Here is a 41,694-nt window from a genome sequence, read left to right on the forward strand (position 1 = left end):
CCGGTGGGGTGGTGTCGTCGGCGCCGGGGCTGAGGGGCGGTGTGCGGCCGTTCGGCTTTCCGGTCGGCGGCACGGAGTTCCCGACGACGGACGCCGTCGCGGCGCCCGCGCCCATGATGCGGTTCGACGGGCCGGATCCCGCGGCGGTGCCCGAGTTGGCCGCGTACCTCGCCAGGGCCGCCACCGCCGCCGTCGAGCACGTGGCCCCGACGAGCAGGGACGTCGCCCATCGGCTCCACCTTCTCGCCGCCTGGCTGGAAGCGCGGGACAAGCCGGCCGACGCCTTGGTCCCGGCGGGGGAGGCCGCCGTACGGTTGCGTGGTCTGGCCGCCGAGGAGCCGGGGCTGCGGTCCATGCTGGCGGAGACCGCGAGCCTGCTGGCCAGGCTCCATGCGCGGCTGGACGACCTGGACGCCGCCACCCGTACCGCGGCGGAGGCCGTACGGCATCTGCGTGCCCTGACCGCGCTGGACCCTGGCGAGCACCGCGCCCGCCTGGCCGGGCAGTTGCCCGCGCTGGGCGAGTTGCTGCTGGCCGACGACCGGCCGGAGGCGGCGCTCGGCCCGTTGCAGGAGGCCGTGTGCCTGACGGCGGACGAGCGCACCGCAGTGCAGGCGAACGCCCGGCGGCTGCTCGGCCTGTGCCTGGACGAACTCGGCAGGACCGCCGACGGCGCGGCACAACTGGAGCTCGCCGCCGAACTGTACGAAGGCGACCGTCCAGGACTCGCCGCCGAACGGTACGAGGGCGGTCGTCCGGGGCTCGTGGCCGGGGTGCGGGCCAGGCTGAAGCGGATGCGTGCGGCGCCGGACGGGCACGGCGGCGGGCGGCCCTGGCTGCTGGCGATGGTCGCCCGCGATCCCGAGCAGGCCGTGGCCGGGGCGGAACGGCGCCTGGCGGAGTGCAGGCAGTCGGTGGAGAGCGCGGGCGTGCCGGGGGTGGAGGAGATCCACGCCTACCTGGCCGCGCAGGCGACGCTCGCCCGCGCCTGGGCGGACGCGGGGCGGGCCGGTGACGGTTTGGCGCTGGCGTCGCAGGCGGCCGAGCTACTGCAGCGCTATCCCGTACCGGATCGGCCCGCCACGATCGCCGTGGGCATGGTCGAGGCGGCGCTCGGCCGCTCGCTCGCCGGGCTCGGCCGCCACAAGGAGGCCGTCCCGCACCTGCGGACCGCGATCGAGTCCTACGAACCGCATACCGGTACGAGCGCCGCGTTCCGGACGGAGCTGGCGGAGCTGCTCATCCTGGAGACCGTCGCGCTGTCCCGTGCCGGTTGCCTACCGGACGCGGAGGCCGCCGCCGAACGGCTGGTCGGGCTGTGCGAGGGGCTCGTGGCGGACGGGCTGCATGCTCCCCCGGCGCTCGCGGGGGCGCTGCGGCTCCAGGCCGGCATCCGCTTGGCCGGCCGGAACGCCGAGGGCGCGCTGCAGTCGGTCACCCGGGCACTCGAGCTGACCGGCGACGGCCCCGGCCTGCCGGCCGCCACCTGCCTGGAGCTGGGCGGGCTGTGCCTGGCCGAACTCGGCCGGCCGGAGGCGGCCAGGGAGAAGCTCGCCCAAGGGGCGTCGTCGTGGGTGGAGGACGGCCGGGTGCCGCCCGATCTCGTCGACGTGCACGTTGCGGCCATGGTCACGCTGGCCGAGGCGGGCAGGGCGGAGGACGGATCCGCCGCCGGTGCGACCCTGTGGTCGCGGATTCTCGGCATGCGGCCGTTGCCGGGAATGGACGTACTGGAGCGACTGGTCGGGGTCCTGGGCGGTGTCACAGGCGACATTTCGGACCTGCTGCCGGCGCTGCCGGCGTTCACCGACGCCCTTGAGCGCGAGGCGCCGCTGAGCGGCCCCGGCCTGAAGCTGCACGCCGCGTACGGGCGCTGCCTGTCGGGGTTCAGCGACACGGCCGCGCGGGCTGGGGACGACGGGACCGCGCGCGTGGCCGCCGAACTGGCCGTACGCGTGCACCGGAACCTCGCCGCGGCATCGGACGCGTACCGTACGGAGCTCGGCCTGGCGCTGGCCGCCCTCGCCAAACTCGGCCCCGCCGACCTCGCCGTCATGGAGCAGGCCATCGACCTTCTCGGCGGGCAACCGGCCGACGCCACCGGAGACGCCACCGGACGACCGGACGACCCGCTTCGCCACACCGGCACGGTACTGGTCGACGTGCTGAACCGTTACGCCGCCCGGCTGCTCGAAGACGGCCGGGCGGTCGAGGCCCTGGCGTACTGCGAGCGCGCCGCCGACCTCTGCGACGAGCTGGACGACCCCGGGCTCGCCGCCGCCACCTACTGCGGGCTCGGTACCGGCCTGACCGTGCTGTCTCGTCCGCAGGCCGCCCTGGAGGCGATCACCTGGTCCCTGGCCGAACTGGACCGCGCCGAACAGGCCCGCGCTGAACTGGGCCACGCCGCACCCGATCGGGGCGCCGTTGTGGGGCAGGAGCCTGCGCGGGTGCGGGCCCAGGCCATCCGGGCGCGCGGAAAGGTGCTGCGGGGGTTCGGGAGGACCCAGGAGGCGCTGGAGCACCTGGTGGAGGCGCTGGAGCTGTTCACCCGGCTGTCCGACACCCAGGACGCCGCCGAGACCGCCGCGACGATCGCCGACGACCTGCTGGCGTCGGGTCGGGCCGAGGAGGCCGCGGAGTACGCCAGGACCGCCACGACCGCGTACGCCCCCGGCACCGTCAAGCACGCGCTGGCCACGCAGCGCCTGGCCACGTGCCACCTGATGCTCGGCCGGCTCGCCGAGGCCCACGAGCTCGTGGAAGGGCTGATCCCGCTGGCCAGGCGGCACCCCGACGACCTCACGTACCGGGCGATCCTCGCCGACTCGCTGGCGCAGAGCTCGGAGCTGCTGCCCCTGCTGCGGCTGGACGGCGGGACAGAGGCGGAGGCCAGGGCACGTGAGGCGATCGCCGTCTACGACGAGGTGCTGGCCGCGGGCATGGACGCGCAGGCACTGCACACCGGCCGCGCGGGCGCGTGCCTGACGCTGGCCTCAGCGCTCAGGATGCAGGGCATGGCCGCCGACGCCGTCCAGCCGCTGCGGGAGGCGGTCGCCGCGCTCGAACGCCACGGTCCCGGGCATGCCCTGCTGGTGGGTCTGCTGTCCAGGGCGATGCTGATGCTGGGCGACGCCCTCATGGAGGCGGGCCGGGCGCTGGAGGCCGGGCTGGTCTTCCACCGGGCCACGCAGGTGACGCGGGACCCGATGTCGAGGGCCGTGGCGCACGCCAGGCTCGGCCTCTGTCAGGAGGAGCTGGCCAGGGACGACGCCGCCGACGCCGCGCTGCGGGTCTCGGCGCAACTGCTCCACGACCTGATGGTCACCGAACGCGACGGAGGGCCGGCCGAGCTGCTGCGTGACGTGCTGCACGGCCGGCTGCGCCTCATGGAGCGGGCCGGCAGGGACGACGAGGCGAAGGTGGTCAGGGACGAACTGCGCCGCCTCGCCCGCCCGTGACGTCCCGGACCGGCGTCACGCGCCGCCGCCCTCCACCGTCTCCCGTGCCCAGCGGTAGTCGGCCTTGCCCGCCGGTGAACGCACCATCTCCGCGACGAACGCGTACGAACGCGGCACCTTGTACCCCGACAGCAGCTTCCTGCAGTGCGCGTCCAGTTCCTCCTCCGTGAGCTCGGCGCCCTCCCGCGGCTCGACCACGGCCGCGACCCTGCTCCCCCAGCGTTCGTCCGGCACCCCGGTCACCACCGCGTCGAACACCGACGGATGCCCCTTCAGCACCGCCTCGACCTCTTCGGGGAACACCTTCTCGCCGCCGGTGTTGATGCACTGCGAGCCCCGGCCGAACACGTTCACGGTGCCGTCGGTCTCGACGGTCGCGAGATCGCCGGTGAGCAGCCAGCAGGTGCCCTCGTCGTCGGTGACGAACGTGCGGGCCGTCTTGGCGGGGTCGTTGTAGTAGCCGAACGCCACCCGCCCCGACCGCGCCACCGTCCCCATCTGCCCGGAGCCGGGCTCGACGGGCCGCAGCCGCTCGTCGAGCACGGCCAGCTTGACCACGGCGTTGGGCTGGTAGCGCAGGCCCTTCTCCGGCGAGGAACCGGCCACGCCCGACGCCGTGTAGCCGGACTCGGTGGAGCCGAAGTTGTCCAGGATCATGACGTTGGGCAGTAATTCCTGCAGCCGGTCGCGTACGGCGCCCGACAGGATGGCCCCGGTCGAGCTGATCACGACGAGCGAGGAGACGTCGTGGCCCCCGCCCTCCAGCGCGTCCACCAGCGGCCTGGCCATGGCGTCGCCGGTGATGTTCAGGGTGAACACCCGTTCCCGCTCGACCGTCCGCCACACCTCGGGGGCGTCGAACTTGCGTACGTACACCATGGTGGAGCCCATCCACCAGGTGATGAACGTCGCCATCTGCGCGGCCCCGTGCATGAGCGGCGGCGCGGCCATCATCACCATCGGAGCGGCCTTGACCGCCTCGTCGACGACCTCCTGCGGGGTGGCGCGCGGCTCGCCGTACGGGTTGCCGCCGCCGAAGCCCATGAACAGGTCCTCGACGTGCCACATCGCGCCCTTGGGCAGGCCGGTGGTGCCGCCGGTGTAGATGATGTACACGTCCTGGCCGGAGCGCGCCGGGAAGCCCCGTTCGGGCTTGCCGCGTTCGAGAGCCGTCGCGTACGGCACCGCGGAACCGGTCGCCGACGACCCGCCGACCGCGACCAGATGCTGGAGCAGCGGCGCTTCACCGGCCACCGCGCTCACCCTCGGGTCGAACTCCACGTCGTAGATCAGCGCCCTGATGTCGGAGTCACGGTAGAGGTGGAGCAGTTCGGCCTCGACGTAGCGGTAGTTGACGTTGATCGGCACGGCCCTGATCTTCAGCGCGGCGAGCATGCCCGCGACGTACGGGATGCCGTTGTAGAGCTGGATCCCGACGTGCTGGCCCGGCCGGACGCCCAGGTCGGCCAGGTAGTGGGCGAGCCGGTTGGCCTCGGCGTCGAGTTCGGCGTACGTGCGCCGTCCCTCGCCGCAGACGACGGCCGTCCTGTCCCCGATCGTGTCGGCGAGCCCTTCGAACAGGTCAGCGTGGTTGAACTCCATGACGACCCTCCGTTGTTCGGGGTATGCGGGGTGTCCCCGCAGGGTCAGGGCTTGTCGCGTCCGACGATCCACATCGCGAAGAACTGGGATCCGCCGCCGTAGGCGTGGCCGAGTGCGGTGCGGGCGCCGTCCACCTGGTGTTCGCCCGCCGTCCCGCGCACCTGCAGCGCTGCCTCGGCGAACCTGATCAGCCCTGACGCCCCGATCGGGTTGCTGGACAGCACGCCGCCGGAGGCGTTCCACGGGATGTCACCGTCGAGTGCCGTGGCGCCCGACTCCGTGAGCTTCCATCCTTCGCCCTGCGCCGCGAAGCCCAGGTTCTCCAGCCACATCGGCTCGTACCAGGAGAACGGCACGTACACCTCGGCGACGTCGATGTCGCGGCGCGGGTCGGAGACGCCGGCCTGGCGGTAGACGTCGGCCGCGCAGTCCTTGCCCGCTTGAGGGCTGACCGTGTCGCGTCCGGCGCGGAAGATGGGCTCGGAGCGCATGGCCGTGCCGTGCACCCAGGCGGGGGCGCCGGTGACCGCCGACTCCGACGACAACACCACCGCGCAGGCGCCGTCGCTGGACGGGCAGGTCTCCAGGTAGCGGATGGGTTCCCAGAGCATCGGCGTGGACTCGACCATGGCCCGGTCGATGCCGGGGATCCGCAGGTGGGCGTACGGGTTCCTGAGCGCGTTGCGCCGGTCTTTGACCGCGACGAGCGTGCCGATGTGGGCGGGTGCGCCGGACGCGCGCATGTACTCGCGGATGTGCGGCGCGAAGTAGCCGCCCGCGCCCACGACCAGCGACGCGCTGAACGGCAGGTGGGTGGAGAGCGCCCAGGTGGCGTTGGACTCCGACTGTTTCTCGAAGGCCACCACCAGCACCCGTTCGTGCACCCCGCCCTGGATCAGGGAGGCGCCGACGAGCGCCGTCGAGCCGCCGACGCTGCCCGCGGTGTGCACGCGCATCATCGGCTTGCCCGCCGCGCCGAGCGCGTCCGCCAGGTACGACTCGGGCATCATCACGCCCTCGAACAGGTCGGGCGCCTTGCCGATGACGACGGCGTCGATGTCCTTGAACGTCAGCCCGGCGTCCTCCAGCGCTCTCAGCGCCGCCTCGCGTACGAGCCCGGCGATCGACACGTCGGTGCGCCTGCTGCGGTAGCGCGTCTGCCCGACGCCGATGACGGCACAACGGTTTCCCATCACCCCTCCAGTACGGTGACGAGGTTCTGCTGCAGGCAGGGGCCGCCGGCGGCGTGCCCGACGGTGCGGCGGGCGGCGCCGTCGTGGATGCGCCGCGCGGCCTCGCCGATGCGGATGAGCCCCGTGGCCATGACCGGGTCGGCCGCCTGCGGGCCGCCGGACGGGTTGATCACGGTGTCGCCGGGCAGCCCGAGCGCCTCCCGGAGGATGACCTCCTCGTGCGGGAACCGGGCGTGCAGCTCCGCCACCTCGACGGGGCCCTTGCCGACTCCCGCGGCGCGCGCGGCGTCGGCGGCGGAAGCCGACCGGGCCAGGTCGCGCATGCCCAGGTAGTGGGGTTCGGTGCGGTGGGCGATGCCCCGGATGTAGGCGGGCCTGGGGTTCAGCCGGCTCGCCAGGTCGCCCGTGGCGAGCACGATCGCGGCGGCGCCGTCGGTGACGGGCGGCAGGTCCGTCTTTCTGAGCGGCCGCACCGCGACGTCCTCGCCCTCGGGGTCGGGCAGGTCCAGCGCGTACGGGTTGCGCCGCCCGTCGACCCGGCCGCGCCTGATGATCTCGTCCAGCTCGGCCCGGTCCGCGCCGACGGCGTTGGCCTGGAGCGCGGCGTAGGAGAGCTGGTCGAGCCCGAGCGGCGCCAGATAGTACGGGTCCAGCTGCAGGGTCATGATCGTCGCCAGATCGCCCAGCGACGACTTGCCGAAGCCGTAGACCAGGGCCGAGTCGATGTCACCGTGCTGGAGGCGCACCCATGCCTCGTACAGCGCCCAGGCGCCGTCCATCTCGACGTGGCTCTCGGAGATGGGCGGCCAGGCGGCGAGCGCGTCGAGCGCCGACACGAACGAGAACGGGGCGCCGGCCAGGTAGTCGCAACTTCCGGAGCAGGTGAAGCCGAAGCGCCGGAGCCCGGTGCGCTCCTTGATCTCGTCGATCACGGGCTGGATCAGCTCGGGCTCGGTCAGGCCGGTGTCGCGGTCCGTGTGCCGCGTCTGGGCGAACGCGACGATGGCTACGTCTCTCATGGCTGCTCCACGTCGGGCTCGCCGGTGGGGGCGAACCAGCGGATGTTCGCCATGGACGCCGTGCGTTCGTGCTCGGGAACCCACACGGCCTTGACGCGCATGCCCTGGCGTACCTCGTGTGCGGGTACGTCCCCGATCAGGGCGATCATGGGGATGTCGCTCCCGTCGAGCAGGATGTACGCCGACACGAACGGCACGTCGGGGGCGCGCGGGTCGGGCAGGTTGTTGATGGCGAACGTGGTGATCGTCCCGGTGTCGGGGAGTTCGAGCGTCTCCGGGATGGCGCTGCCGCATTCGGGGCAGGCCAGCCGGTACGGCACGTACACCTTGGCGCAGGTGTCGCACCGGCCGCCGAGGAGCACACCGCGTTCGACGCCCCGCAGGAAGACGCGGAGCGCGCCGCCCGCCTGGAGGCGGTATTCGGTGCGTACGTCGGCCACGATCTCGGTGACCTCGGGCACGAAACACGCGATGTCGGTGATGCGCCCGGTGGGGCGGTCGTTCCAGACGGGCCAGACCCGCATGCCCGCCCGCACCTTTTTGGGATCACTCGCGTCCACGGCGTGCACGAGGGCGGTGTCGGCGCCGTCGAGCCTGATGAGCGCCCACGCGAAGGGCCGGTCGAGCGGGTGGCCGGGGCGCGGCTCGGGCACGAACGCCCACGTCGTGACCGTTCCCGCCGGGCCGACCTCGACGAACTCGCCGGTGACCGGCTCGCCCGTCATGGGGTCGTACTCGAGGGGCGGCACGAGCACCTTGCCCTCCTTCGTGCGCACCCCGACGATGCGGCGGGCTCGCAACTCGCTGAGGAACCGGCCGATCACCGGGCCCGTGGTGCGCGTGTAGCCGCCGGGGAACTCCAGGACGTGCCGGGCGACCAGCGGATCAGATGGCACGGTCGTGTCCCTCCCAGTACGGGGCGCGTAGCCTGCGTTTGAGCAGCTTGCCGTTGGGCTCGCGGGGCATCTCCGCGATGAAGTCGACGCTCTTCGGCCACTTCATCCTGGCCAGGCGGCCCTCCAGCGACGCGAGCAGTTCGGCGGCCAGTTCCGGCCCCGGCTCGACGCCGGGCGCGGGCTCGACCACGGCCTTGATCTGCTCGCCCCACTCCTCGTCAGGGATGCCGAACACGGCCACGTCCGCCACCTTCGGGTGGACCATGAGCTCGTTCTCGATCTCGGCCGGGTAGATGTTGGCACCCCCTGAGATGATCATGTCAGCCTTGCGGTCGCAGAGGTAGAGGAAGCCGTCCTCGTCCAGGTATCCGATGTCGCCCACGGTGAAGTAGTCGTCGAGCCGGTTGGCGGCGGTCTTGCCGGGGTCGCCCTTGTACTCGAACGGCACGCCCATCATCTTCATGTAGATCGTCCCTGGGGTGCCGGCCGGCACCGGCTCGCCCTGGTCGTCCACGACGAGCAACTCGCTGATGGGCCAGGCGGAGCCCACCGTGCCGGGGTGCGCCTTCCAGCCCTCGGGCGTGGCCAGGGTGCCGCCGCCCTCGGTGGCCGCGTAGTACTCGTACACGCAGTCGCCCCACCACTCGAGCATCGCCCACTTCACCGGGACGGGACAGGGCGCGGCGGCGTGGATCATCCACCTGAGAGAGGACAGGTCGTACGCGCGCCGGGTCTCCTCGGGCAGCGCGAGGAGCCGCTTGAAGTGGGTCGGGACCATGTGGGAGCTGGTGACGCGGTGCCGCTCGCACAGCCGCAGCATCTCCTCGGCGTCCCACCGGTCCATGTAGACGAGTGTGTGGCCCATGTGCAGGGCGGTCCCGCCGAACTGGGTCACCGCCGTGTGGTAGCTCGGCGAGGTCACCAGGTGGACGTTGGGGCGGCCGGGCGTGACGCCGAACAACCCGAGCAGCCCCGTCATCAGCTCGGCCGACTCGTCGGGGTCCAGCCCGTTCAGGCGACGTCGGACGCCCTTGGGCTTGCCGGTGGTGCCCGAGGTGTAGTGCATGGTGGCGCCGGCGGTGCGGTCCTCGGGCGCGGTGCCGGGCTGCCCGTCGGTCAGCTCGCGGGCGGGGCGGAAGCCGGTGGCCCGCTCGCCCAGGACGAACCTGCGCTCGGGCTCGATCGCCTCGGCGCCCCTCGCCCCCTCCTGGAGGAAACGCGGGTGCACGAAGAAGGCCTTCGCCTCGCTGTCGGACACGATGTACGCGATCTCGGGGCCGGTCAGGTGCCAGTTGACCGGGGTGTAGTACCACCCGGCCTGCAGCGCGGCCAGGTAGAGGACGAGACCGTCGGCTCCGTTCGGGGCCAGGCCGCAGATGCCGTCGCCGGGTTTCAGCCCGAGGGCGCGCAGGCCGTGCACGAGCCGGTTGGAGCGGGCGACCAGGTCACCGGCGCGGTGCTCCGTACCGTCGGGATCCACGGCAGCGATCCACTCGGGATCGGCCTGCGCGAGCCTCCAGAAACCGAGCGTCCCCATGCACTTCCCCCTGTCCAGGGCCTCCACGCCGTGGAGGCGGGTTCGGTCGCTTCGATGCCGCCGCCTTCCCCGCTCCGTCACGGGGGCTGAATAGGAACCTGTTCTCGTTTGATAGGGGGAGCGTATCCTGGGGCGAAAGTTTGTAGCAAGCGCTTGATACAGGGATTCGGAGGCATCCGTGGAGCTCCTGCCGATCAGCACTCCCCACTGCCGGGTCGAACGCGACGGCCACGTCCTGACCGTCACCATGAACCGGCCGGAGGCCCGCAACGCGCTCTCCTCGGACATGCTGGTCGGCCTGGCCTCGGCCTGGGCGTACGCGTCGGCCGAGCCGGAGATCCGGGTCGCGATCCTCACCGGCGCCGATGGCACCTTCTGCTCCGGGGCCGATCTCAAAGCCATGGGACAACAGTCCACCGACCCGGCGGTCCAGGCCAGAGCCGCGCGCATCCCCAACTTCCACTGGAAGGGGCTGCTGCGCGAGGACCTGCCCACCAAGCCGGTCATCAGCGCCGTCGAGGGACACGCGGTCGCGGGCGGCACGGAACTGCTGGTGGGCACCGACCTGCGGGTGGTGGCGGAGTCGGCCACGCTCGGCCTGTTCGAGGCAAGACGTGCCTTGTTCCCCATGGGCGGCAGCGCCGTACGGCTGGCCCGGCAGATCCCGTACTGCCACGCCATGGACCTGCTCCTCACGGGCCGCCCGATCACGGCGGCGGAGGCCCTGTCCATGGGCCTGGTCAACCGGGTGGTGCCCGACGGCCAGGCGCTCACGGCCGCCCGCGAGCTGGCCGAGGACGTCGCCGTCGCGGGCCCGCTGGCCGTGCAGGCGATCCTGCGCACCTACCGCGACACGCTCGGCCTGGCCGAGCCCGAGGCGCTGAAGGTGTCGGACGAGCTCGGCTGGCCGGTGATCGGCTCCGAGGACGCCAAGGAGGGCACCCTCGCCTTCCGCGAGAAGCGTCCGCCGATCTATCGCGCCCGCTAGCCCCCGGTGATGCGGCCGAGGCGTTCCAGCGCCTCGGCGTACTCCTCCAGCAGCCCGAACACCACGTCCTTCGTCGACCTGACCTGGTTGGTCACGCCGATGACCTGGCCGGCGGGGAACGTGGCCAGCTCCGACACGTCCGAGCGGCCGATGCGGCGCAGCGCGTCCGACACCAGCATGAACTGCAGCGGCATCGGCAGCGTGCCCGGCGACTCCTCCGACTCCCACGCCTCGGTCCACTCGTTCCTGAGCAGCCGCGCGGGCTTGCCGGTCCAACTGCGCGAGCGCACCGTGTCCCTGGACGTGGCCGCCAGGATGCGCTGCTTGGCCATCTCCGGCGTGTCCGCCTCCTCGACCGTGAGCCACAGGGATCCGGTCCACACGCCCTCCGCCCCCAGCGCCATCCCCGCCGCCATCTGGCGGCCGTTCCCGATGCCGCCCGCCGCCAGGACGGGCACGTCCACGGCGTCCACCACCTGCGGGATCAGCACCATCGTGGAGATCTCGCCGGTGTGCCCGCCGGCCTCCGTCCCCTGGGCGACGACGACGTCCACGCCGACGTCCACCTGCTTGAGCGCGTGGCGGGGCGTCGAGGCGAGCGCGGCGACCTTGACGCCCCGCGCGTGGGCGAGGTCCACCACGTCGGCGGGCGGCGGGCCGAGCGCGTTGGCCAGCAGCGCGATCGGGTGCCGCAGGGCCACCTCGACCTGCGGCCTGGCCGTGGCGTCCGTCCAGCCGAGCAGCACGCGCCCCGGGTCGGCGTCCGAGGACAGCGGCGGCACGCCGTGCCTGGACAGCAGACCCTCCACGAACGCGCGGTGCCCGTCGGGGATCATCGACTGGAGGCGGCCGACCAGTTCCTCGGGGGCGAAGTCCGCGCCCTCGTACGACGCCGGCATGACGACGTCCACACCGTATGGCCTGCCGTCCACGTGGTCGTCGATCCACTTGAGCTCCATCTCGAGCTCTTCCGGCGTGAAGTAGAGCGCCCCCAGCACCCCCATGCCGCCCGCGCGGCTGACGGCGGCCACCACGTCCCTGCAGTGGCTGAAGGCGAAGATCGGGAGGTCGATTCCGAACATGTCCGTGACCCGTGTCCGCATGAGCCGACGATAAGCCGGAGGCTCCGCAAACTGCAACGCGTTCTACTCTAGAATCTTCGCTCTGTCCCGCACCGGGACAGCCGGCCATTGACGCGCGGCGGAGACCGTCGTACAAGTGTGGCAACGACGTCCACGGATTCCTCCCACCCGTCCGAGGCGCGCGGTGCCACCCGGCGCCGCCCGTTCCTCGTGCGCACCCGCTTCCGCTGGACGAGAGGAACACACCGTGGCCACGACCCCCTTCGCAGGCGCGCTGGCTCCGGTGACCGAGGAGGTCACCGCCTACGGCCTTGATGTCACCGGCCGCATCCCGGCCGAGCTCAACGGCCGCTATCTCCGCAACGGCCCCAATCCGCTCAGCCTCGGCGACCTGAGCGCCACCCGCCTGTTCGTGGGCGAGGGCATGATCCATGGCGTGCGGCTGCGCGACGGCCGCGCCGAGTGGTACCGCAACCGCTGGGTGCGCAACGCCGAGGTCGCCCGCCGGCTCGGCGAGCAGCCCAGGCCCGGGCCCGTCCACGCCGGCATGGACTTCGCGGCCAACACCCACGTCATCGGGCTGGCCGGACGCACGTTCGCCACCGTCGAGGCGGGCGCGCTGCCGTACGAGCTGAGCTACGAGCTCGACACCATCGGACCGTGCGACTTCGACGGCGGCCTGCCCGGCGGCTTCGCCGCCCACACGCACGCCGACCCGGCCACCGGCGAACTGCACGCCGTGGCCTACTTCTACGGCTGGGAGCACCACCAGCACCTCGTGATCGACCCCCAGGGCACGGTGACGCAGGTGCGCCACGTCCCGATCGCCGACGCACCCATGGTGCACGACTTCGCCCTCACCGAACGGTACGTCGTGATCTACGACCTGCCCGTGACGTTCAGCATGGCCCGCGCCGCGAGGGGCGCCCCGCTGCCGTACGCGTGGAACGACGCCCACGCCGCCCGGCTGGGCCTGCTCTCCCGGGCGACAGGCGAGGTGCGGTGGTTCGAGGTGGAGCCGTGCTGGGTGTTCCACACGCTCAACGCCTACGACGACGGTGACGAGGTGGTCGTCGACGTGGTCCGCTACCCGAAGCGGTTCGTGCGCGCGCAGCTGGACCGGGGCGGCGCGCCCACGCTCGACCGGTGGCGGATCGACGTCGGCTCGGGCAAGGTCTCCGAGACGCGGCTGGACGACCGGCCGCAGGAGTTCCCGCGCATGGACGAGCGCCGCACCGGCCGCCCCTACCGCTACGGCTACACCTCGGCCACCGCCGACCTGTACGACGCGATCTACCCCACCGACGCCGAGCCGGAGGACCTGCCCGACGAGGCGTTCGACAACCTGCTCATCAAGCACGACCTGCAGCGCGGCACGCAGGAGGCGCGGCAGGTCGGGCGGGGCGCGTACGTGGGCGAGCCGCTGTTCGTCGCCTCAGGTGAGGCCGAGGACGACGGCTACGTGCTGTCCTTCGTCAACAATCCGGCCAGGGGAGCGGCCGACCTGGTGATCCTGTCCGGGCAGGACTTCACCGGCGACCCCGTCGCCACGATCCACCTGCCGGCCCGGATCCCCTTGGGCTTCCACGGGAGCTGGATCGCCGACTGAGGAGCGGGCCCCGCCGTCAGGCGTTCCGCGTCCGCAAGCGGGACATGAGGAGCGCGGCGACGATCGCCAGCAGCCCGAGCACCAGCAACACCACCGGGATGGTCACCTTGAGCAGCGTGATCTGGTTCTTGGCGGCGGTGGCCTTGCCCACCAGTTCCTCCACCGTCTCCGGGGTGAACGTGACGTCGGCGACCAGGGCCTTGCTCCGTTCGACGCCGTCCTGGGTCTTGAACGTCTCGTTGCGGCTGATGTCCTGCTTGACCACGCCGCCGGTCATGGGCTCCACGTAGTGGGTGTCGACGCTCTCGTACCATCGGTCGAGCTTGACCTCGCCCTCCTCGTCGAGGCCGACGAACGACCCGGGAAGGTTGACTGTGTCGATCTTGGTCGGCGGCACCTTCTGCTGGAACTTGTAGACGGGCAACCCGTTGACGGTGTCCTCGCCGACGAAGGTGGCCTCGAAGGCGCCCTTGGCCGTCTGGTTGTAGAACTTGTAGGCCTTCTTCTCCACTCCGATCGGGTAGAGGTAGATCTGTCCCTCCAGTTCCACCGGCTCCTCGTTGACCCTGGTCCCGCAGCAGGTGACGCCGACGCCGGTGCGCCGGTCGAACGCGCTGCGGCGCTCGGAGATGTCGATCTGCCTCTTGTGGGTGACGTCGTCCACCACGCTGAACTCGTCCCACACCACGCGGGAGTCGGTGGCCTGCGCCACGTCGCCACGGGTGGTGACGATCATCCTCAGGTCGGCGGTCACCACCTTGCCCTCGGCGACGGAGAAGTACTGGGCGTCCTTGGCCTCCAGCTCGCTCTCCTGGTACTGGTCGGCGGGCGACACGAGGACCTTGTCGGCCACCCAGAACCGGGTCAGGCCCGCCGACATGAGCAGGAACGACGCTATGGCGACAAGGACGAGGACCGGTGTGCGTCCCATTCAGAGACCTCCTGACGGTCGGGCCGGAACAACAGTCGTCCCCGAACGGCGAACCACGGTTGAGACTCAGTCACATGATCGCTACCGGAAAGTAGCATCTGCCGCCATGACATCGCAGCCACTTCCCCGTAACAATCGGAACAGGTTCTACCGACTGTTGTCATAACGGAATGTTGCGGTGTGCGCCACGACCCGGCCGAGCCTCCGCGAGCGCACGCCGGACCGCACCCCGGGTCTTCGCCGGTTCGACGATCTCGTCCACCACGCCCAGTTCGAGCGCCCGGCCCAGTCCGCCGGCCCGCTCGGCGTGCTCCGCCGCGAGCCTCGCCTCCAGCGAGGCTCGCTCGTGCTCGGACGCCTCCGCCAGCCGGCGCCGCCCGAGCACGCGCACCGCCGCGGTCGCGCTCATCACCCCGATCTCCGCGCCAGGCCAGGCCAGCACCCGGGTCGCGCCGAGCGCCCGGGAGTTCATCGCGATGTACGCGCCCCCGTACGCCTTACGGATGATCACGGTGACGCGCGGCACCGTGCACTCGGCGAAGGCGTGCACCAGCTTGGCCCCGCGCCGCACCACACCCTCGTGCTCCTGCCTGGCCCCGGGCAGATAGCCGGGCACGTCCACCAGCACGACCAGCGGCACGCCGAACGCGTCGCACATACGCACGAACCGCGCGGCCTTGTCGGCCGACAGGGCGTCCAGGCAGCCACCCAGGCGCACGGGATTGTTGGCCACCACGCCCACCGTCCGCCCGGCGAACCTGCCCAGCGTGGTGACGATGTTCGGCGCCCACCGGGGGTGCAGTTCCACGCCCGGCTCGTCCAGCAGGCGTACGACCAGCGGCCGGACATCGTACGCGCGCCGCGGTGAGACGGGCAGCATGCCCGACAGGTCCACGTCCGCGGCGTCCGTCCGGATCAGGCCCTGGCGTGCGAGCAGCGTGGCCAGGCGGCGCGCCTCCCGATAGGCGGCCTCCTCGGTGGCGGCCACCACGTGGGCCACGCCACTGCGGGTGCCGTGCTGCTCGGGCCCGCCGAGCGCCTCCATGTCCAGCCGCTCCCCTGTCACGCTCTCCACCACGTCGGGGCCGGTGACGAACAGCCTTCCCGACGCGGCCATCACCACCACGTCGGTCAGCGCGGGACCGTACGCCGCCCCGCCGGCGGCGGGCCCGACCACCACGGACACCTGCGGCACGACTCCCGACGCGCGGGTCATCGCCGCGAAGACCTGACCCACCCCGTGCAGGGACCCGACACCCTCCGCCAGCCGGGCGCCGCCCGAGTGCCACACGCCGATGATCGGCAGCCGTTCGCGCAGCGCCAGGTCGTAGGCGCGGACGATCTGCTCGCACCCTTCACCGCCCAGCGCCCCGCCCTGCATCCTGGCGTCGCAGCAGAACGCCACGGCCGGGACGTCGCCGGCCCGCCCCCACGCCACCACGACGTCGCCCGAGCCTGATCCGAGCAGGCGCATCGAGCCGGGATTCAACAGCTCGGCCAGGCGACCCACCGGGTCGCGCGGGTCGGCCGGCGCGTCAGGGCTCCGGTCCTCAGGGCCGTCGGAGGTCGACACGTCCTCTACCTCGTTCGCAGGACCGAGCGCCGGAACAGGTGGAGCGAAACCGCCGTGACCGCGACCCCCATGGCCAGCAGCACGGCGGCGGGCGTCATGGCGCCGTCGAGACCCCGCTGCGGCAACGCCAGCAGCGCGTCCATGGCCCAGGCGTGCGGGAAGACGTGCCCGGCGTCCCGCAACAGCGGCGGCACGATGAGCAGCGGCCACATGCAGCCGCCGAGCATGCCGAGCACGATGCCGATCGGCGGCCCCAGCGCCGCGGCCTGCATCCCGGTCCCGGCCAGGCCGCCCACCAGCATGGCGACCCCCGTCGAGACCAGGCAGAAGGCCGCCACCACCAGCAGCACGCCGGCGGGCGGCCCCCACTCCACCCCGAACAGCAGGGCCGTCACCACCACCACGAGCAGCGCCTGGAGCAGGGCGATCACATAGCGGCTGAGCACCTCGCCGGCCAGCAGCACCCATGGCCGCACAGGCGCGGCCAGGCTCCGACGGCTGATGCCCAGCCGCCGCGTCTCCACCAGCGAGCCCGCGACCGCCGCCGAGTTGATGAAGGTGAAGAGCACGAGGTTGGCCGGGGCGGTGTAGGCGAACCCGAGCCGCAACGTCTCGGCTCCCGGGACCACGCGCACGTCGGAGAAGATCGGATCCGTCCGGGCCACCACGAGGTCCACCTGCGCGGGCGAGGCGCCGAGCCGCCCGGCCATCCGCTCCGCACCGGCCAGCGCACCGTACCGGCCGAGCACGGCGTGCACGTTGTTGCGTACGACCGCCGCCTCGCCGCTGCCGTCCACCAGGTAGAACGGCAGCCGCACGGCACGGTCGCCGACCCCATCCGGCAGCACCAGGCCGGCCACCAGGGAGCCCTGCCCGATCTGGCGGCGCAGCTCGGCCACCCCGGCAACGCGGACCACGGTCAGCTCGGGATGCTCGGCGAAGCGAGCGACCAGCTCTCCCGAGCCCGCGCCCTCGACGACCAGGCCCAGCCGCAGCCGCTGCCCGTCCCCGGCGTGCCCGCCCAGTGCCAGCCCGACGACGACGATGATGACGAACGGCAGGATCACCATGAAGAAGAGCCCGATGCGGTCACGACCCTGCCGCCGCAGGTTGGCCGCGACCAGCGCGGACAGGACGTGCACGGCTGCCAGACGGCTCACGTGAGCCCCTTCCTGAAGCGCACGGCGACGACCGCCGCGAAACCGACCGCGATGACCGCCAGGGCCGCGAGCGGGCCTCCGAGGTCGCTGAGCCCTCCGCCCGTGGTGAGGATGGAGAACCCGCGCGTGGCCCACCCGTTCGGGGTCAGCAACGAGACCCACTGCATGTACTCCGGCATCCGGTACAGATTGATCAGATTTCCGCCGAGCACGGCGAAGGTGAAGGCGAGCACGAGCAGCGAGCCCTCCGCCTCGCCGCCGGTGCGGGGCCCGGAGACCAGCGCCATCGTGAGGCCGGTCGCCGCCAGCGCGAACACCGTGAACAGGAGCACCACGCCCAGCGGGTCACCCCAGTCGGCGCCGAAAAGCAGCACCGACGAACCCCAGGTGACGAGCATGCCGAGCAGCGCGAACAGGAAGCCCACCAGCCCCTTGGCGGCCACCACCGCCAGCGCGGCGACGGGCGCCGCCCGCGTCCGCGCCAGCGTGCCGAGCCGCCGCTCGGCGAGGAGGCTGCGCGCGGCCACGGCCACCGCGAAGAAGCCGAAGAGCAGCGCCATGCCCGGCCCGTAGTAGGCCGCCGCGACGGCGGAACCGCCGGGCATGACGTGCTCGTCCAGCGTCAGCCCTGGTTGTCGCGCATGGTCGCGTTCGGCCTCCGACCTCGCCTCGTCCGCCGGGAGGCCGGTGGCCACGGCCACCCTGGCGGCCAGCGTGACGGCGTACACCTCGGCGGAGACCCGCTCCACCACACCCCTGGCCGCGATGCCGCCTCGCGCGCCCTCGGCCGGGGTGAGGATCGTCAGCGACTGCCCGCCCGACCGCTGCACGGTGGCCCCGAAGTCGCGCGGGAAGATCACCGCCGCTTCGACGTCGCCGTCCCTGAGCGCCTGCTCGGCCGCCTCCTCGGTGGGCAGCCTGCGCAGGTCGACCGAGGCCGCGACTTCGGGCGAGCCGGCGACCTCGTCGATGACGAAGGCGGACAACTCGCTGCCGTCCAGGTCCACCACGCCGAGCACGCCGCCGGCCACCGGGTCGGCGCGTCCCAGCGCGAAGCTGAACAGCGAGGCCAGCACCACCGGCGCCACCAGGACGACCAGCAGCGCCGTCCAGTCGCGCAGCCGCGCGACCAGCTCCCGGCCGCTCATGACGAGGATGATCCGCATCGCACAGTCCGATCAGTCGCGCAACGAGGTGCCGGTCAGGTGCAGGAAGACCTCTTCCAGGCTCGGTCTCACAGCCGCGGTCCTGACCACGGCGGCCACGCCGTTCAGCGCCTGGAGCACGTCGGGCAGCCGGTCGGCGCCCTCGGTCCAGGTGACCAGGAGCAGCCGCGGGCGGTGGTCGGCCACGGTCACGGCCACCCCGGAAAGCGCGGCGACCGCCACGCCCGCCGCCTGCACGTCCCCGTCGACCTCCACCTCGGCCCGGCCGCCCGGCGAGAGAGTGGCCATCAGCTCCTCCGGCCGCCCCTCCGCGATGATCCGGCCCCGGTCGATGATGCCGACCCGGTCGCAGACCCGCTCGACCTCCTCCATGTAGTGGGAGGTGTAGAGGACGGTCGTGCCCCCAGCGACCAGCCGCTCGACGCTCTCCAGGATGGCGTTGCGGCTCTGCGGGTCCACGCCGACCGTCGGCTCGTCCAGCACCAGCACCTTCGGCTCGTGCACCAGGCCGGCCGCGATGTTGACGCGGCGCTGCATGCCGCCCGAGTACGTGCCCAGCCGCTCGTCCGCCCGGTCCGCCAGGCCCACCACGTCGAGCACCTCGGCCACCCGCCGGCGCAACCGCTGCCCCCGCAGGCCGAACAGCCGGCCGAAGTACCGCAGGTTCTCCCGCCCGGTCAGGTCGGGGTAGAGAGCCACCTCCTGCGGCACGTAACCGACGAGCCGCTTGGCACGCAGCGGGTGACGCGCCATCTCGTGGCCGTGCACCCGTACCGTGCCGCTGTCAGGGATGAGCACGCCGACCACCATCTCGATCGTGGTCGACTTGCCCGAGCCGTTCGGGCCCAGCAGCCCGTACGCCTCCCCTTCGGTCACCGAGAACTTCAGCCCGTCCACCGCGAGCAGGCTGCCGTACCTCTTCACCAGCCCCTCGCACTCCAGCGCCGCGGTCAGCACGTACCCTCCTCGACGAGCACCGCCATGGCCACGATGTGATCGCCGCTGTGGCCCCACAGGGCCGCGCCGCGCAGCCCGCGCGCCCGCACGGCGCAGCCCGTCAGCCGCGTGCTCACCGCGCCGGTGGCCGCGCCGAACGCGCCTGCGGCGTCCTCCAGCAGGTCCCGCGCGGCCGGCCAGGCCGGGCCACCGGCGTTCAGACCATGCCAGTCGAACGGGTACGTCCTGCCGCCGACGGCCTTGATGAGGCACTCCTTCACCGCCAGGCAGGCGGCCACGCCCGCGGGCCGGCTCCCCCACTCGGACAGCTCGGCCTCCGAGCAGACCTTCGCGGAATAGGCCTCACCCCAACGGGCCATGGCCCGCTCGACCCGCTCCGGCTGGAGGGCGTCCACGCCCATGAGCACGTTCATGACGCGGCGGGACCGTAGGCCAGGTCGAACTCGGCGGCGAAGTCGCGCATGATCTCGGTGTAGCGTTCCGGGCGCTCGACCATGGGCACGTGGCCGGAGTCCTCTATCACCACGAGGCGATGGTTGGAGTGGGTCCCGGCGACCTCGGCCCACGACCCGACCGGGGTGGTGAGGTCGTGGGCTCCCCAGAGGTTGAGCACCGGGCAGCGCACCTGCCGCAGGGCGGCACGCATGTCATAGCGCCGCATCGCCTTGATGCCCCGGCTGACGCCCAGGATGCCCTCCCGGCACTCGAAGATGTTCTTGGTCTTCTCGTACTGCTCGTCGGTCAGCGCCGCCCGGCCGCCGTGGAAGAGTGACGAGACCAGGCGCTCGCCGTAGTCCGCCGTGAACATCGTCCGGCCCTGCGGATGGTCGTTCTTGATGCCCAGGTTCGGGTCGGGCGACAGACCGGGGGTGCCGGTCAGCACCAGCGCCCGGACCCGCTCAGGCACGGCGACCGCCGTGTCCATCGCGACGGCCGCCCCCATGGAGGCACCACAGACGATCATGTCTTGGATCCCGGCGGCGTCGCACGCCTCCTCCAGAGCCGCCCGCACCTTGGGGATGGTGCCCGACACCTCCGGCCGCATGGCGATCGCCTCGACCACGCGCGCGACCGGACGACCGTCCTCGGCGAAGGCGCGGAACTGGTCGTCCCACATCCAGTCCCCGGCGAACATGCCCGACATCAGGACGATCGTCGGGCCGGTGCGGGTTCCGGGCAGGTGCTCCAGGGTGAAGCCGTTCATGGTCGCTCCTCGGTTCAGAGAAATGGGCGTCCGCGCGGGGTCCACTCGCACGTGCAGCCCCGCTCGAAGCCGGTGCCGGTCCGGTCCTCGCTCAGCACGCCGCAGGCCGGGCAGCGTACGGCCTCCATCAGCCGCAGCGGGCTCCACACGCTGACCGTCCCGGCCGTGCAGAGCCCGGAACGGTAGAAACGCCGCACGGCCCGCTGATGCGGCTTCATATTCACGGCGCGGACGGATTCGGGACGGTCGAAGGCGCTCATCGTGTAGATGTGGCCGCCGACGATCGTGGTGGTGGCGCCCAGGAAACCGCGGGCGTTGCGCAGGCTCGCGCCCACCGCCAGGCTGAGCATGCTGACCTGCTCCTCCTGCTGCTCGTCGGCGACGTCCAGCCGGGTCATGACCAGCACGCCCGGCCGCTCGGCCCCGGCGCCCGCCAGGCGCGAGCCGAGCCCGTACTGCCAGCCGTGCATCGCCGGCGGCGACACCACGACCCGGATGCCGAGCCTGTCGAGCAGCGAGACACGGTCGAAGGCGCGCAGCACCCGCACCTGGTCACCGTCGCAGCGGACCACGTCGGTGCCGCTGATCGTGGCGGTCGCGCCACTCGGCCTGGCGCCGAGATAACGACCGAGATGCTGGACGTGCAGCGTCCAGCAGAGCACGGCGTGGTCCGGCCCCGCCGCCTGCGCGTCGATGCCGAACTTCAATCCGGGGAACGCCTCGAACAGCGCGGCGGCGTGCGCCCGCAGCTCCTGCCCCGACACGGGCCCCTCGGTGCCCGGGGCGTCGAACCGGTCGGCCGTGGCCGCGACCCGCGCGGGGTCGTTGCCGTTCCACGCATCCATGTGCAGGATGGCGGCTGCCTGCGCGTCCACCACTCACCCTCCGTCCGTAGTCCAGGTCACCAGGGCCACCGCCACGGCGACCCGCGCGGTGTGGCTCACCGACACCTGGATTCTTCTCACGCCCGCGCCGGCCGCCAGCTCGGCGTAGTCCGCGCCGAGCGTGACCTCCGGCGGATGGCCGTGCGGGCAGGCGTGCCCGCGCGGGCAGCCGGGCGGTACCGAGGGCAGGACCTCCACGCCGGTCAGCGGGGCGGGCGGCGTGTCGTAGCCGAGCGCCGTGGTCACCGCGTGCTTGGCCGCGAGCCTGCCGCCCCACGAGGCGAGCGTGGACCGGGCGGCCGAACGCATCCGCTCCTGCCGGGTGAAGACCTCCTCCAGGGCGAGTGGCCGTACGAGCGCGGCGGGCTCGCTCATTCCACCGAGGTCGACCCGCGCCCACGACCATCGCCCGGTCCCGGCCGCGACCACAGGCCCGGCCGCGACCGCCGGACCCGCCCCGCTCACCGCACGCCCGCTTCCCGCACGCCCGCCTCCCGTGCGCCCGCCTCCCGCGGGCCCGGTCTGGCCGGGTCGGCCGGGTCGGCCGGGCGCAGGCGAGCGACGTTCCTCGGCCAGGCTGGGTCGGACATGCTCACGCAGCGCAGCCCGGCGGCCCGAGCCAGGCCGGTCAGCGTCCTGCTGTCGCCCACCTCGACGCAGTCCCGCACGCCCAGGTCAGCGGCGGCGCGCAGCGCCCCGGCCCACAGGACACGGCCGGTGAGCTGGGCCGTCAGCCCGCGCCTCATCTCCTCCGCGTCGGTCGCCGGCAGGCCGGTGGCGTTGAGCAGCACCGGGCAACGCGGCGGGCGCAGCCGCTCGCCCGCCACCCGCTCCGCCCACTCCCTGGCCACCTCGGACATGAGCGGGCTGTGGAAGGCGTGGCTCACGCTGAGCGGCGTCATCTTCCGCGCTCCCCTCTCCATGGCCAGCACGCCGAAGCGGTCCATCGCGTCCGGAGAGCCGGACACCACGACATGGTCGGGCCCGTTCTCGATCGCCACGGCCAGCGAGCCGCCGGGGCCCGCGAGCGCCACGAGCTCCGCCGCCTCGGCCGGGGTCAGGCCGAGCACGGCCGACATCACTCCGGCCCGCCGGACCCGCGCCATGAGCCGCCCGCGGGCCTCCACCAGCCGCAGCGTGGCGGCGAAGTCCAGGACCCCCGCCGCGTGCAGCGCGCTCAGCTCGCCCACGCTGTGCCCGGCGACCACGTCCGGCTCCAGCCCGGTGGCCCTGAGCGCGGCCAGCGCCGCCAGGTTGCACGCCGTCACCGCGGGCTGCGCGTTCTCGGTGCTGATCAGCGCCGGCTGCGGCCCCCGCGCGCACAGAGCGGCCAGGTCCCTGCCGAGCACGTCTCCGGCCTCGGCGAGAGCCGCCATGGCGGCCGGATGACGGCGGAACGTCCGGCCCATGCCCACGCGCAGCGTGCCCTGCCCGGGAAAGAAGCATGCGAGCATCGGTCCTCCTTCTAGAAGCGGCGGCGACGGCCGGCTGCGGGCAGCACGCTCTCGTGGCTGCCGAGGAAGTCCAGCAGCAGATCGCCGAGGGGGCCCGGCGCGTCGAGCGGTATCCAGTGGCCCGCGCCGTCGATCCGCTCATACCGCCACGGACCGTGGACGAAGCGGGCCGAGCCGGTCATGGCCTCTTCGGAGATCAGCCGGTCGCCCGACGACCAGACACCGAGCGTGGGCGCGTGGACGGGCAGCGTGGCCCTGGCGGGGGTCAGTTCGAGGGCGGGCGCCAGATTGGCGCGGTACCAGTTGAGTCCCGCCGTCAGCGCCCCCGGGCGGGCCAGGTCGGCCACGTAGCGCTCGACGTCGCCCTCCTCGGCCACGATCTGCCGCATCAGCCGCCAGTCGTCCGCCCGCAGCAGCTCCTCGGCCACGTCGGGGAACTGGAACAGCAGCACGTACCATGACCTGGCCCGCTGCTCTATGGAGGGCGACAGGCCGGTCGCCGGGTGCCCTACCGACAGGGCGACCAGGTGGTCCACCTTGGCCGGCATCATGGAGGCGTACATCCAGGCCACCGCGGCGCCCCAGTCGTGTCCCACCACGTGGGCCCGCCCGCCGGCGAAGAGAGCCGCGATCTTGGCCACGTCGCTGACCGCCATCGGCAGCCGGTACGCGGCCACGTCCGCCGGCCTGGACGACGCGCCGAATCCGCGCAGGTCCGGCGCGATGACCCGGTACCCCTCGGCGACCAGCCGGGGAATCTGGTGCCGCCACAGCGCCGCCGAGTCGGGAAACCCGTGCAGCAGGATGACCGGCCGCCCCTCGCCCGCGACGGTGACCGCGAGGTCGAGACCGTTGACCTTGACCACTTCCACGCTGTGGCTCATGGTGCCTCCTCGGTCCCCCAGCGGTTCCAGAAGGTGCGTTCGCCGGCCGGGACCCGGGGGGCGGGCCGGAAGTCGGTGCCGACGGTGTAGGCCACCGGCAGCACGCAGATCGGCGTGACGACCTCGGGGATGCCGAGGAGCTCGGCGAACGGGCCGGGGAACATCAGGTTCATGCAGGTGATGGTGCTGCCGAGGCCCCGGCTTCTGAGCGCGAGCTGGAAGGACCAGATGGCCGGGTAGATGGAGCCGTAGAAGTTGCTGGCCATCATCGCGCCCATGCGCGAGCGCGAGCGGATGTCGTCGGGGTCGAACCGGTAGCCCCGCCCGGTCCACTCGGCGTCGATCCTGCCGATGTCCGGCGGCCTGCCCACCATGCAGGGCACGACCAGCACCGGGACCTTGGCGATGAGCTCCACCACGGAGTCGGCCGAATCCTGCAGGCGCCGGTTCTCCGCCTCCCTGCGGCCCCTGCGGGAACGGGTCCCCCGGTAACGGTCCAGCCACCGCGCCTGGCGGAACTGCTCGGCGACGCCCAGCCGCACCTTCTCCTCGGTGATGACGATCCACCGCCAGTGCTGGAGGTTCTGCGCGGTGGGTGCCTGTACGGCCAGTTCCAGCGCCTCGCGCACCACCTCCGCCGGCACCGGCCGCTCGACGTCCAGGCGCCTGCGCACCGAGCGCGTCGTCGTCAGCAGCCGATCGACCTCGCCCAGGTCGAAGAGGGACGCCCGGCCGGCGACCGTCATGCCGGTCCTCCGAGCACTACCGCTCCACGGACGGAGCCGATCGCGCCGGTCAGCGCCACGGCCGCGGCCACGTCCGCCGTCGAACCGGGGCTGGTGACGTAGCGGGTCCGTGCGCCGATCTCGGGCTCGGCCAGCCCGTTCACCGGCGGAACGACCCCCTCGCGCACGGCGAGGGCGGCCACCGCGAGGTTCATCACGCCGGAGGCGGCCTGGCAGTCGCCGGTCAGGGCCGCCGGGGCGGTCACCAGCGCGTCCGGCAGGCAGGCGGCGAGCGCTTCCGCCTCCGCCGCGTCCTGCGACCTGCCGTCGGCGATCCCGACGGCCAGGCCCGGCTCGCGGTCGGCCCGATCGACCGCGGCGGCCAGGCTGCGCTCCACCGCCGCCGCCTCCCCGGCGGGCCCGCGCCTGGCGTGCGCGGTGCTCAGCACCCTCGCGTACGGTACGCCGCCGCGCGCGTCGCAGTGCTCGGCCGACTCCACCACCACCGCGACGGCGGCGGCGCCCGGCACCATCCCGTCCCGTCCGCGGTCGTAGGGCCGGGCCGAGCCAGTCGCCGACAGGACGCCGCCCGCGGCCAGCGCCCGGTACATCGGCTCGTTGAAACCGTCGGCGGCCAGCACGACGACCACCTCGGCCTTGCCCGCCGCGATCAGCTCCAGCGCGCAGTCCAGGGCCAGCGACGCCGACACGCCGCCGTGGCAGATGGTGGTCGTCTCGCCGCGCAGCCCCAGCGCCTGGCAGACCGCGCCGCCGGTGGCGTTCAGCACGACGCTGGAGAAGTCGAGGACGGAGGTGTGCCTGGGGTCCTTCGCCACGCTGCGGTCGAAGCCCTGCACGGCCTCGGTGGAACCACCGGCCGTGGCGAAGACCAGGCCGACCTCGTCCAGGTCGGACCTGCGCAGCGCCAGCCCGGCGTCCTCCCACGCCAGCCGGGTGGCCGCGGTGGAGAGCCGGGACAGGTTGTTCATGTGCCGCCACACGTTCCTGGGGGCGTAGGACCGCCCGTCGAGCGAGGGCGCCTGCGCGCCCGCGCCGGCGGGGTGCCATGAGGTGTCGAAGGCGGTGACGGGCGCGATGCCGGATCTGCCCTCGGCCAGGGCGGCACGCCACTGCGGCACGCCCACGCCCAGCGCGGACACCGGGCCGAGCCCGGTGATCACCGCCGGCCGCGGCGGCCGGACCGCGCGCCCGCCGCCACGCGGCTTGCGCAGGACGACCGAGACGTTGTTGCCGCCGAAGGCGTAGTTGTTGGAGACCACGACGTCGACCGGGGCGGGACGCGGCAGGTTCGGTACGAAGTCCAGGTCGGCGGCGTCGATGTCGGCCTGGTCGAACCCGGCGGTGGGCGGAACCATGTCCTCGCCCAGCGCGAGCACGCCGGCCAGCGCCTCGATCGCGCCCGACGCGCCGAGCGTGTGCCCGACGAACGACTTGACGCTGCTGATCGGCACCTGGGGAGCCCGCTCGCCGAAGACGGTGCGCATCACCTTGCGCTCCATCGCGTCGTTGGCGGGGGTGCCGGTGCCGTGGCCGCACACGTAGTCGACGTCACCGGGCTCCAGCCCGGCCTCGCCCAGCGCACGCCGCACGGCGCTCGCGCCGCCACGGCCCGTCGGGTCAGGCGCGGTCGGGTGGTGGGCGTCGGCCGACAACCCGTAGCCGGCCACCTCGGCGAGGATCACGGCTCCCCTGCGCAGCGCGTGCTCCTCCGACTCCAGCAGCAGGAACGCCGCCCCCTCGCCCAGGCTGAGCCCATCGGACCTGCTGTAGGGGCGCGTCGGGCCGGGGCTGAGCGCCTGCAACCCGTTGAAGCCCGCCGTCACGTCGAAGAGCAGCGGGTCCAGCCCGCCCGCCAGCATGACGTCCGCCTCGCCGGTCACGATCTTGTCCCTGGCCAGGCCCACCGCGTTGCCGCCGGCCGCGCAGGCGGTGCTGACCAGGATCCGCGGGCCGAGCGCCCCGATCCGCTGGGCGATGAGGTCGAGCGAGGCGTGCATGGGCCGGTAGTTCCATTCGCCTCGCGGGTTGCGGGTCTTGCGTGCCGCCACGCACCTGCCGAGGACGACGCCGAAACGTTCGCCGTCCGTCCCGCCCGGGTCCAGCGCCCCGTGCGCGATGGCCTGCTGCGCGGCCACCAGGCCCATCCGGGAGTCCCTGTCGAGCTCCAGGTCCGCGCCGGAGAGCTGGTCGATCAGCCATTCGTCGGGAATCTGGCCGGCGTACGCGGAGTCGAAGACCGCGTACGCCGGATCCTGGATGGGAGTGATCGCGCTCAGCCCCGACAGCAGCCGCACCCAGAACTCCTTGGGATTCCTGCCGCCCGAACAGACGATCCCGAGACCGGTCACGGCAACGGAATGAAACTCCACCGGTGGCCCTTTCCTAGGAGATCGGGGTGATCCAGCTCTTGGGGCGGACGTACGGCGTGTTGAGCGTCTCGACCTCCAGCCCGCCCTCGTGGTCGATCGTGAAGGGCAGCCCGGCGGCGGCGAGCGAGACCTCGATCCGCATCAGGCCCAGGACGGCGCCCAGCCGGCCGCTGACGACGGCGTGCACCACGGAGCCGACGGGCCGGCCGTCCGCGAGCACCCGGGTGCCGCGCGGCGGCGGTGTCCCGTCCGGGGCGCCGGCGAAGCCGATCGTCTGGACGGCCGCGCCGCCTTCGTACTCGGCCATCATCGCCGCACGGCCGGTGAACGACTCCTTGCCGGAGTCGACCAGCCAGTTCAGCCCTTGCGCGATCACACCGAGCTCGTCGGTCACCTCACGCTGCATGATCGGCTGCCGGATCTCCAGCATGGCCGTCTCCACCGCCTCCAGGCCCACGGGGGTGGCGTCCACGGAGGCGCTCTTCCAGAAGGCACGCGCCGTGTCGTGGTCGGCGATGACCTTGTAGCCGTATTCGCCGGTGACGCCGGTGCGGGCGAGCAGCACCGGCCTGCCGCCGAACTCCGTGTCGGCCGTCGACTCGTACGGCATGATGGACAGGCTCTCGCCGAAGACCTGGGAGATGATCCGCCAGGCGCTCGGGCCCTCCAGGCCGACGACCGTCAGCTCGCCGCTGCGGTCGACGAGCTCCACCCCGTCGTCCGCACAGGCGGTCATGTGGGCCCACAGCCGCTCACCGCCGCCGACCGAGCTCTCCAGCAGCACACCGCCGTCCCGGCCGTAGACGGTGACGATGTCCACCACCCTGCCCGGCTCGTCCAGGACCAGGCTGCAGACCGTACGCTCCCCGGCCAGGTATTCCACATCCCTGGTGAGCAGGCGCTGCAACCACTCCACGTGGTCCCCACGCACCTCGACGAGGCGGCTGGTGCCCCAGTCGATGAGGCCGACGCCGTCACGCAGGCTCTCGTACTCTTTACCTGGCTCCTCACCCGGGTCGGACATCCGCCATACGACCTCCGCTCCGGCCATGGTCTGATATTCGGCGCTGTCGGGGTGAACCGCTCGTAACGGTGACGTGCCGTGCGTCACGGTGGTCATCTGCTGCCTCCTACCGAGGTCGTACGTGCGTTGCTGGAGGGGCGATCGGAGTAGGCGGCGGTGAGCACGCCGGTGACGACCACGTCGTCCGCGACCTTGCCCTCACCGCGGAACTCGCTGACCCCGTTCGCGCCGGCGATGTGCTCGACCCTGAGGATGAGCTGGTCGCCCGGCACGATCATCTTGCGGAACCTGAAATTGCGCAGGCTCGTCAGGTAGCCGTCGACGCCGCCGCCCTGTCCTCGGCCGGCCCGCTCGACCGCGCAGGTCAGCAGCGCGAGCTGGCACATCGCCTCGACCGCGAGGACGCCGGGCAGGACGACCTTGCCCGGGAAGTGGCCGACGCACCACGGCTCGTCAGCGGTGACGTTCTTCACCCCGACCGCGCTGACACCGGGAACGACCTCGCGCGCCGCGTCGAGCATGAGCATCGGCCAGCGGTGCGGAAGGAGCCGGGCGATCTGGTCGCAGTCGAGGGCGAGCGGGGCCGCGGGGTCCGTCATGCCTGCAGTTCGAGCTCGGCCTGCCGGCGGCTGCGCCGCAGCTCCGGCTCGACCGAGTTGGCCAGGGTGCTCACCGAGCCGAACACCGAGATCTGGCTCTCGTACAGCGCCACCCCGAACTCCACCTCGATGCCGACGGCGAGTTCGAGGAAGTCGAGGCTGTCGAGCTCCAGCCCGCGCCCGAACAGCGACTGGTCGTCGGTGATCCACTCCGGGTCCATCGTCAGGTCCAGGCGCGTGACGATCATTTCCTTGATGCGGGAGCAGGTCGCGCGCCGGCGCTCGACCTCGGCGCGCATCTCCTGAATGTCCATGCTCTGTACTCCTTGTGGGTGCTGCACCGGCTACGGGAGGTCGCCGACCACGAAGCCGCCGCCATGTACGTCGTAAACCGAGCCGGTGATGTACGAGCCGCGGCTGGAGGCCAGGAAGCTCACCAGGTAGGCGACCTCCTCGGGCTGCGCCAGCCGGCCGAGGCCGATCTTGGAGCGGTAGTGTTCCCGTCTGGCCGGGGAGATTCCGTGCGTCATGTCCGTCTCCACGAACCCGGGGGCCACCACGTTGACCCTGATGCCGCGCCGGCCGACCTCCGTCGCCAGGGTCCTGGAGAAGGCGATGATGCCTCCCTTGGAGGCCGCGTAGTTCGTCTGCCCCGGCTGGCCTCCGTAGACGCCGGCGGCCGAGGAGATGGTGACGATGGAGCCGCTGCGGTGGTGCTCCATCAACCGGACGGCCTCCCGGCAGGACAGGAAGGTGCCTGTCAGGTTGACGTCCAGCACCTCGCGGAGGGTCTCCGTCCTCATGGTGATGAGGTGGCGGTCCCGGACGATGCCGGCGTTGGACACCAGCACGTCCAGGCGGCCGTACGTCTGCCTGATCCACCGGAACAACTCGCGGACCGACTCCTCGTCGGAGGCATCGGCCTTGACCACGGTGGCCCGCCCGCCCGCCGACTCGATGAGCCGGACGGTCTCCTTGGCCGCCTCCTCGTCCTGCCGGTAGGTCGCGATCACCTCCGCGCCCTCGTGGGCCAGGTCCACGGAGACGGCCCGGCCGATCCCCTTGACCCCACCGGTGACCAGGGCCACCGTGCCCGCTGGGAAGAGCATCCGGACTCCTCTCGTGCTCGAAGTGCGGGCCTGCCGTGCCGCCCGGCGCAGCGGGCGGCACGGCAGGCCCGCGGCGTGGCTAGGTGACGGCGATGGAGGCCAGTACGGGGCTGGGCGAGGGGTAACAACCCGACGGGGCGATGATCGGGTCGGGGTCGAACGGCACCACGGCGGTGACGCGCAGCCCGGGATCGGCGTAGCTGGTGCCCTTGACCTTCATCTGCACGGTTCCGGTGGTGTTGCCCGCGGTGGCGTTGATCCTGATCTGCGGCAGGGTCACGGTCGTGCCGGCGGTCAGTGGTCCGGGCACCTTGAGCGTCACGCTGTTGCTGGTGGCGGTCACCGTCGGAACGCCGGAGCCGATGTTGGAGCCGCCGGACAGGCTCGCGCCCGTCACGGCGGCGGGGCCGGTGAACTGCAGCGTCAGGGTGAAGTCGCGCAGCTCGGTGATGGGGGCGCCGCTCACCTCGGTGGGAACGGTGTACGGGGCCGACGTTCCGGTGCCCGTGAACGTGGCGAGACGTTGGACGGACGTGGGTGTGTTCGACGTGATCGTCTGCGAGGTGGTGAAGGCGATCCCGTCGAAGGGCCAGTCGGCCTGGCAGGCCAGCGACACCGGCGTGGTGGTGACCGCGGCATGGGCCGGGGCCGAGTAGAGCGTGGAAGCTGCGACAAGCGCGGTACCGACGGCCACACTTGCGATGCGGTGCGATTTCCTTATGCCCATGAATTCCTCCCGCGCTACAGAATGGAGCTGGATGATCCATGGAGGGTCCACGCCGCATACACGTCAGGTCCACACACCGGTACACGCCCAGGAAAGGGCGTTGTTCCACCGTTAGCATGCGTGGGTGTGGATATCTTCGAGGCGCTGTACACGACACGCGCCATGCGGAGGGTGAAGCCGGACCCTGTTCCCGACGAGGTTCAGCGGAGCATTCTCGACGCGGCCGTACGCGCGCCCAGCGCGGGCAACGAGCAGAGATACCGATTCGTGCTGGTGGACGACCAGGCGGTCAAGGAGCAGTTCGCCCCGCTCTACCGTGACGCGCTCGCCAGACTCTTCGCGGGCCCGTACAAGGAGCTCGCCCGCACGGCCGGGGAAATGGACGGCCGGCGTTTTCTGACCTCCGCTCGATATCTGGCGGACAATTTCGAGACGTATCCCTTGTTGCTGTTCGCCTTCTCGACGGACACCTCGGGTTCCTCGGTCTTTCCCGCCGTGTGGAGCGCCCAGCTCGCCGCCCGCGCGCACGGCGTGGGCAGCACGCTGACCACCGTGCTCGGCATCTACCACCCGACGGCGACGATGCGGATTCTGGGCGTGCCGAAGCCGGAGGGCTGGCGGCCGTCGTGCATGGTCACCTTCGGCTATCCCACCGGCCGCTGGGACGTCGCCGTCCGGCGCCCCGCCTCGCAGGTCAGCTACCGCAACCGGTGGGGAGCCGGCGTCGGCCTCGATCTCGATGAGCCTGTCTGGCGGCCGGACGCCTGATGGGCCGCTCCCGTCCCTGTCCGGCGGCCGGACGCCTGATGGGCCGCTCCCGTCCGCGCCGGCCGCGTCTCCTTCGCCGGGGGCACTCGTGAGCCGTCTGACGGACCGCCACGCGGTGGTCACCGGATCCGCCTCGGGCATCGGCTGGGAGATCGCCAGGCTGTTCCACGCCGAGGGAGCCGCGGTGTCGCTGATCGACAGCGACGCGGAAGGGGTGCGCGCCCGTGCCGCCGAACTCGGTGAGCGGGCCTTCGCCGCGTCCGCCGACGTCACCGAGGAGGTCGCGCTCGAACGGAGCCTGGACGCCGCCGTGCGCGCCTTCGGCCCGCCGCGCGTCTGCGTGAACTCCGCGGGCGTGAGCGCCTTCGGGCCGATCGCCCGGCTCACGCTGCGCGAGTGGCGCCGGGTGGTGGACGTCTGCCTGACCGGGGTCTTCCTCAGCGTCAAGCACGAGGCCCGGCGCATGACGGGCGGCGGGTCGATCGTGAACATCGCCTCGCTCACCGCGCGCCGGCCCGCCGAGGGCTTCGCCGCCTACTGCGCCGCCAAGGCGGGCGTGGAGATGCTCACCCAGGTCGCCGCGATGGAGCTGGGAGCCGCGGGCATCCGGGTCAACGCGCTGGCCCCGGGGGTGGTGCCCACCCCGTTGTCCGCGACGCTCACCGAGCGGCCGCTGCGCGACGGGTTCGTCGCCGCCACACCGCTGGGCCGCATGGGGGAGCCCGCCGACATCGCGCCCGCCGCGCTTTTCCTGGCCTCGGACGAGTCGTCGTGGATCACCGGTGACCTGCTCATGGTGGACGGAGGCGCTCACACGAAGGGTTATCCCGACGTGCGGGAGTATCTGCGGAACTCCCGGCGCGGACGGCGCCGCTGACGTTCACCGCGCGTTTCGCCCTTTGCTCGGCCATTCGCGCCGAGAACGGCGGGGCCCGGTACGGCACATTTCCCGGGCAAACGCTTGCTACCACACGTAACAGAGCAGAACAAGATCTTGACCCGTGACAGGGTGGCGGATATCTTCACGAGCGGTTGGATAAATAGCAGATTCCTCCATCGGGGCCGAAGGTCTGCACTGGATGCTGCGCCAACCACGCAGAGCACAATCCCAACGACTCGCAGGCATTCCGGCCTCTCTCACGTCGCCGCCGACAGCCGGTCGCGACGTAATCCGGACTTTCGGCTTGCGAAAAAGGAGAGGTGTTGTGCTCACCCCGCCGTCGCCCCGTCCCCAGGACCAGGAACCCACGGCCTACGTGCGCCGCCCCGCTTTTCACCTGCTCGGCAACGTCAGCGTCCGCCTGAGCACCGGCGACCAACTGGCGTTACGCCCCAAACACCGTCAGTTGCTCGCGCTGCTGCTCCTCCAGGCCAACTCCCCGGTGCCGACCGAGGCGCTGATCGAGCGGCTCTGGGACGGCACACCACCCGCCTCGGCGTTCGGCAACCTGAAGACCTACATATGGGAGTTACGCAGGTCGATCTCGCCGCACGACCCCTCGGCGGCGCCGATCGACACCGTCTCCAACGGCTACCGCGTCACGGCCGACGCCGGCAACCTCGACGTCATCCGCTTCAGGCAACTGGCCCGCGAAGGCCACCAGGCCCTCGGCCACAACGACCACATCACCGCCTGGGACCGCTTCGACCAGGCGCTGCGAACCTGGAACGGCCGGGCGCTGCAGGACTCCCGCACGCTCAGAGCGCTGCGCGACGAGTCGGACCGCCTCGAGGAGCAGCGCGTCAGCGTGGTGACCGAACTGGTGGATTTGCTGATCGCACGCGGCGCGTACGCCGACTCCATCGATCGCCTGCACTCGGTGATGAACCCCGGCAAACCCAGGGAGCGGCTCTGGGGCCAGCTCATGCTCGCCCTCTACCTCGACGGCCGGCAGATCGAGGCGCTCGGCACCTACCAGCAGTTGCGCCGGCTGCTCATCGACAGTGCCGGGGTCGACCCCACCCACTCGGTCCAGCGGCTGCACGAGCGTATGCTCTCGGCCGACGTCACGCTCGGCGTGAGCTGGCGGGGTTCCGCGGGCGCCACGATCTTCTAGACAGCCGAACACGTTCTCGTACAGACTTCTGCAGTGCCCGGACACAAGCGCATGCACGGTGATCTCGCCCGGTCGTTGGCCTTGTTCCGGGCGTTCCGGTCCGAGCCGAGCGCGCCCGAGACCTTCTACACCACGCTCGCCGCCGACACCGCGGCCCTGCTGGGGCACTACACCCGCCTCGCCGGTACGACCGTGCTGGACGTGGGTGGCGGCCCCGGATACTTCGCCGCGGCGTTCCGGCGCGAGGGCGCCCGCTGTGTGTGCGTGGACATCGACGCGGGAGAGCTCACCGGTACGGGCGCGTCCGGCGGCGTGCTGGGCAGCGCGCTCGACCTTCCCCTCGCCGACGGGTCCGTGGACGTCTGCTTCTCCTCCAACGTGCTGGAACACGTTCCACATCCATGGCGGATGGCGGCCGAGATGGCCCGCGTAACCCGGCCCGGCGGCCTGATCTTCCTGGCGTACACCAACTGGCTGTCCCCCTGGGGCGGGCACGAGACTTCGCCCTGGCACTACCTGGGAGGCGAGCGGGCCGCCTGCCGGTGGGAGGCCAGACACGGCAGGCCGCCGAAGAACCGCTACGGGCGGACCCTCCATCCGGTCTCCGTGGCCGACGGCCTGCGCTGGGCCCGTTCACGTGAGGACCTCCAGGTCGTGGACGCGCTGCCCCGCTACCTGCCCTGGTGGTGCCGCCCGGTGTTACAGGTGCCGATCGTTAGGGAGTTCGCCACGTGGAATCTGGCCCTGGTGCTGCGCAAACGGCCCTGAACGGCAGGAACACCGCCCTCGACGGCATCCGCGCGCTGGCCGCGCTCGGCGTGTGGGTGCTGCACGTGGGCGGCCACACGAACGTCGTCTACCAGGACGGCATGGTCGCCTGGATGGCGAGCCGTCTGGGCATCGCGGTGCCGGTCTTCTTCCTGCTCTCCGGCCTGCTGCTGTACCGGCCGTGGGCCAGGGCCGTGCTGGAGGGCGCGGCGCCGCCACGGACGGGCCGCTACCTGTGGCGCAGGGCCCTGCGGGTGCTGCCCGCCTACTGGCTGGTCACCGTGCCCGTGCTGCTGCTGTGGAGCTCGCCGGATCATGCCGACTGGCTCGCGTGGGTGCTGCTGCTGCAGAACTACGCCGAGGACCAGCAAGCCACCGACGGCCTCTACCAGATGTGGACGATGCCCGTCGAGGCCGCGTTCTACGTGCTGCTGCCGGCGCTCGCCTGGCTGCTGCACCGGTGGGCGCGCGGGGGTGACCGGCCGGTCAGGCTGCTGGCGGGCATCGCCGTGCTGCCGGTGGTCTCCGTGGCCAGCGTGGTCGCCGCGGACGCCTTGGACCAGCGGCAGCTCGCGCTCTTGCTGCCGCACCACCTGATCTTCTTCGCCGCCGGGATGGCCCTGGCGGTGTTGTCGGTGTGGATCGGCCGCAGCGCCGCGGTCGCCGCGCTCGCTCCGCAGTCGCTGGTGCTGGCCCTGCTGCTGTACGCGGTGCTGAGCACGGAACTGGCCGGGCCCCGTACGCTGACGCTGCCGACCATGTCGCAGGCTCTGTGGCGCATGGCGCTGGAGGCGTCGGTGGCGGTGCTGGTCGTCACCCCGTTCGTGCTCGGCCTCGGGCCCGGCTCGCTCGCGTACCGGGTACTGGGCAACCCCGTCATGGCCTACATGGGCCGCATCTCCTACAGCTTCTTCCTCTGGCACGCGCCCGTGATCACGCTCTACTACAAGCTCACCGGCACCCCCATGTTCACGGGCGGCTTCGTCCGGGTGGCGATCCTCACCTTCGTCGTCACGGCCCCTCTGAGCGCCGCCACCTACCACCTCGTGGAGGCGAACGCGCTGCGGCTCAGTCGGCTCGGGCGAGCGCCCGCTCCGCCGCCGGGGCCCCCGTCTCCTCAGCAGGCGGCTCCCGCCCCGTGACGAGTCCGCCGGCCAGCACGCCGACGGCGGCGCAGGCGGCGAGCTGCGGGAGCTGGTCGGCGAGCAACCCCACCTCCAGTCCCTGTTCGCGCAGCGCCATGGCCGCGGCCAGGCTCAGCGTCGCCACCCCGAACAACGCCGCGGGCGCGTGGTGGGCCCAGGCCGGCCTGACCCCCGGCCAGAGCGCCGAGGCGGCGGCCGCGATCGCCACGAGCATGCCGGGCCAGCCCGCCACCCAGCCGCCGAAGGCCGCGGCGAGCACGATCGTGTACGGCGCCCGCCACCGCGACACGCGCGTGGCCGCCGCCGGAGCCGAGTGCCACACGTGCTCAGGACGCGGCCCGCGCAACACCAGCGCCCCCAGCGCGAGCAGGCCGATGCCGGCCAGCCCGAAGGCCAGGGCCATCCGGTAGAGCCCGTCGGGCACGTACTCGAGGCGGACCACGCCGGACGTGCCCGCGGGCACCACCCACGCCTGCTTCCAGCCGTCGAGCCGCGCGGGGGTGAGCGTCCTGCCGTCGATCGTGGCCCGCCAGCCCGGGTTGTAGTTCTCGTTGACGACCAGGAACGTGTCCTTGGGCGCGGTGACCTGGACCTGCCGCTCCGCCGGCGTCCACGAGCCGGCCACGGCCTGGCCCTCGACGCGACGGGGAAGCGCGGGCCGCTCGCCTATCACCAGCTCGGTGACGGCGAACGGCTCCCAGCCGGCCACGCGCACCCGGTTGTCACCGGCCGCCAGCTCGGCCCCGGAGCAGCCGGTGATCGTCACCGGCCGCTGCTCCAGCAGGTCGGCGTGGGTGCCGGTGACCTTGGTCGGCACGGCGGCGCCGTTCACCTCGAGTTTCGGCCCCATCCCGCACGGCAGCCGGAAGGGGATGCCGGCCGGCCGGCTCGCCGGGCTGACGCCGGGGATCACCAGCTCGGTGATCTGCAGTTGCTCCGAGACGGGGAAGAAGCGTAGCTTGAGCCGTTTCGTGGTGACCGGCTTGAAACGCAGGAAACCGTCCTCGTCCACGGTGCCGGTGCGTACCCGGCCCTTGTCTCCCATGGCGATGACGTCGAGCCGCCCCCTGTCGCCGCCCGGCCTGGCGACCTGGATCTGCGAGACGCGCTGCGGCTTCGTCCAGCCGATCGTGAGCGCCGGCCGGGTGTCGTGACCTGCCGGGACCCAGGTGGTGCTCGCGTCGGCGTCGAACGCCGCCCTCGGGGCGACCACGGCGTGCTCGCCCATCTGGGACGAGCCGGTCACGGTGGTCAGGTCGCTGCCGAGCCGGCTGTAGCGCTCGATCAGCGCCGGGTCGCGCAGCACCGCCGAGCCCCGCACGTCCGCCGTACGCTCGGCCTCGGCCGTGAACGACCGGTCGAACCCGGCGCCCTCCTCCCCCGGCCTGGCCAGCGTCGGGTTGCAGATCCACCGGTCCCTACCTCGCATGCAGGCCGGGCGCGCGTCGAGCCCCGAGTCCATCACGTACGCCTCCCCCGCGCCGGGCAGGCGGATGGTCCGGCTGGGCGTCACACCCGGGATCGCGACCTCGGAGATGCCGACCCGGTCGCCGAACCTCCACGGCTTGGCTGACGTCGCCAGCACCTCGATCCGCACCCAGTTCGTCCGTCCCGGCGGCGTACGCAGCCACTGCGGCGCGCCGGGCGGCCCCACGTCCTGCACCAGGCGTCCGCCTTCGGTGACCACGGCCACGCGCTCGACCGTCCGGCCGAGCAGCACGTTGTCGGTGAAGGTGACCATGAACCTGGGGACCGCGAGCCCGCGCGGCAGGTCCACGCGGAGCCACTCGCCCTCGGGCGGATCCCAGCCACCGCTCTCCCAGCCGGTCCCGACATCGCCGTCCAGCGCCGCCCATGGGCCGCGGGCCGCGCTGCTGGTGCCGGGCACCGCACCCGCGTCGGCGACGGAAGAAGAGGCCGTGACGCCGGAGACGCCGTCGTACTCGGCGGTGGCGGTGTCGTCCAGCCAGCCGTCCTCCAGCACGTCCAGCTTCCTGACCTCGGTGAAGTCGGCGCGTCTGTCGGCGGGCAGGGTGGGCGTCCAGTTCGACCGGATCTCGCCGAACTGCCGCTCGCGCAACCGCAGCGCGTCGCTCACCACCACCGGCGCCTCGTACTTGTTCCCGTCGTCGTTGACCAGCACAGGACCGTCGCCCAGCAGTCCCTGGTCGGCCATGGTGAGCAGCGAGTCCGGGCCGCCGCGCACCCGCACGGCCTGGTCGGCGGGCTGCACGCTCACCGGCTCCGACGCGCCCGCCACGTGGTACAGCTCCAGCGCCGGATGCGGCCAGTCGACCGTCTCCACCACGTCGTCCCCGGCCGTGTCGCCCACCTCGCCGCCGAACGAGCGCACCTTCGTGATGCCCGGCGACTCGCGCAACGCCTCGTGGATCCGGCTCGGCCAAGCGCCCTGGAGGTGGTGACGCATCAGGTCGTTGCGCACCAGCACGTGGTGCACGCCCATCCTGCGCAGCACCTCGGTCAGCCCTCCGGAGCCGTGCCCGGCGGCGAGCCGCTGGTCGACGACGTCGAGCAGCCGGGTCAGGCCGACCGACCCGGCCGCAGCCACCTGCCTGGTGGTCCAGCGGGCCTGGAACAGCGGCTGCATGGGGTCGTCCATCGGCCGACCCCAGAGGTACTCGCCGAACTTGGCGCCAGGCACCACCAGCACGCCCTCGTCGCCCGCGTGCTCGTTGACCCAGGCCGCCGCCTCCTTCCAGTAGAGCGGCACCTCCTTGAACGAGCCGGGCGCGGCCAGGCCCTGGTTGATGACCGGCAGGACGAGCGCGGCGAAAGCGGCCACGGCGACCGCCCGCAACCGCAGCCGCGCCCCCGCCAGCAGGTGGGCCAGCCCGAACGCCAGCGCCAGCCGCACCAGGGGGTCGAACTTGCGCAGGTTCCGCAGCGGCGCGAGCGGCCCGTCGAGCAGCCACCGCACCGGCTCGGCCACGACCGGCTCCAGCGCGCTCGCGTGACCCGCGACCATCGCCGCCGCGCCCACCAGGAACACCGCGACGACGAAGCCCCTGGCGGGCAGATCGCGCCGGGCCAGCCCGGCCAGGCCGAGCGCCGCGATCAGGCCGGTGACCAGCACCATCGCGGCCGAAGTGGCGATGGCGTAACCGGGCGGCTGCTCGGCCACGCCGCCGACCGGCAGGTAGCGCACCCAGTCCGCGGCGCCGCGCAGCACGTTGGTGAGCGAGGTGACCTGCGTGGTGGCCGCGGTCGTCTCGGTGTAGGGCAGGAACGAGAACGCGTACCGGCCGACGAGCAGCAGCGGCAGCCACCAGAACAGCGTGGCCACCGCGACCGCCGCCGCCCACCAGCCGAGCAGCCGCCAGCGCGGCACCGGCGCCGGGCGCGTCAGCACGTACAGGACCGGGACGACGAGCACGGCCAGCACCGCCGCCGCGTTCACGCCGCCGCAGCACGCCACCGCCAGCGCCGACCTGATCGCGCCCCTCGCGCGCCGGCCGGTCTCGGCGGCGGTGAGCAGCGGAATCAAGATCCACGGCAACATCGCGGCCGGCAACCACTCGACCGAGATCTCGCCGAGGATGGACAGCGCGCGTGGCGCCAGCGCGTAGGCCAGGGCGGCGGCGATCCGGGCGCCCGGAGTGCCGATCCCGAGCCGGCCGGTCAGCCGGGCCACGCCGAGGAAGGCCACGCACATCAGCAGCGTCAGCCAGAGCCGCTGCGACACCCACGCGTCCAGCCCGGCCACCTCGCCGAGCGCGAAGAACGGGCCCATCGGGAACAGGTAGCCCGCGATCTGGTTCTGCAACTGGCCGAAGTGCTGGACGTCCCACAGGTGGGCGGCCCGCTCCAGCCAGCCGATCGGGTCGAGCGCGAGGTCGATCTTGGTGTCGGAGATGATCCGGCCGGGCTCGGTGGTGAACGCCAGCACGGCCAGGCCGAGGCAGCAGATCGCCAGCCACAGCCGGTGCCGCGTTCTCACGCTCACCGCCACGCCCGCCGCGGCGCCCTTCACCGCCTTCTCCCCCTCTGCGGCGTTCTTCACCGCCTTCCCGCCCGCCGCGGCGCCCTCCGTCGTCTTCTCGCCCGCCGCCTCCCGGGCCTTGCTCGGCCGGCTCCGCGTCACTGCCACGGCTCCTCGTGACCGGGGGCGGCGGCGCGGCCCTGGAGCAGGGCGAACATGCGCGCCACGCTCCGGTCCCAGCGGAATCGGGCCGCCCAGGCGCGGCACCGCTCGCCGTAGGCGTCGTACTGCCCGCCGTCCATCTCGTCGAGGGCCGCGGCCACGCCCTTGCCGAGGTCCGTCCCCTCGGGCAGCAGCCAGCCCGTCTCGCCGTGCCGTACCGCGTCACACAGCCCGTCCACGTCGAACGCGACCGTCGGCACGCCGAGGGCCGCGGCCTCCAGCACGGACAATCCCCAGCCCTCGCCCTGCGAGGCCGTCACGTGCAGCCAGGCGCCGGCGACCAGCCGCTGCTTGGCCTCCTCCGGCAGGTGGCCGTGCAGGGTGACGCCCTCGGGCAGCCGGGCGCGCAGCCGCGCCTCCTCGGGTCCGCGGCCGATGATGTCGACGCGCAGCTCCGGGCGGCCTTGCCTGAGCTGCGCCACCGCGTCCAGCAGGAGGTCGACGCGCTTGTGCGCGACCAGCCGGCCCACGCAGACCAGCCGCGCCGCCGGGCTCCGTCCGGCGGCCACGACCGGCTCGTGCACACCGTTGGGGACGAGGTGGATCGGCCCGGTCCACCCCAGTCGCTCGCGCATCGCGGCCGCGGTCGAGGGCGACACCGCCACGCTCGCGTACCGGCGGTAGGTCCGCCGTGAAACCGGCCCTTCCAGGAATCTCCCGATTGCCGCCTGCCACCGTGGCAGGTGCACGCCGAACTGCCGGTCGTGTACGTGGTGGATCACGCAGAGGACGCGGGTACGGCGGGGCAGCACCCACGGGGTGAAGAACGGGATCCCGTTCTGGCAGTCGAGCACCGCGTCGAACCGGCCGCGCCGGAGCAGCAGCCAGGCGAGCACCAGGGGATAGACGGTCAACGGACCACCCATGCGGGCGAACCGTACCCCCTCGACGTCCTCCCGCCGGCGCTGCCCGGGGGCGCGGGCCGTCACGAAGCACACCTGGCTGCCCAGGGCGGCCAGGCGACGCGCCATCTCCCAGGCGTACGTCTCGGCGCCGCCGGCGGCGGGGTGCCACGGGTCGCGCCAGTTGACGACGGCGACACGCAGACGGGCGACTTCCCGTACGTTCACGGAGATCCGACGGGGTCGAGCGGGTGCTCACGCAGCGGCCGGGCGGCGGCCCGCGCCTCGTGGCGCAGCGCCAGCCAGATGCGGCCGAGCTCAAGCAGGATGCCGGCGCTGTGCCGGGCCGGGGAGAAGCGCGATCCTGGCATGTCACGCCATCGTACGGGGATCTCCCGCAGGACCGCGTCGCGCTCGGCGCACCGGGCGAGCAGTTCGACGTCGAAGGTGAACCCCGGCGTGCGCAGCCCGGTCGCCACCTCCCGGACCAGCGGCCCGTCGAAGAACTTGAACCCGCACTGGGTGTCGCTCACGCCGGGCACGATCATCCGGGCCAGTCGGCGGAAGACGGCCGCGCCCAGCTCGCGGACCCGGCTGTGCCGGTTGTCCACTTCGGAGAACGGGTGCGCACGCGACCCCACGACCACCCGCTCGCCGCACAGGAGCAGGCCCACGGCCACGTCGATGGTGTCGAGGTCGGTGGCCATGTCGGCGTCGCAGAACCCGACGAGGGGCGCTCGGGTCCGCAGCAGACCGGTGCGCACGGCGGCTCCCTTACCGGGAACCGAGCACTGTGTCAGGGTGACCGGGACCACGCTCGGCGGCCGCGCTCTGACGATCTCGGCCGTAGCGTCGGTGCTGTTGTTGTCGACCACGACCACGGCGCTGGGGAACGGCATGCCGGCGAGCTTCGCGCACAGTCGCAGCAGCCCTTCGGAGATCCGCCGCTCCTCGTTGTACGCGGGGACGACGATCTCGAGCAGTGGCGACGGGCTCGCACTGCCTGGACGAAAGGGCGCCATGGGTGCCTGGACTACCGCGTGCCGTAGTTGTAGAGGGGCTTGTTGACCGGCGTCGCGGGGGCTCCGGTGAGGGTGACGGTGGTCACCGTCGCCACGAGTGCCGCCACGGCGGTTCCTATGATCGCGGCCATGAGGATTTTGATCATCGAGCCCATCTCCTCGTACAGGAACGAAAGGGAGAGCGATCTTAACCTAGAACCAATTCTTGCTACTCGGAAGTAGTTTGCGGGAACGTAATCAGAGCGATGACCGCCCTCAGCGGGCCCCGCCGGGGTCAGGCGAGCCGGTACAACCGCAGCTCAGGCGTGTTCACCAGGAGCCTGGCCTGTCGGAGCCAGGACGCGAAGCGCCGCAGCTCGGCCGGCGTCCCCGCGTCCACCACGACGTACCGGAACCCCGCTCCGGCCAGATCAGGCGACGGACCGGCTATTACACGTTCTACCGAGCGGGCCCGCTCGTCCTCGCTGCCGACCACCATCCCGCCGACGCGCACGGTGTCGGCGGCGACCACGTCCCGCCCAGGGGCGGCAAAGAAACGTTGTGCGGGGTCGAGCACGGCCCGGTTACCGTTCCACGGGAAGCGGCGGTAGGACTCGAACGGGAGGATCAGGACGTCGCCTGGCTCGGCGTCACTCCTGATCACCTCCCGGGCGGCCGTCCAGCCGCTGGGATAGCCGACGGCCTCCAGCGCTCCCGCCGCGCCCCACGCCATCGTGGGCAGCACGGCGAGCGGCGCCAGCACCATCGCCCCCACCC

36 protein-coding genes and 1 pseudogene are annotated in these 41,694 nt (G+C 72.4%); 8 read left to right on the plus strand and 29 right to left on the minus strand.

Annotated features, from left to right (window positions below):
• The coding region (locus GUY59_RS24100; RefSeq protein WP_161714664.1) for a tetratricopeptide repeat protein at nt 1–3,461 on the plus strand (3,461 nt) is incomplete at its 5' end.
• A gap of 15 nt (nt 3,462–3,476) precedes the next feature.
• Here GUY59_RS24100 and GUY59_RS24105 read toward each other — a convergent pair.
• Genes GUY59_RS24105 through GUY59_RS24125 form a run of 5 tightly spaced genes read right to left on the minus strand, consistent with a single transcriptional unit; the run spans nt 3,477 to nt 9,708 of the window.
• Complete coding sequence (locus GUY59_RS24105) at nt 3,477–5,063, minus strand: acyl-CoA synthetase (RefSeq protein WP_138201980.1); 1,587 nt, start codon at nt 5,061–5,063, stop codon at nt 3,477–3,479.
• 44 nt (nt 5,064–5,107) lie between these two features.
• Nucleotides 5,108–6,256, minus strand: a complete 1,149-nt coding sequence (locus tag GUY59_RS24110; protein ID WP_138201979.1) for a thiolase domain-containing protein — start codon at nt 6,254–6,256, stop codon at nt 5,108–5,110.
• Entirely contained in the window at nt 6,256–7,275 is a 1,020-nt protein-coding gene (locus GUY59_RS24115) for a thiolase domain-containing protein (protein WP_132340699.1), read from the minus strand. The genes GUY59_RS24110 and GUY59_RS24115 overlap by 1 nt, the downstream gene beginning before the upstream one ends.
• Nucleotides 7,272–8,171: a Zn-ribbon domain-containing OB-fold protein gene (locus tag GUY59_RS24120; RefSeq protein WP_252375010.1), complete on the minus strand. Its 900-nt coding sequence runs from the start codon at nt 8,169–8,171 to the stop codon at nt 7,272–7,274. Before GUY59_RS24120 ends, GUY59_RS24115 begins: the two co-directional genes overlap by 4 nt.
• Nucleotides 8,161–9,708, minus strand: coding sequence for an acyl-CoA synthetase (locus GUY59_RS24125; protein ID WP_138201978.1), 1,548 nt, complete (start codon nt 9,706–9,708; stop codon nt 8,161–8,163). Before GUY59_RS24125 ends, GUY59_RS24120 begins: the two co-directional genes overlap by 11 nt.
• A gap of 178 nt (nt 9,709–9,886) precedes the next feature.
• Between GUY59_RS24125 and GUY59_RS24130 the strand changes: the two genes are divergently transcribed.
• The gene (locus GUY59_RS24130) at nt 9,887–10,696 is read left to right on the plus strand and encodes a crotonase/enoyl-CoA hydratase family protein (RefSeq protein WP_138201977.1); all 810 of its coding nucleotides are present in this window, start codon (nt 9,887–9,889) and stop codon (nt 10,694–10,696) included.
• Here GUY59_RS24130 and GUY59_RS24135 read toward each other — a convergent pair.
• The gene (locus GUY59_RS24135) at nt 10,693–11,799 is read right to left on the minus strand and encodes an NAD(P)H-dependent flavin oxidoreductase (protein WP_138201976.1); all 1,107 of its coding nucleotides are present in this window, start codon (nt 11,797–11,799) and stop codon (nt 10,693–10,695) included. The two genes, GUY59_RS24130 and GUY59_RS24135, sit on opposite strands and share 4 nt — an antisense overlap.
• Before the next feature lie 226 nt (nt 11,800–12,025).
• On the opposite strand from GUY59_RS24135, the gene GUY59_RS24140 reads away from it, so the two are divergent.
• On the plus strand, nt 12,026–13,387 hold the full coding sequence (locus tag GUY59_RS24140; RefSeq protein ID WP_138201975.1) for a carotenoid oxygenase family protein: 1,362 nt from the start codon (nt 12,026–12,028) through the stop codon (nt 13,385–13,387).
• Nucleotides 13,388–13,403: 16 nt separating this feature from the next.
• Here the strand turns inward: GUY59_RS24140 and GUY59_RS24145 are convergent, their stop codons facing one another.
• The 18 genes from GUY59_RS24145 to GUY59_RS24230 all read right to left on the minus strand — a co-directional run bounded on the left by GUY59_RS24145 (nt 13,404) and on the right by GUY59_RS24230 (nt 30,141).
• Nucleotides 13,404–14,318, minus strand: a complete 915-nt coding sequence (locus GUY59_RS24145) for a DUF3068 domain-containing protein (protein ID WP_138201974.1) — start codon at nt 14,316–14,318, stop codon at nt 13,404–13,406.
• A 160-nt stretch (nt 14,319–14,478) separates the two neighbouring features.
• The gene (locus GUY59_RS24150) at nt 14,479–15,891 is read right to left on the minus strand and encodes a carboxyl transferase domain-containing protein (RefSeq protein WP_252375009.1); all 1,413 of its coding nucleotides are present in this window, start codon (nt 15,889–15,891) and stop codon (nt 14,479–14,481) included.
• Between the two features lie 5 nt (nt 15,892–15,896).
• Entirely contained in the window at nt 15,897–17,051 is a 1,155-nt protein-coding gene (locus GUY59_RS24155) for an ABC transporter permease (protein WP_201761275.1), read from the minus strand.
• Nucleotides 17,048–18,199, minus strand: coding sequence for an ABC transporter permease (locus GUY59_RS24160; protein ID WP_161714665.1), 1,152 nt, complete (start codon nt 18,197–18,199; stop codon nt 17,048–17,050). The genes GUY59_RS24155 and GUY59_RS24160 overlap by 4 nt, the downstream gene beginning before the upstream one ends.
• A 30-nt stretch (nt 18,200–18,229) precedes the next feature.
• A complete protein-coding gene (locus tag GUY59_RS24165) occupies nt 18,230–19,174 on the minus strand; it encodes an ABC transporter ATP-binding protein (protein WP_252375008.1) in 945 nt (314 codons plus the stop codon).
• Nucleotides 19,168–19,587: a 4'-phosphopantetheinyl transferase superfamily protein gene (locus GUY59_RS24170; RefSeq protein WP_138201972.1), complete on the minus strand. Its 420-nt coding sequence runs from the start codon at nt 19,585–19,587 to the stop codon at nt 19,168–19,170. Before GUY59_RS24170 ends, GUY59_RS24165 begins: the two co-directional genes overlap by 7 nt.
• Entirely contained in the window at nt 19,584–20,378 is a 795-nt protein-coding gene (locus GUY59_RS24175) for an alpha/beta fold hydrolase (RefSeq protein WP_138201971.1), read from the minus strand. Before GUY59_RS24175 ends, GUY59_RS24170 begins: the two co-directional genes overlap by 4 nt.
• 14 nt (nt 20,379–20,392) lie before the next feature.
• On the minus strand, nt 20,393–21,253 hold the full coding sequence (locus tag GUY59_RS24180) for an ester cyclase (RefSeq protein WP_138201970.1): 861 nt from the start codon (nt 21,251–21,253) through the stop codon (nt 20,393–20,395).
• Nucleotides 21,254–21,256: 3 nt separating this feature from the next.
• Nucleotides 21,257–21,637, minus strand: coding sequence for a phosphopantetheinyl transferase (locus GUY59_RS24185; protein WP_138201969.1), 381 nt, complete (start codon nt 21,635–21,637; stop codon nt 21,257–21,259).
• An 86-nt stretch (nt 21,638–21,723) separates the two neighbouring features.
• Nucleotides 21,724–22,716 (minus strand): ACP S-malonyltransferase, encoded by a 993-nt coding sequence (locus tag GUY59_RS24190; RefSeq protein WP_138201968.1) that lies wholly within the window; start codon nt 22,714–22,716, stop codon nt 21,724–21,726.
• 11 nt (nt 22,717–22,727) lie between these two features.
• Entirely contained in the window at nt 22,728–23,600 is an 873-nt protein-coding gene (locus GUY59_RS24195) for an alpha/beta fold hydrolase (protein ID WP_138201967.1), read from the minus strand.
• The gene (locus tag GUY59_RS24200) at nt 23,597–24,346 is read right to left on the minus strand and encodes a nitroreductase family protein (protein WP_138201966.1); all 750 of its coding nucleotides are present in this window, start codon (nt 24,344–24,346) and stop codon (nt 23,597–23,599) included. Before GUY59_RS24200 ends, GUY59_RS24195 begins: the two co-directional genes overlap by 4 nt.
• The gene (locus GUY59_RS50810; protein WP_252375007.1) at nt 24,343–26,694 is read right to left on the minus strand and encodes a beta-ketoacyl-[acyl-carrier-protein] synthase family protein; all 2,352 of its coding nucleotides are present in this window, start codon (nt 26,692–26,694) and stop codon (nt 24,343–24,345) included. Before GUY59_RS50810 ends, GUY59_RS24200 begins: the two co-directional genes overlap by 4 nt.
• A gap of 34 nt (nt 26,695–26,728) precedes the next feature.
• Entirely contained in the window at nt 26,729–27,835 is a 1,107-nt protein-coding gene (locus GUY59_RS24210) for an aminomethyltransferase family protein (protein ID WP_138201964.1), read from the minus strand.
• Nucleotides 27,832–28,338: a 3-hydroxyacyl-ACP dehydratase FabZ gene (gene fabZ, locus GUY59_RS24215; RefSeq protein ID WP_132335227.1), complete on the minus strand. Its 507-nt coding sequence runs from the start codon at nt 28,336–28,338 to the stop codon at nt 27,832–27,834. The genes GUY59_RS24210 and fabZ overlap by 4 nt, the downstream gene beginning before the upstream one ends.
• On the minus strand, nt 28,335–28,652 hold the full coding sequence (locus GUY59_RS24220; protein ID WP_132335226.1) for an acyl carrier protein: 318 nt from the start codon (nt 28,650–28,652) through the stop codon (nt 28,335–28,337). The genes fabZ and GUY59_RS24220 overlap by 4 nt, the downstream gene beginning before the upstream one ends.
• Before the next feature lie 30 nt (nt 28,653–28,682).
• Nucleotides 28,683–29,447: a 3-oxoacyl-ACP reductase FabG gene (fabG, locus tag GUY59_RS24225; RefSeq protein WP_138201963.1), complete on the minus strand. Its 765-nt coding sequence runs from the start codon at nt 29,445–29,447 to the stop codon at nt 28,683–28,685.
• 79 nt (nt 29,448–29,526) lie between these two features.
• The gene (locus GUY59_RS24230; RefSeq protein ID WP_138201962.1) at nt 29,527–30,141 is read right to left on the minus strand and encodes a cyclodehydratase; all 615 of its coding nucleotides are present in this window, start codon (nt 30,139–30,141) and stop codon (nt 29,527–29,529) included.
• A gap of 159 nt (nt 30,142–30,300) precedes the next feature.
• Here GUY59_RS24230 and GUY59_RS24235 point away from each other — a divergent pair, with 159 nt between their 5' ends.
• The 5 genes from GUY59_RS24235 to GUY59_RS24255 all read left to right on the plus strand — a co-directional run bounded on the left by GUY59_RS24235 (nt 30,301) and on the right by GUY59_RS24255 (nt 34,909).
• A complete protein-coding gene (locus GUY59_RS24235) occupies nt 30,301–30,942 on the plus strand; it encodes a nitroreductase family protein (RefSeq protein ID WP_138201961.1) in 642 nt (213 codons plus the stop codon).
• Between the two features lie 88 nt (nt 30,943–31,030).
• Nucleotides 31,031–31,819 (plus strand): SDR family NAD(P)-dependent oxidoreductase, encoded by a 789-nt coding sequence (locus tag GUY59_RS24240; protein ID WP_201761276.1) that lies wholly within the window; start codon nt 31,031–31,033, stop codon nt 31,817–31,819.
• A gap of 328 nt (nt 31,820–32,147) precedes the next feature.
• Complete coding sequence (locus tag GUY59_RS24245; protein ID WP_161714666.1) at nt 32,148–32,999, plus strand: AfsR/SARP family transcriptional regulator; 852 nt, start codon at nt 32,148–32,150, stop codon at nt 32,997–32,999.
• 51 nt (nt 33,000–33,050) lie between these two features.
• Nucleotides 33,051–33,767 (plus strand): class I SAM-dependent methyltransferase, encoded by a 717-nt coding sequence (locus GUY59_RS24250; RefSeq protein ID WP_138201983.1) that lies wholly within the window; start codon nt 33,051–33,053, stop codon nt 33,765–33,767.
• A complete protein-coding gene (locus tag GUY59_RS24255; RefSeq protein WP_138201958.1) occupies nt 33,731–34,909 on the plus strand; it encodes an acyltransferase family protein in 1,179 nt (392 codons plus the stop codon). The genes GUY59_RS24250 and GUY59_RS24255 overlap by 37 nt, the downstream gene beginning before the upstream one ends.
• Here the strand turns inward: GUY59_RS24255 and GUY59_RS24260 are convergent.
• The 5 genes and pseudogenes from GUY59_RS24260 to GUY59_RS24275 form a co-directional block, all read right to left on the minus strand.
• Nucleotides 34,836–39,020: an alpha-(1->3)-arabinofuranosyltransferase domain-containing protein gene (locus GUY59_RS24260; protein WP_161714667.1), complete on the minus strand. Its 4,185-nt coding sequence runs from the start codon at nt 39,018–39,020 to the stop codon at nt 34,836–34,838. The genes GUY59_RS24255 and GUY59_RS24260 overlap by 74 nt on opposite strands.
• Nucleotides 39,011–40,144 (minus strand): glycosyltransferase family 4 protein, encoded by a 1,134-nt coding sequence (locus GUY59_RS24265; RefSeq protein WP_252375006.1) that lies wholly within the window; start codon nt 40,142–40,144, stop codon nt 39,011–39,013. The genes GUY59_RS24260 and GUY59_RS24265 overlap by 10 nt, the downstream gene beginning before the upstream one ends.
• Complete coding sequence (locus tag GUY59_RS24270; RefSeq protein ID WP_138201956.1) at nt 40,141–40,938, minus strand: glycosyltransferase; 798 nt, start codon at nt 40,936–40,938, stop codon at nt 40,141–40,143. Before GUY59_RS24270 ends, GUY59_RS24265 begins: the two co-directional genes overlap by 4 nt.
• 11 nt (nt 40,939–40,949) lie before the next feature.
• On the minus strand, nt 40,950–41,084 hold the full coding sequence (locus tag GUY59_RS50085) for a hypothetical protein (RefSeq protein ID WP_269128883.1): 135 nt from the start codon (nt 41,082–41,084) through the stop codon (nt 40,950–40,952).
• Between the two features lie 128 nt (nt 41,085–41,212).
• Nucleotides 41,213–41,694, minus strand: a pseudogene (locus GUY59_RS24275) (hypothetical protein); the annotation flags it as partial.

This window comes from Nonomuraea sp. K271 (assembly GCF_009908215.1).
GTDB lineage: Bacteria > Actinomycetota > Actinomycetes > Streptosporangiales > Streptosporangiaceae > Nonomuraea > Nonomuraea longispora.

Bases quoted from the DNA above. Each gene is read 5' to 3' on its own strand.
- GUY59_RS24220 (WP_132335226.1), bottom strand. From the start codon at position 28,652: ATGGACATTCAGGAGATGCGCGCCGAGGTCGAGCGCCGGCGCGCGACC.
- GUY59_RS24200 (WP_138201966.1), bottom strand. From the start codon at position 24,346: ATGACGGTCGCCGGCCGGGCGTCCCTCTTCGACCTGGGCGAGGTCGAT.
- GUY59_RS24170 (WP_138201972.1), bottom strand. From the start codon at position 19,587: ATGAACGTGCTCATGGGCGTGGACGCCCTCCAGCCGGAGCGGGTCGAG.
- GUY59_RS24110 (WP_138201979.1), bottom strand. From the start codon at position 6,256: ATGGGAAACCGTTGTGCCGTCATCGGCGTCGGGCAGACGCGCTACCGC.
- GUY59_RS24125 (WP_138201978.1), bottom strand. From the start codon at position 9,708: ATGGGGACGCTCGGTTTCTGGAGGCTCGCGCAGGCCGATCCCGAGTGG.
- GUY59_RS24250 (WP_138201983.1), top strand. From the start codon at position 33,051: ATGCACGGTGATCTCGCCCGGTCGTTGGCCTTGTTCCGGGCGTTCCGG.
- fabZ (WP_132335227.1), bottom strand. From the start codon at position 28,338: ATGACGGACCCCGCGGCCCCGCTCGCCCTCGACTGCGACCAGATCGCC.
- GUY59_RS24160 (WP_161714665.1), bottom strand. From the start codon at position 18,199: ATGAGCGGCCGGGAGCTGGTCGCGCGGCTGCGCGACTGGACGGCGCTG.
- GUY59_RS24185 (WP_138201969.1), bottom strand. From the start codon at position 21,637: ATGAGCGAGCCCGCCGCGCTCGTACGGCCACTCGCCCTGGAGGAGGTC.
- GUY59_RS24270 (WP_138201956.1), bottom strand. From the start codon at position 40,938: ATGGCGCCCTTTCGTCCAGGCAGTGCGAGCCCGTCGCCACTGCTCGAG.
- fabG (WP_138201963.1), bottom strand. From the start codon at position 29,447: ATGCTCTTCCCAGCGGGCACGGTGGCCCTGGTCACCGGTGGGGTCAAG.
- GUY59_RS24195 (WP_138201967.1), bottom strand. From the start codon at position 23,600: ATGAGCCACAGCGTGGAAGTGGTCAAGGTCAACGGTCTCGACCTCGCG.
- GUY59_RS24135 (WP_138201976.1), bottom strand. From the start codon at position 11,799: ATGCGGACACGGGTCACGGACATGTTCGGAATCGACCTCCCGATCTTC.
- GUY59_RS24145 (WP_138201974.1), bottom strand. From the start codon at position 14,318: ATGGGACGCACACCGGTCCTCGTCCTTGTCGCCATAGCGTCGTTCCTG.
- GUY59_RS24105 (WP_138201980.1), bottom strand. From the start codon at position 5,063: ATGGAGTTCAACCACGCTGACCTGTTCGAAGGGCTCGCCGACACGATC.
- GUY59_RS24190 (WP_138201968.1), bottom strand. From the start codon at position 22,716: ATGCTCGCATGCTTCTTTCCCGGGCAGGGCACGCTGCGCGTGGGCATG.
- GUY59_RS24175 (WP_138201971.1), bottom strand. From the start codon at position 20,378: ATGAACGGCTTCACCCTGGAGCACCTGCCCGGAACCCGCACCGGCCCG.
- GUY59_RS50085 (WP_269128883.1), bottom strand. From the start codon at position 41,084: ATGATCAAAATCCTCATGGCCGCGATCATAGGAACCGCCGTGGCGGCA.
- GUY59_RS24210 (WP_138201964.1), bottom strand. From the start codon at position 27,835: ATGACCACCGTGACGCACGGCACGTCACCGTTACGAGCGGTTCACCCC.
- GUY59_RS24115 (WP_132340699.1), bottom strand. From the start codon at position 7,275: ATGAGAGACGTAGCCATCGTCGCGTTCGCCCAGACGCGGCACACGGAC.